Origin of the sequence: Paenisporosarcina macmurdoensis, assembly GCF_042658845.1 — a bacterium.
Lineage (GTDB): Bacteria > Bacillota > Bacilli > Bacillales_A > Planococcaceae > Paenisporosarcina > Paenisporosarcina macmurdoensis.
Genome location: NZ_JBHSRI010000019.1, coordinates 1 through 57,671 on the forward strand (window position 1 = coordinate 1; position 57,671 = coordinate 57,671).

Annotated in this window: 35 protein-coding genes (1 of these 35 running past the window's edge); all 35 read right to left on the bottom strand. The window is 36.6% G+C overall.

What is annotated here, in order from left to right:
• Positions 1-173: 173 nt before the first annotated feature.
• On the bottom strand, positions 174-1,223 hold the full coding sequence (locus tag ACFPYN_RS12435) for a 2,3-butanediol dehydrogenase (protein ID WP_377734593.1): 1,050 nt from the start codon (positions 1,221-1,223) through the stop codon (positions 174-176).
• A gap of 1,113 nt (positions 1,224-2,336) precedes the next feature.
• Positions 2,337-2,618 (bottom strand): hypothetical protein, encoded by a 282-nt coding sequence (locus tag ACFPYN_RS12440; protein WP_377734595.1) that lies wholly within the window; start codon positions 2,616-2,618, stop codon positions 2,337-2,339.
• Positions 2,619-3,102: 484 nt separating this feature from the next.
• Positions 3,103-4,083 carry a UDP-glucose 4-epimerase GalE gene (gene galE, locus ACFPYN_RS12445; RefSeq protein WP_377734597.1) on the bottom strand — a complete coding sequence of 327 codons (981 nt, stop codon included), beginning with the start codon at positions 4,081-4,083 and terminating at the stop codon, positions 3,103-3,105.
• A gap of 1 nt (position 4,084) precedes the next feature.
• The gene (gene galU / locus ACFPYN_RS12450) at positions 4,085-4,966 is read right to left on the bottom strand and encodes a UTP--glucose-1-phosphate uridylyltransferase GalU (protein ID WP_377734599.1); all 882 of its coding nucleotides are present in this window, start codon (positions 4,964-4,966) and stop codon (positions 4,085-4,087) included.
• A gap of 425 nt (positions 4,967-5,391) precedes the next feature.
• Positions 5,392-6,408: a dTDP-glucose 4,6-dehydratase gene (gene rfbB / locus ACFPYN_RS12455; protein ID WP_377734601.1), complete on the bottom strand. Its 1,017-nt coding sequence runs from the start codon at positions 6,406-6,408 to the stop codon at positions 5,392-5,394.
• 19 nt (positions 6,409-6,427) lie between these two features.
• Positions 6,428-7,306 carry a glucose-1-phosphate thymidylyltransferase RfbA gene (rfbA, locus tag ACFPYN_RS12460; protein ID WP_377734603.1) on the bottom strand — a complete coding sequence of 293 codons (879 nt, stop codon included), beginning with the start codon at positions 7,304-7,306 and terminating at the stop codon, positions 6,428-6,430.
• Between the two features lie 11 nt (positions 7,307-7,317).
• A complete protein-coding gene (rffA, locus tag ACFPYN_RS12465; protein WP_377734605.1) occupies positions 7,318-8,457 on the bottom strand; it encodes a dTDP-4-amino-4,6-dideoxygalactose transaminase in 1,140 nt (379 codons plus the stop codon).
• 58 nt (positions 8,458-8,515) lie between these two features.
• Positions 8,516-9,325, bottom strand: a complete 810-nt coding sequence (locus tag ACFPYN_RS12470; protein WP_377734606.1) for an acyltransferase — start codon at positions 9,323-9,325, stop codon at positions 8,516-8,518.
• Positions 9,326-9,486: 161 nt separating this feature from the next.
• On the bottom strand, positions 9,487-10,086 hold the full coding sequence (locus tag ACFPYN_RS12475) for an asparagine synthase-related protein (RefSeq protein ID WP_377734607.1): 600 nt from the start codon (positions 10,084-10,086) through the stop codon (positions 9,487-9,489).
• A 25-nt stretch (positions 10,087-10,111) separates the two neighbouring features.
• On the bottom strand, positions 10,112-11,395 hold the full coding sequence (gene asnB / locus ACFPYN_RS12480) for an asparagine synthase (glutamine-hydrolyzing) (protein WP_377734609.1): 1,284 nt from the start codon (positions 11,393-11,395) through the stop codon (positions 10,112-10,114).
• A gap of 238 nt (positions 11,396-11,633) precedes the next feature.
• A complete protein-coding gene (locus ACFPYN_RS12485; protein WP_377734611.1) occupies positions 11,634-12,776 on the bottom strand; it encodes an aminotransferase class I/II-fold pyridoxal phosphate-dependent enzyme in 1,143 nt (380 codons plus the stop codon).
• Between the two features lies 1 nt (position 12,777).
• Positions 12,778-13,428, bottom strand: coding sequence for an acetyltransferase (locus ACFPYN_RS12490; protein ID WP_377734613.1), 651 nt, complete (start codon positions 13,426-13,428; stop codon positions 12,778-12,780).
• 14 nt (positions 13,429-13,442) lie between these two features.
• Positions 13,443-14,288, bottom strand: coding sequence for a 3-hydroxyacyl-CoA dehydrogenase family protein (locus ACFPYN_RS12495; RefSeq protein ID WP_377734615.1), 846 nt, complete (start codon positions 14,286-14,288; stop codon positions 13,443-13,445).
• Between the two features lie 15 nt (positions 14,289-14,303).
• On the bottom strand, positions 14,304-14,906 hold the full coding sequence (locus ACFPYN_RS12500; protein ID WP_377734617.1) for a sugar transferase: 603 nt from the start codon (positions 14,904-14,906) through the stop codon (positions 14,304-14,306).
• A 47-nt stretch (positions 14,907-14,953) separates the two neighbouring features.
• Complete coding sequence (locus ACFPYN_RS12505) at positions 14,954-16,111, bottom strand: glycosyltransferase family 4 protein (RefSeq protein WP_377734619.1); 1,158 nt, start codon at positions 16,109-16,111, stop codon at positions 14,954-14,956.
• The gene (locus ACFPYN_RS12510) at positions 16,112-17,392 is read right to left on the bottom strand and encodes a nucleotide sugar dehydrogenase (RefSeq protein ID WP_377734621.1); all 1,281 of its coding nucleotides are present in this window, start codon (positions 17,390-17,392) and stop codon (positions 16,112-16,114) included.
• Entirely contained in the window at positions 17,382-18,413 is a 1,032-nt protein-coding gene (locus ACFPYN_RS12515; protein ID WP_377734623.1) for an NAD-dependent epimerase, read from the bottom strand. The genes ACFPYN_RS12510 and ACFPYN_RS12515 overlap by 11 nt, the downstream gene beginning before the upstream one ends.
• A 131-nt stretch (positions 18,414-18,544) precedes the next feature.
• Complete coding sequence (locus tag ACFPYN_RS12520; RefSeq protein WP_377734626.1) at positions 18,545-19,615, bottom strand: EpsG family protein; 1,071 nt, start codon at positions 19,613-19,615, stop codon at positions 18,545-18,547.
• 24 nt (positions 19,616-19,639) lie between these two features.
• Positions 19,640-20,497, bottom strand: a complete 858-nt coding sequence (locus ACFPYN_RS12525; RefSeq protein ID WP_377734628.1) for a glycosyltransferase family 2 protein — start codon at positions 20,495-20,497, stop codon at positions 19,640-19,642.
• Positions 20,498-20,772: 275 nt separating this feature from the next.
• Positions 20,773-22,200: an oligosaccharide flippase family protein gene (locus ACFPYN_RS12530; RefSeq protein WP_377734630.1), complete on the bottom strand. Its 1,428-nt coding sequence runs from the start codon at positions 22,198-22,200 to the stop codon at positions 20,773-20,775.
• 30 nt (positions 22,201-22,230) lie between these two features.
• Positions 22,231-23,568 carry a hypothetical protein gene (locus tag ACFPYN_RS12535; RefSeq protein WP_377734632.1) on the bottom strand — a complete coding sequence of 446 codons (1,338 nt, stop codon included), beginning with the start codon at positions 23,566-23,568 and terminating at the stop codon, positions 22,231-22,233.
• Positions 23,569-23,603: 35 nt separating this feature from the next.
• Entirely contained in the window at positions 23,604-25,439 is a 1,836-nt protein-coding gene (locus tag ACFPYN_RS12540) for a polysaccharide biosynthesis protein (RefSeq protein ID WP_377734634.1), read from the bottom strand.
• A gap of 28 nt (positions 25,440-25,467) precedes the next feature.
• Positions 25,468-26,238: a tyrosine-protein phosphatase gene (locus ACFPYN_RS12545; protein WP_377734636.1), complete on the bottom strand. Its 771-nt coding sequence runs from the start codon at positions 26,236-26,238 to the stop codon at positions 25,468-25,470.
• Positions 26,239-26,361: 123 nt separating this feature from the next.
• On the bottom strand, positions 26,362-27,057 hold the full coding sequence (locus tag ACFPYN_RS12550; RefSeq protein ID WP_377734637.1) for a CpsD/CapB family tyrosine-protein kinase: 696 nt from the start codon (positions 27,055-27,057) through the stop codon (positions 26,362-26,364).
• Positions 27,050-27,796: a YveK family protein gene (locus ACFPYN_RS12555; RefSeq protein ID WP_377734639.1), complete on the bottom strand. Its 747-nt coding sequence runs from the start codon at positions 27,794-27,796 to the stop codon at positions 27,050-27,052. Before ACFPYN_RS12555 ends, ACFPYN_RS12550 begins: the two co-directional genes overlap by 8 nt.
• Positions 27,797-28,574: 778 nt before the next feature.
• A complete protein-coding gene (locus tag ACFPYN_RS12560) occupies positions 28,575-32,459 on the bottom strand; it encodes a DUF6359 domain-containing protein (protein ID WP_377734641.1) in 3,885 nt (1,294 codons plus the stop codon).
• A 1,021-nt stretch (positions 32,460-33,480) separates the two neighbouring features.
• Entirely contained in the window at positions 33,481-37,863 is a 4,383-nt protein-coding gene (locus ACFPYN_RS12565) for a S8 family serine peptidase (RefSeq protein ID WP_377734643.1), read from the bottom strand.
• Positions 37,864-38,969: 1,106 nt separating this feature from the next.
• Entirely contained in the window at positions 38,970-43,256 is a 4,287-nt protein-coding gene (locus ACFPYN_RS12570; protein ID WP_377734645.1) for a S8 family serine peptidase, read from the bottom strand.
• Positions 43,257-44,444: 1,188 nt separating this feature from the next.
• The gene (locus ACFPYN_RS12575) at positions 44,445-45,083 is read right to left on the bottom strand and encodes an L-fuculose-phosphate aldolase (RefSeq protein WP_377734647.1); all 639 of its coding nucleotides are present in this window, start codon (positions 45,081-45,083) and stop codon (positions 44,445-44,447) included.
• Positions 45,084-45,543: 460 nt separating this feature from the next.
• Positions 45,544-46,584 carry an S-methyl-5-thioribose-1-phosphate isomerase gene (gene mtnA / locus ACFPYN_RS12580; protein ID WP_377734649.1) on the bottom strand — a complete coding sequence of 347 codons (1,041 nt, stop codon included), beginning with the start codon at positions 46,582-46,584 and terminating at the stop codon, positions 45,544-45,546.
• Complete coding sequence (gene mtnK, locus ACFPYN_RS12585; protein WP_377734650.1) at positions 46,581-47,789, bottom strand: S-methyl-5-thioribose kinase; 1,209 nt, start codon at positions 47,787-47,789, stop codon at positions 46,581-46,583. The genes mtnA and mtnK overlap by 4 nt, the downstream gene beginning before the upstream one ends.
• A 594-nt stretch (positions 47,790-48,383) precedes the next feature.
• Entirely contained in the window at positions 48,384-48,854 is a 471-nt protein-coding gene (locus ACFPYN_RS12590; protein ID WP_377734652.1) for a hypothetical protein, read from the bottom strand.
• Between the two features lie 23 nt (positions 48,855-48,877).
• A complete protein-coding gene (locus ACFPYN_RS12595) occupies positions 48,878-49,696 on the bottom strand; it encodes an SDR family NAD(P)-dependent oxidoreductase (RefSeq protein WP_377734654.1) in 819 nt (272 codons plus the stop codon).
• Between the two features lie 191 nt (positions 49,697-49,887).
• On the bottom strand, positions 49,888-55,383 hold the full coding sequence (locus tag ACFPYN_RS12600; RefSeq protein WP_377734655.1) for an S-layer homology domain-containing protein: 5,496 nt from the start codon (positions 55,381-55,383) through the stop codon (positions 49,888-49,890).
• 1,206 nt (positions 55,384-56,589) lie between these two features.
• Positions 56,590-57,671 carry the 3' portion of an HlyD family efflux transporter periplasmic adaptor subunit gene (locus tag ACFPYN_RS12605; RefSeq protein ID WP_377734656.1) on the bottom strand. It continues 223 nt past the right edge of the window, so only the last 1,082 of its 1,305 coding nucleotides appear in the window; its start codon lies beyond the right edge, outside the window — the gene reads right to left on this strand; its stop codon occupies positions 56,590-56,592.

Genomic DNA, 57,671 nt, shown 5'->3' on the forward strand with positions numbered 1-57,671 from the left:
TCTTTTCTAACCAAACTTGTTCTTTTTCTTTTCTTTTCAAATAAAATCCCCCCAGAAAATCAAATCTGGGAGGAGTATCTCATGAATCTTCTTCTATTAGAATGTGTGCACTATTTGACGCTCACTTAAAAAGTGATTCCAGACTGAACCAGCCGAAGCAATATCGGCTGGTTTTATTGTTCGCCACTCAATTTAACTAGAATTTTCGCTTGTGTTTTGTCGTTCGTCAGTGCATCAAAACCTTTTGTAATGATTTCTTCTAACTCAATCCGGCTTGTGATAATTAGTTTCGGATCTATCTGTCCAGAGCTCATTAAATCGATTGTTTTCTGGAACACTTCAGGCTCATACGCTAGAGTTGACGTGATTTTAACTCCGGTAGTTGTCAAATCCATTGGGTCGAATGAAACCGGTTTAGGGAAGATGGAAATAATGACAACCGTACCGCGTGATTTTGTGACCTTAATTGCCTGGTTTAATGTAATTTCCACACCAGCCACTTCAAATGACACGTCAAATCCTTCAGGTTCAATCTCTTTTGCTATTTCTAAAGGATTCACTTTACCAGGATTGACTACATGCGTAGCTCCTACTAATGTTGCTTTTTCTAGGCGACTATCTGACAAGTCGAAAACAACAATTTTACTTGCCCCTTGTGCCTTCGCAGCAATAATCGTCACAAGACCAATTGGGCCTGCACCAAATACTGCTACTGTTTGTCCTGATTGCAACCCACCTTCTTTGACAGCTTGTACAGCAACAGCCGTCGGTTCGACAAGTGCGCCTTCCTCGAGTGACAGTCCATCTGGAAGTGCGTAAACATTATGTTCAGCTACAATCGTAAAGTCAGCAAAACCACCATTAGATCCAAGTCCAACAAATGTAAATCCGTCATATATATCGTATTCGGGCGCTTTATTACCTTTTGTAATCAAAGGATTTACAACAACTCGATCACCCGTTTTAAATCGTGTTACATCAGAGCCGATTTCCTCGATGACTCCAGCAAATTCATGTCCCATTGTTAGTGGTGCTTCCTGGTTTGTTAATGGATCAGGACCATTTGAAGGAATTAGCACAGGACCTTCTTGATATTCATGTAAGTCACTGCCGCAAATACCTACCCAAGCAACCCTTATTTTCACTTCATTAGGAAGAACTACGCTTACTTCCCGTTCTTCAACACGTATATCTTGCGCTTTATACCAAACTGCTGCTCTCATACTTCTTCACATCTCCTACTATTTTATTTAAAAATAACCGGTTCTGTTTATGAGGAATATGAAAAATCTCCCTATACTGATTTTAACAAATATAAAAGTACTTTAACATGATAGTGCCTTATGCGTGTGCAACTAGGTAGAGTTTCCTGCTCGTTTTGGATTGTCACACTAAATCATACGATTTTGTTATGGGCTAAGTTTCTAAAAGCTACAGGACTTAGTTTTTTTACAAAGGTAGCCGATTATTCAACGAAAAAAAGAAGCTAATTGACCAGGTCACTTAGCTCCTATCTTATAGTCAATCCTGCGGTTCATATGTAAACAACGCTACCCGCAAGCTTTGACGAGCACAATACTTCAAGTTTGGCTTAGAAAGTATAAAGCAAGCTAACAAATATGAAATGGCAGCAGATGTTGAAATCCCAAACTAGTTGTGATTGTTTACTTTTCTTTAACTTTAGAAAAAGGTGCCACCCATACTGATTTTAATCGCTATTTATGGCTTTAGCGGATGATAATTAGCAAATAAATGATAAACTTCAAAATTGTTTATCAAAATTTCTCGATTTCTTTGTCATGGGTGGCACCACTTTAATTATGACTATTTACAAAATTGATCATTTAATCAAACTTATTTTCAAGAAACCCATTGCTTACAGCTTTTAAGGGATTTCTCATGCAATTGTAGTGTATATTCTGATTAGTTTTTTACACAGGTACCAGATTTTTAAAGCAAGCTAGCAAATATGAAATGGCAGCAGATGTTGAAATCCCAAAATAGTTGTGATTGTCTACTTTTCTTTAACTTTAGAAAAAGGTACCACCCATGCTGATTTTAATCGCTATTTATGATTTTAGCGGGTGATAATTAGCAAATAAATGATACACTTCAAAATTGTCTATCAAATTTTCTCGATTTCTTTGTCATGGGTGGCACCACTTAAATTATGACTATTTACAAAATTGATCATTTAATCAAACTTACTTTTAAGAAACCCATCGCCTACAGCTTTTAAGGAATTTCTCAAGCAATTGTAGTGTATATTCTGATTAGTTTTTTACACAGGCACTTGATTTATGAATTGCTGCAAACTGTTTAGTCTAGTTTAGCGGTTACACTCCTGAACCAGGCTGTTTCTTCTCCATCATAAACGATCTAGTTCCTTGAAAAATGTGTCCTTTTTTATAGGGGGGGTTATAGACATATACTTTAAATATGGTGTGGTCGATTGAATCGACAAATTGTTGATCGACAAAAGTGAAATCTTTTCGCTTATATATTCCGCTGAAGGTATCATCGCAAATATAAACAACTTCGCGTCTTTTTTTTAGATATGTCGCTAGTTCAATTGATTCTTGATTTAATCCTATGATGATATGAATAGTAATTTTCATTTAACGTGTTTCTCCTTCGTGGTATTTAGACATCAACTCTCTCTTTATTTTAATTTAATTCATTCAAATATGTAAGAAATTTCTGTTATTTATTCACAAAACAAAAGAACCCGAAAAAACAACTTCGAGCACTTCTAAATTTTCTATTTAAATTTGAGGGGCAACTTGACGATTTCAAAAAAAGGTGCAACCCATGCAAAATATGGTAGCAATTTCTGATTAAATCGTCAGTGTTACAACAAAAAAATAACACACTTCAAAATTGTTTATCAAAAATTACCGATTAATTTGTCATGGGTGGCACCACTTAAATTATGACTATTTACAATATTGATAATTTAGTCAAAATTTCTTTTTAGAAACTCATTGCCTACAGCCTTTAAGGAATTTCTTATGCAATTGTAGTGTATATTCTGATTAGTTTTTTACACAGGTACCCGATTTTCAGAAAAACAAACACCAGGAAGCACATGGTTAATATATTCTATTTTCCTGGTTTTTCATTACTGTGCCATCTCCAAGCACTCTCTATAATCTCTTGCAACTGATATTTAGGTTTCCAACCTAATGCTTTAGTAATCTTATCAGAAGAAGCCACCAACACAGCCGGATCTCCAGGACGTCGATCAGCATATTCAACAACAGCAGATTTTTTTGAAACTTTTTCACATACTTCGATAATTTCTTGTACAGAATAACCTGCACCGTTTCCAAGGTTATATATTTCATTAGATATATCACCACTAACTAATCCTTCATAAGCTAGTACATGAGCATTAGCCAAGTCAGTCACATGAATGTAGTCTCTCACACAAGTGCCATCGGCTGTTTCATAATCAGTGCCAAAAACAGAAATCTTCTCTCTCTGTCCTAATAAGTGCTGCAACACAATTGGGATTAAGTGTGATTCTGGTTCATGACTTTCCCCTATTTCTCCAGACTTATGCGCTCCTGCAGCGTTGAAATATCTCAAGACTACATATTGCAAATCATGTACAAGAGCAACATCAGCTAGAATATGTTCTACCATAAGCTTTGAACGCCCATAGGGATTAATCGGATTTGTAGCGGTCTCCTCTGTAATCATTTCTGTGTTTGGTATGCCGTAAGTAGCGGCAGTAGAAGAAAAGATGAATTTCCCTACTCCGTATTCAACCATTTTCTTTAATAAGGTTATAGTTGCACTGACATTATTACCATAATAAATCAATGGCTTTTCCACTGACTCTCCTACTAAACTATTCGCTGCGAAATGGAAAACTGCATCAATCTTGTAAGTAGTAAATACAAAATCAAGAACAGCTTCATCTCCTAAGTCACCATTTACAAATGTTACATTGTCATCTAATAAAAAAGGATATCCCGTTGATAAGTTATCCAATACTACGACTTCGTAGTTCCCAATTAGTTCTTTAACCGTGTGGCTACCAATATAGCCAGCGCCACCACATACTAAAATTGACATGTTATTCCCCTTTAATCAATGATTCTTCTAATTTTTTCTCAAATAACTCTAACAGTTGTTCTCTCAGTTCTGGTCTTTTCAAAGCAAATTCAATAGTCGTTTCAAGGAAACCAAACTTATCTCCCACATCAAAACGTCTTCCATCAAACTCATATGCATAAACGGGTTGAACTTCATTTAATTTCTGAATAGCATCAGTAAGTTGAATTTCTCCACCAGCTCCTAATTGATGTTCCCCTAAGAAATCAAAAATTTCTGGTGTTAATACATATCTTCCCATAATCGCGTAATTAGATGGTGCAGTTCCTGCAGCTGGCTTTTCTACAAAACGATTTACTTTAATTAGCTTCCCATTACTTTCTTGAGGATCAATAATACCATAACGTTCTGTGTCACTATTCGAAACTTTCTGAACACCAATCACACTCTTACCTGTCTTATCATATTGATCCATCAATTGTGCTAAGCATGGTTCATCGTTTTCAACAATATCATCCCCAAGCAACACAGCGAATGGTTCTTTGCCAATAAAATTACGTGCTGACCAAATAGCATGTCCTAATCCCAAAGGTTGCTTTTGGCGAATATAATGAATTTCTACTTTTGAAGTCTTCATAACAGAATCTAGCATATCCCATTTACCGTTCTTCATTAAGGTCTCTTCTAATTCATAAGCATGATCAAAGTGATCTTCAATTGCTCTTTTTCCTTTACCAGTTACAATAATTATGTCTTCTATACCAGATGCTATTGCTTCTTCTACTATATATTGAATAGTAGGCTTATCCACTATTGGCAGCATTTCTTTTGGCATTGCTTTTGTCGCAGGCAAGAACCGAGTTCCTAGACCGGCAGCTGGAATAATTGCTTTTTTTATTTTCACGGTAAATACCTACTTTCACTAATTAAATTGTGCAATAACAAAACCTATGTAACTATTTAAATTATACCCCATTATGTTGTTATGCATCAAAATTCTCTGCCTTTGAATCTTTTGACGAAAGATAGAATTGACACATTCTAATACATAAAACTAGCGACCGAAGATGTAATTTCGGTCGCCATTGCATTTCCTATATAGTTTCTAGCAGCAATCCACAGACCATATAAAGGTGTCATCAAGGTTGAATTCAGACGAATTCTCTAATTAAATTAAATTCATTAATAGGAAAAATGATAAACTTGATAATTGTTCAACAAAACATCTTACTAAATTGTCGCAGATGGCAGCGCTAAAATTCTAACAATGTACAAGTTTAATTCTTAAAATTCTCCTAACAATTGTCGTGTCCATTTTTATGAGAAGAACTATTTATTGGAATACTGTTTATCGAAGTAACTTTGATATTCCCCATTTAAAATTTGCTCCCACCATTCTTTATTATCAAGATACCATTGAATCGTTTGTAAAATTCCTGTTTCAAAAGTATACGTAGGTTTCCAACCTAGATTCCCTAGTTTAGTAGGATTAATTGCATACCGTTTGTCATGTCCTAATCGATCTATGACGAACTCAATTAGCTCTTCTGATTTACCCAAACTACTAATAATTGTTTTGACAACTTCGAGATTTGTTCGTTCATTATGACCTCCAACATTATACACTTCGCCATTCACACCTTCATGCATTACTAAATCTATAGCTGCACAATGGTCACTTACATGTAACCAATCTCTTATATTTTTTCCATCACCGTATACTGGAATCTTTTGTTCATTTAACACCCGAGAAATAGTTAATGGAATTAACTTTTCAGGAAAATGATAAGGGCCATAATTGTTTGAACAACGGGTTATATTGATAGGAAGACCAAATGTTTCATAGTAAGCTCGTACTAGTAAGTCTGATGAAGCTTTACTCGCACTATACGGACTATTTGGTTGTAAGGGGGTTTCCTCCGTAAAGAATAAAGTTGGATCAAATTCCAATTCGCCGTAAACTTCATCGGTAGATACATGAATAAACTTCGTAAGATTTATTTGCATAGCGGCATCTAACAATACTTGTGTTCCTAATACATTTGTACGTACAAAAATTTCAGGTTCAGTAATCGAACGATCTACATGGCTTTCTGCAGCAAAATGAATCACATAATCAAATTTCTCTTTTACAAATAAAGACATTACAGTTTCTCGATCTGATATATCAGCTTTCACAAAGAAATAATTATCTTTATTTTCAATTTCATAATGTTTTGTTAAATCACCAGCATAAGTAAGTAAGTCTAAATTGTATATAATATATTGAGGATATTTATTCACCATATAATGAACAAAATTACCACCAATGAACCCCGCTCCACCAGTTACTAATATCTTCTTCATTACTTACTCCTTTTTATTGTTAATTTTTTTGAATTCCTACTGCAACTTCTTCTAAATATTTTCCATAATCCGTTTTAATCAACGGTTCTGCTAATTCTAATAACTGTTCTTTTGTGATATAACCTCTTCTAAAAGCAATTTCCTCAATACATGCTACATATAAGCCTTGTCTCTTTTGTATCGCCTCTACAAAATTAGAAGCTTCCAATAATGATTCGTGTGTACCTGTATCTAACCAAGCTAAGCCCCTGCCCATGATTTGCACTTTGAGTTTATTAATACGAAGATATTCATCTATTACGGATGTAATTTCCTTTTCACCACGATCAGAAGGTTTTATTCTTTTTGAAATTTCTACAACTTTATTATCAAAAAAATATAAACCTGGCACCGCATATGATGATTTAGGTTTGTTAGGCTTTTCCTCAATTGAAACTGCATTCAATTGATCATCAACCTCAACTACTCCATATGCTCTTGGGTCTTTCACATAGCATCCAAAGATGATACCACCAGTTGTTAACGTCGCTGCTTGTTTTACTTTGTTACCAAAGTCTGAACCGTAAAAGATATTATCACCAAGTACTAAAGCAACAGAAGAATCACCAATAAAATTCTCCCCAATCGTAAAGGCCTCTGCAAGACCATTTGGGGTTTCTTGAACGGCGTATTCTAGACTCATACCGAGTTTACTTCCATCACCTAGAAGGTCTTTAAATCCTGTAATATCCCTAGGAGTAGAAATAATTAAAATTTCTTTTATTCCCGCTAGCATTAAAACCGATAGAGGATAATAAATCATTGGTTTATCGTACACCGGTAGCATTTGCTTTGAAATAGACTTAGTCAAAGGATAAAGACGTGTACCAGAACCACCAGCTAGAATAATACCTTTCAAAATTAATCACCTCACTTTATTCTTCTAAAGTATTCATTTACTTTGTTAATCACAAAAAAAACTTCACTTTTTTCCATATTATAGTAAAGTGGCAACCTCAAAAGGCGTTCGCTCTCTACAGTAGTAAAATTATCTGGACCAAAAAAACGAGAGTACTTTAGTCCAGCTTCAGAAGTATGTAATGGAACGTAATGAAATGAAGCAATAATACCTTCTTCCTTTAGGTACTTTGTTAATTCTGTTCTTTCTTCCAAGTTTTTACATTTTATGTAAAACATATGTGCATTATGTTCACAATCACCAGGTATATATGGCAATTCTAAAATGCCACTTTCCTGCAAAGTCTTAAATCCATTATAATATAAATTCCATGAATTAATTCGATTATTATTGATCATATTGGCTTTTTCTAACTGAGCAAATAAATATGCTACATTTAGTTCGCTTGGTAAATAAGAACTTCCTATATCTACCCATGAATACTTGTCTACTTGACCTCTTAAGAATTTACTTCTATTTGTACCTTTTTCACGAATAACTTCAGCTCGCTCTATAAATTCTTTATTTCGAATTAATAAAGCACCACCTTCACCCATGGAATAATTTTTTGTTTCATGGAAGCTAAAGCAGCCAAAGTCACCAATTGTGCCTAATGAAGTCCCTTTATAAGTTGACATAACTCCTTGAGCTGCATCCTCAATTACATATAAGCTGTGTTTCTTTGCGATTTCCATTATTTTATTCATTTCACAAGAAACACCTGCATAATGCACAGGAACAATTGCTCTAGTTCTTTCAGTTATTGCATCTTCTATTAAACTTTCATCTATATTCATAGTGTCAGGCCTAATATCAACAAATACTATTTTCGCTCCTCTTAAAACAAATGCATTAACTGTCGATACAAATGTATAAGAAGGTGCAATTATTTCATCACCTGGTTGAATGTTTGCTAATATCGCAGCCAATTCTAAGGAATGAGTACAAGATGTAGTCATTAATGCTTTTGGAGTTTGAAAGTTTTCTTCAAACCAATTATTACATTTCTTTGTAAATGGTCCATCACCACATAACTTTTTATTTATTTCAATGGCTTCTTTAATATATTCAAGCTCTTTTCCTATAAAAGGTGGAATATTAAAATTAATCACATATGACCCTCCAAACTTATAAATTTTGTTATATTTTATATGTGAAAAACTTTTTAATCTATTTAATTGGAATGAATTTGGCTCTATCATATAGCATATATTTTATAAACTTGTATTCTAATTCTGAATATGTTGGCACGTATGTTTGATCATTCAAACAAAATTGAGTAACATTTTCAAATTTAGTTATTACCTTTTTATCTATTTCTTCTACTAGAACGATTGGATAGTCATTTTTATTAATATTTTCACTTGATAAAAACTGAATATACAGGTTATTAAAATAAGACTTTTTCTCAATAATAGAAACATCCTTAAACTGAGTCCCAATCTTGTCAGTTAAATCTTTTGCTGGAGAACCTCCATAAACTCTGTTTTCTTCCATATCTTTAGTAATAACACCTCCAACCATTAATAAGGATCCTTTTTTTGCGGTAATCGGTGAAACAATGCAGTGTCCTACAAGCCACACATCATCTTCAATTACAAGTGGTTTACTAATATTCCAGCGGCAACCCTTCATCATATCTCCAAATTTCATATGTGACCATAACTGAGAATATGTCCCCACTCCCACATTATTACCAATTGTAGTCCCACCAATGGAATCAATTATTGTGTGTTCTCCAATCCAACAATTATGTCCAATGCTACATGGAAGATATCCATGTATAGTGATACTTTTATGAATAGAAGTATATTCTCCAATACTTAAATAGGGTATATCAATATATACATTATCACCAATAAAAGTTCCAAAACCAATTTTTATTTCTTTACATTGTGGGCCGAGGACAATATTTACCCCTAATCTAACTTTATCTTCAATTATTACTTTAGTATTAGGATTTTTTTTAATCAGTGTCATTTATATTCTCCTTAAAATTCTCTACATCTACTAATATGCCGGAAAAATTATAGGAAGATATAGTTAGGGAGTATATGACGCTACTGTCCATAGCCATACCCTACCTATTCCTGTGTTCCTTTTATTTTTCACTTTCCATTTTTTTTATTCAACCCTTACCCTTATATAGATTTCATGAATTTTTCATACCATTTATGCAAGACTACTAGACTCCATAAAAGATTTGCATGGTTCTTTTTCCCATTTTGATGTTCAATAATAATTTCTGAAACAACAGAATAATTAACTAAGTTTGCTGATTCCACATTTTCTTTCGAAAGTGTACTTAACAGAAGTTCCTTCAACTCACTCTTAAACCATTCTGCTAATGGAATACCAAACCCTCTTTTTTTTGCATTTAGAATTTCATTAGGAAGAAATTCAGAAAAAGTGTCTTTTAATATGATTTTTCTTTTTGTTCCTATAATCTTGTATTGTAAAGGTATATTAAACGCCATTTCAACTATTTTATGATCAAGAAAAGGTGATCTAATTTCTAAAGAGTTTAACATACTCATTCTATCAGTCTTTACTAACATATCATTAGGCAAAGCATACTTTAAGTCAGTATACATCATCCGCTCAACTGGTTCTGCATCTTTAATATAATAGAAATAATCGTGTAATTGTTTGTCTACATTAAAAGTATTATTTTTGGTTGGTTTTTTTAATAGCTTTGATACTTGATCTTTATTAAATGTTTCCATTAATTTAATATGCATACTTAAGTCATCCTGATTAGAACTACTAATAAATTTTTTTTGCTTTTGTGCCAAAAGAGGTTATTGAATTTCTATTATCCGATGGAAGAAGACTTAAACTATTTTCAATAATATTCTTTCGTAAGAAAAAAGGTAATCTAGAATAGTATTTTTGATAATATGAACTTGTGTACTTATTATAACCTGCAAAAAGCTCATCGCCACCATCCCCAGAAAGAGCAACTGTTGCGTGATTTTTTGTTAAATTTGAAACATAATACGTGGGTATCGCCGATGAGTCAGCAAAAGGTTCATCCATATTATTTGTTATTTCTTCAATAACATCATTTAAATTGTTAAAGTCTATGAATAATTCTGTATGGTTTGTTTTGTTTAAATTAGCTACTTTTCTTGCTAATTCACTTTCATCGTATTCTTTCATATTTTTATAACCTATAGTAAAAGTATTAATCGGGTCCTCCGAAATACTAGACATCAAACCAACAATAATACTTGAATCAATTCCTCCACTAAGAAATGCACCTAGAGGAACTTCACTAATCATTCTTTCTTTTACTACATTAGTCATTTCTATTTTTAAATCTTTTTTTATTTGATCGTAATTCTTAATTTCAGTTTTTCTTTCTTTACTTACATCCCAATATTTATTAATTTCAATTTTGTTAGTTTCTATTGAATATTTCAAATAATGACCTGGCATCAGTTGATGAACATCTTTAATTATGCTCAAAGGTTGTGGTATGTAATAAAATCGAAGAAAATTTTCTAAAGCATCTGAATCTATTTCTTTTTTTATTTCTTCATGAATCATTAAACTTTTAAGTTCTGATCCGAAAATAAGTTTTGATGAATTATTAAAATAATAAAGTGGTTTCTTTCCAATTCTATCTCTTGCTAAAAATAATTCTTTTCTTTTAATGTCCCATATAGCAATGGCGAACATTCCGTGTAAGAATTCCACACAATTTGAACCATATTCTTCATATGCATGTAGAATAACCTCTGTATCTGAATTAGTCTCAAAAATATGTCCTTTATTTTTGAGACTAGACATTAATTCCTTGTAATTATATATTTCACCATTAAATACAATCACTTTGGATTTATCTTCATTAAATATTGGTTGTTTGCCATTATCAATATCAATTATTGATAGTCTTCTCATTCCTAGGCTACAAGCTTCATCTATAAAGATCCCATCATCATCAGGTCCCCTGTGCTTTATTTTATTGTTCATTTCATTTACTTTATTATTATTTAAATTTTTTAATGAAATATTTTTAAATACTATTCCGTTTATACCACACATACTTGTATTCCCTTCTAAAAAACGTTTTCTATACTTTAAATCATTTCATACCATTGAAAAGTTATAAAAGAGAAGGTGAATACAATATACCCAGTATCACTGGGGTATAATTAACATGTTATTATCAATTTAGATTCTTCTATTTTTTCTCTAACAACTGTAGCAATTGCTTGCTAAGTTCTTGTCTTTTCAAGTAAATTAGTTGGAAATTTTAATTAGGTTAATGAAATTGCAGTTTTCACATCCGTAACTGTTGTTTTATTAGAAAAATAACTCTCCCCTGCTCTTCAACCGTCATATTCGACCCACTTGGCAAACATAATCCTCTTTCAAACAATCGCTTACTCACATCATCATTCTCTCCGTGTGAACAATACTTACATCCTTCAAACAAAGGCTGCAAATGCAATGGTTTCCATACAGGACGGGCTTCGATATTTTCTTCAGCCAATGCATCAATTAAGTTGTTAGGCGTTAATTCTATCTTCTCAGGATCCAAAGTCAATGTCGTTAACCATCGATTCCCGAAGGTGTTTTCAAGTTCAGGCATGAACTCTAGGCCATCAATTTCACCCAAAGCTTCTGCATATCTCTCAAAAACAGCACGGCGAGCAATTACTCGGTCATCCAATACTTCCAACTGTGCTCGACCAATGCCAGCTAACACATTACTCATTCGGTAGTTATAACCTACTACACTATGTTGATAGTGCATTGCTTGATCACGTGCTTGAGTTGCTAAGAAGCGAGAACGTTTTATTTGTTCAATGTCATCCGACACTAACATTCCACCGCCTGATGTTGTAATTATTTTATTACCATTAAATGAAAACACACCAAACTTACCGAATGTTCCACTCTTCTTCCCTTTATAAGAAGCACCCAGTGATTCTGCTGCATCTTCGATTACCGGGACACCGTACGCATTACATAATGTCATCAAATCATCCATCTTCGCACTTTGTCCGTAGAGGTTAACAATAAGAACTGCTTTCGGTAATTTGTATTCTGCTTTGGCTTCAATTAAAGCTTTTTCCAATGCCAAGGGTGACATATTCCACGACTCTTCATCAGAATCAATAAATACTGGTTCTGCCCCTAAATAAAGAATAGGGTTTGCAGTTGCAATAAATGTTAATGTAGAACAAAACACGTTGTCTCCCTGTCCAACTCCTAATAAATCCAGAGCTAAATGAATAGCTGCTGTTCCTGAACTAACTGCTGATGCACAAGTACTTCCTGCATAAGTTGCAATTTCAGATTCAAATCTGTCGACATTTGCCCCTAGCGGCGCAATCCAGTTAGTATCAAATGCTTCTTTTATATATGATTGCTCATTTCCACTCATATGAGGGGAAGATAGAAAAATACGTTTGCTCATATTAACATTCCTCATGAAATTTTATTGGTTTAGCAGGCATTCCAACAGCAGTACATCTTGCAGGCAGATTTCTTACTACAACTGCCCCAGCACCAACAATAGTTCTTTCTCCAACTATAATTCCTTGAATAATGGTGGAGTTAGTACCGAACTCAACACACTCTCCAAATGTCACATTTCCGGATATTGATGCGTTAGGCAAGACTGTAGAATAAGAACCAATTTTTGTATCATGCCCTATTGTACAGTTTAAATTAATGGTCACGAAATGTTCAATTTTTATATTGGTTGTCAAAATATTCCCTTCACAAATAATATTACCTTTTCCAAAATTATTAAATCTAGACCAATTTACAGTTGGATGTATTAAGTTGGGATAAGAAATAGTTTTAAGTTCTTTTATTTTATTAACAATTCTTTTTTTAACTTCTGGTGAACCAATACCCAGAACAACAGATATAGTTTCTCTCTGTTCTAACCATTCCATTCCACCAAGTACTGGTAATTCATTAATAGTTTGACCCTGATGTTCCCTATTTTCATCTAAAAAACCAAGAAGGTTCCACTCCTGTTTTTTTTCGTTTATATCCTCTATTAAGTGAGCAACCTCACGTGCAAAACCTCCTGAACCAATTATGACTATATCCTTCATATATTTCCTCCTAGTTAGTATAAATAAAAACCTCTTTTTGTTTTTCTTCCCAAATGATTACCATCAACATATTTACGTAACAATGGTGCTGGTCTATATTTATCTTCTCCCAAATTCGAATGAAGAGTTTCCATAATTGATAAACATGTATCTAATCCGATAAAATCTCCTAATTCTAATGGGCCCATAGGTTGATTCGATCCAAGCTTCATAGCTTTATCTATTTCTTCGGCAGATGCAATTCCTTCTTGTAAAACGAACACAGCTTCATTTATCATGGGTATTAATATTCTATTCACGATAAAGCCTGAGTGATCTAGTACAAATACTGGTATTTTATTAATCTTTTCTATGAATTCATTTACTTGTGCAATGGTATCTTTGGATGTTTCTAACCCGTTTATGATCTCCACTAGAGGCATTATAACTGCTGGATTAAAAAAATGTATTCCAATCACTTTCGATGGTATTTTATACATAGCGCTCAATTTTGTTATAGATAATGATGAAGTGTTTGTTGCTAGTATGGAATTTTCATTCATTATTTCATTTAATTTATTAAATAACTCTTGTTTCTTATCTAAAGATTCAGAAATCGACTCTATTACTAGATCCATCTCACTACATTTATCAATTTCGGTTGTGTAATTAATACTTGATTGAACTTGTAATAATTCATCATTTGTCATTTTTTCTTTCAATAATAATTTGTTTAAATTATTATTTATACTTTGTTTAGCTTTATAGATATTAGCTTCTTTGTAATCTATTAGAGTTACCTTAATGTTTTTCATTGCTAAATACTGAGAAATCCCCGTCCCCATTTGACCAGCGCCTATAATTGCCACAGAATGAAACAAAAAACCACCACCATTTTAGTTTTTCTTGATATTATTGCCTGCATATTTCTCCATTGTTGCTTGTCCATCTTGAGTAATTCCTTCAGACTTAATTACCTTTAATATAGTCATAAACAAAATCTTAATATCCAACCAGAATGATTGATTTTCTACATACCACACATCATATTCAAACTTTTGTTCCCAAGAAATCGCATTCCGACCATTTACTTGTGCCCAACCAGTAATTCCTGGACGGACTTCGTGTCTCTTTGCTTGTCTATTACTATATAAATGTAAATATTCAAATAGCAAAGGTCGAGGACCTACAAAACTCATATCGCCTTTAGTGACATTTAACAATTGAGGAAGTTCATCTAAACTATACTTGCGAAGCGTTTTTCCAATAGCAGTTAGACGAATATAGTCTGGAATTAAATGACCTTTTGCATCTCGCTCATCTGTCATTGATCTAAACTTGTAAACATAGAATAGGTTCCCATTGAGACCAGGTCGTTCTTGTTTAAACAAGACAGGCGAACCAATTTTCTTTTTAACAAATAACGCAGTAATAACGATAATAGGTGATAACATTACTAATGCTAGTAAACTAGCTATTAGATCAAAAGTTCTTTTCATAGGTACACTCTTTTCTATAAAAACTTTTTATTTACGTGTACTTAAAACTAAATAGAGAGTTTTTCAAATAACTCAATCTGCTTTTTCAAAACCTTTTCTTCATCAAATAATTCTTCAACTATTTCTCTACTTCTCATACCAAATTGTCTAACTAAAACTGAACTTGCAATCAATTTTTCCATAGCTTCATATAATTCTGCTACACTTTCTTTTTCTACTAAGTATCCATTTTCTCCGTCAACAACTTCTTCTCTACATCCTCTAATATTAGTTGCAATAATAGGCTTATTCATAGCCATCGCTTCAATGATAGACCTTGGTAGCCCTTCCCGGTAAGAAGGTAGTACATAGACATCTGATGCTCCCATCAATAAAGGAACATCTTTTCTAAAGCCAAGATAATGAATATTTTCGTGTTCTAAATCAATTATTAGCTTTTTATAGCTATATTGGTCTCGTTCACTTTCTAACAACCCGCCAATGAGAATTAGCTTTGCCTGTGGGTACTTTAAAGATAATCGTTTAAACGCTGCTACTAATTCAAATATTCCTTTTTCTTTTACCAATCTTCCAATAAAAGAAAATATAAAATCATTCTTTGTTATATTTTCTTTTGCATAGAATTGTTCTATATCATTTATAGAAACTAAAGAACTATTAAATTTCTTCCATATATCCACACCATTACTTAAATGCAAAATGCGATTAGGATTTTTAAAGCTATCTTTTATTGCCAACTCATAATCCTCAAGACTTTGTAATAATAGCCAATCAGTTAAATATCGTGCTGCATATTTTTCAATAGTATAAAATAGTTTGTATTGTTTAGGTTGCATTTCATCATGAAAATAAAAACCATGAGCAGTATAAACAATATGTTTAATACCTGCCATTTTAGCTGCTACTCTGCCTAATAATGCAGCTATAGGTGTATGCACGTGAACAATATCATACTTTTCTTTTTTCATTAATCTATACAATCTCCAAATAGATTTAAGATTTTTCAAAGGATTGATTTGTCTATCAATTGGAATATGAATCATAGTTAGACCTTCAGTTTCCAATTCAATGAATTTACCTGTATTTGTGCAAACATTATGAGTTATTATTCCATTTGACATGCAAGCTTTAATAAGAGGCTTTAATAGAGCATCAACACTTGAATCAATAGCACATACTTGTAATATCTTTATCCTTTTTCTCATTTATAATCTCCAAAGTTCTATAGATTCTGGAGTAGACTCTTTTGGTAAAGCACTCTTAATATCGACAACAACTCCAGATTTATCCTTTAATATACGTCCTATTAAATTCCATCCTTCAGTAGCATATTCTTGATGTGGTACTGCAAAAACAACTGCATCAGCTGGCTTTAAATCTTCGATACTATATAATTCAACATTATATTCTCGAACTGCTTCATACGACTCTGCTTCAGCATCTGTCACTTGAACATTCATACCATATTCTTCTAATTCCCGAATCACATCAATGACCTTTGAGTTACGCAAATCGGGAACATTTTCTTTAAACGTTAATCCCAAAACAGTAACTGTAGAACCTTGTACAGCTATGCCTTTTCTAATCAATTTCTTAACTAATGTATTAGCAATGTATTTGCCTAAACCATCATTAATTCGACGGCCAGCTAAAATTACTTCTGGATGATACCCAACAGCTTGTGCCTTATGAGTTAAGTAGTAGGGATCTACACCGATACAGTGACCTCCAACTAAACCAGGGGAAAAATTCAAGAAGTTCCATTTTGTTCCTGCAGCAGCTAACACTTCTGAAGTATCAATATCTAGTCGATCAAAAATCATTGCTAATTCATTCATAAGTGCAATATTCACATCACGCTGTGTATTTTCGATAACTTTTGCTGCTTCAGCTACTTTAATAGAACTAGCTTTAAATACGCCAGCTTTGACTACGCTTGAATATGTATCTGCCACAATTTCTAAAACTTCTGGTGTTTGTCCAGATACTACCTTGGTAATCGTAGTAAATGTGTGTTCTTTATCACCGGGATTGATACGTTCGGGTGAATAGCCTACAAAGAAATCTTCACCAGCTTTTAGACCGGACATTCGCTCAAGAACTGGAACACATTCTTCTTCAGTAGCTCCTGGATAAACGGTAGATTCATAAACCACAATCGAACCTTTTTGTAAATGCTTGCCAACCGTTTCAGAAGCTTTTAACAGTGGTATTAAGTTCGGTTGGTTATGCTCATTAATAGGTGTCGGTACAGCAATAATAATAAAATCAGCTTCTTCTAGCTTTTTTCCATCATTAGTAAAATTAATATTTGCATTTTCTAAATCTGCTAATTCTACTTCATTGGTATAATCGATATTCTGTTTGAGTGTATTAATTCGGTGCTCATTTATATCAAATCCAATGACATGATGTTCTTTACCAAAAGCAACAGCTACTGGCAAACCTACATATCCAAGACCTACAATAGCTATTTTACGATTCATTATTTACCTCTTTTAAATTTATTTGATAGTAATCTATATACCAATCCACGAATTTCCCTACTCCATCTTTTATAGAAGTTTGTGGTTTGAAATCAATTTCTCTATATAGATCTTCTACATTTGCATATGTGGCTGGAACATCTCCAGCTTGTAATGGCATAAAGTTCTTAATTGCTTTTTTGCCGACTTTTTCTTCAATAGCTTCGATAAAGTCCATCAGTTTTACTGGACTATTATTACCAATGTTATAAATTTTATATGGCGCATAGCTTGTACCTGGGTCTGGCTTATCCCCTGACCACTCTGTGTTTGGTTGTGCTGGCTTTTCAATTAAACGTGAAATTGATTCTACAATATCATCTACAAATGTAAAATCACGCATCATTTCTCCATTATTAAATACATCAATTGGTTTGCCTTCAATGATTTTTTTTGTAAACATAAATAATGCCATATCAGGACGTCCCCAAGGACCATAGACGGTAAAAAAACGAAGTCCTGTTGTCGGTATATTATAAAGACTACTATACGTATGAGACATCAGCTCATTTGCTTTTTTTGTTGCTGCATAGAGACTTAAAGGATGATCTACATTATCATGGACTGAAAACGGTAATGATGTATTTGCTCCATAGACTGAACTTGAAGATGCATAGATTAATTGTTGAACTTTGTGATGACGGCAACCTTCTAAAATATTTATGTATCCTACAACGTTTGACTCAATATATGCATGGGGGTTTTCAATGCTGTATCGAACACCTGCTTGAGCAGCTAAGTTAATAACAACATCAGGCTTTTCTTTTTCAAAAATCGCCATGATTTCTTCAAGATTTTGTAAATCTTCTTTGTAAAAAGAAAAATTTTCATGAGTCAATCTATTTAAACGAGATTCTTTTAAAGAAACTGAGTAATAATCGTTTAAATTATCTAATCCTATTACTAGATAATTCATATTTAGTAACTTTACTGTTAAATGTGAACCAATGAAGCCAGCAACACCTGTTATTAATACTTTCATTTACCTTACCTCCTCAGAGAATTAAAACTCTTATCTTTTCAAATTCTATTAAACAATAACAATTTAATATTTCAGAAGACGGATTATTTTTCTTTGAATAAATAAATCTATAATTCCATAATTTATCAGGATCAATAATATCTACCATTTAGAAATAAAAATAAAATAAATATTAAAGTTGCAAATGCAGGATAAACTAAAGGGATTTTTTTATTAAGGATTAATAATGGATAAATCATAATCATTGGTATTAAAATCCATGAGAAAATAGCTACTCGATCGGAATATGATATAAAACCTAGAATTAAAAAATAACAATTAAATATTATATAAATTTTTAGAATAGAAGTATATATTCTATCCTTGTAATTAAATACATACTTATTTGTAATTAATCCAAAAAGCAAAAAAAATGCTCCGAACAAGTAAAAGTCCATTCTATATGTTTGATTCCCATAATTATTTAAAGAGCTTTCAGAAATATAACTATTAATATAACTTATAGGAATTAATAAATTTGTTAGTATATTAGGCAATTTCATGAAAAATGAAAAAGATAAAAAGATCCATATATAAATTAAGTGATTCATTTTTATTTTAAAAATATTAACTACAACAAGAATTAGTATTAATGGTAACGCTGTATAATGAAAGAATGAAGCAAATAAAGCACTAATAAAAAAGTATATCGTTTTTTTCTTATATCTAATTAAAATTGAAATCGATAAAAGTAGAAATGATATTGATAACCCTTGTCTAAGAATATTGCCTCCTAAGGTTATGAAAAAAGGAAAATATATATACAAAAATACAAAATATATAGAATAGTGATTAAAAAGTATATAAATAGCCACTATAAAAATAATGATAAATACCAAATAGATGATTAAGAAATTAAATTCTATAGGCATATCAAGTAAATTGACTACCCATTGCAATATTATAAATGCATTTTCATAATTAATTATATCTAAGGCTTCCATTAAACTAATATTTTTTAATAATAAAAAATAGGTTGAGTAACCTAAGGAATCAGGAAACATGTTGACATCTTTATATCCTATCCAAATACTTGAAAATATCAACATTAACATAATGAAAAAAGTTTTTGTATATTTGTTGTTTATTATAGAATTAGGTTTTGACAAAGAAATTAAATTTACAAAAATAAGAAATAAAAAAGAAAATATCAAAATAATCATAATTTACCTTTCCTCGAGTGATTTTTAATAATGTTTAATTTTAGTTATTATATTTTGATATTTTTTCTGTTTCTTTTCATCTAAATTAGTAGTAGAATTACTTCTGGAAATCCATATCTCATCTAAATTCACATAATTAATAGTAAATATCAATTTTTCTTTTAAAATTGATTTAGTTAATAAAATTAGTTTATGAAATATATTTGCTTCATATTTCCGATAAATTTTTCTATTAGTTTTTATACTATTAATATAGTTATTAATATTTATAACTTTAGGGACTCTATAAAATAATAAAGGTTCTTTTATATTATAGAAATTTGATTCTTCAATAGTTCTTACCCATAACTCATGATCTTCAGATCTATAAAAAAGTGGATCATATTTATGTTTTTTAAACCAATCTGTTTTTCCTGCAATTGTAGGGTGTATAAACTTTCCAAAATATAAGGTAAGCCTCTTATTATTAATATCATTATTAACAAACCTTGAACCATAAACTTGATTATCCTCATCAATAATAATCGCTGAACTACCAACTATATCAATGGAAGTGTTTTCTAATAAAAAATTAAGCTGCTTTTCGATTCTTTGTGGATGCATAATATCATCACTATCCATTCGAAAAAAATAATCAGTTTTTGTAATATCTATCATTTCATTAAGTCTATAGATTAACCCCTTATTTTCTCCATCATTTAATAATTTAATTCTTGGATCATCAAATTTTTTAGCTATATCTATAGATTTATCTTTTGATCCATCATTTACTAATAATAGCTCCCAATTTTGATATGTTTGTGTTAATACAGATTTTATTGCAATTTCGAGAGTTTTTTCATTATCATAAAAAGGAATTCCAATGGTTATTTTAGGATGCATAACTTATTTCCTCCTTAAAGGTATACCAATACCGTTTTATTTTTCTAAGGTTATAAACTAAAGTTTATAAAGTTCTAAAATTTTTACATATATTATTATTTTTTTGACTAGATTCACAACTTAATATTCTTTATCTTTACGAGTGTTGACACTATTTAAAACTCTTAAAATAATGGGGTTTTTCTTCTTTATGGCTAACCGTATGAAATGGACTTTCGAACCCTTCGAAATATTCGTTCCTGTATTAATAGATTTCCTTAACTTTAATGAAATAATTAATTATCGCTCGACTTATTATGATAATCTACAAATATTTTAAAAATGTCTTTATATAGATAAATATTTAATAGAAATAAACAAATACCAGTTGTTAACGAAAAAATACTTGTGTCATAAAATGTTAAATGTAGCATATAGCAGAATAATAGACATACAATTAATGAAAGATTTTTTAGACCATATTCTATCTTAAACAACATTTGAGAAAAGACTGTTCTAAATAAAAGATAGCTTAAATATCCTAAAGCAGTTGAAATAGCTGCACCTTTTGCTCCATATGTTGGAACCAAAATAAACAAAAAAATCAGATTAACTAGTGAAGCAATTATCGCTGTAATAATATGATATCTAGGTTTTTTCTTAAAATTTATTCCAATTTGTGTCGTTTCAGATATTGTTGTTGCTATTGGAATAAATAAAAGCATAGGAAGAATAAATATCGCTTCTCTGTAATCTTCACCTAAGAATAGAATAATATAATCTCTTATCATTACCACTATTAGTGCTATTGCAATCATTATAAATGAAACAATCTGTGAAATGATTTTAAAAAATTGTTTGTTTTCCGGTTCTAACTCATATTTTTTATATGCAACCGGGGTCCAAAAAATAGTAAAAGATGCTTGTAGAACGCCAAGCATGCCTACAAGAACAACACCAGATGAATATATACCCAAATCTTCATAGCTTCCCCATCCTTCTAAGGCAAACTTATCAGCAGATTTAAATATTAGATTAATTAATAATGTTACAAAAAAAGGGAAAGAAAACAAGGAAATTGTTTTTATATTATTTATTAATTTTTCTGTATCTTTTTTAATTTTCTTAAACCAAAATATTCTTTCAATAAAAATAATTACAATAACACTTAGCATCAATGAAATTAACAAACTTCCAATTCCAATCATGTAAGTGTGAGGAATCAAATAAATTAAAGAAATAATTAATAATAAATATATTATTTTATTAAATATTAATAAAAGCGAATATGTATTACCTTTTTGTTGCATACGAACTACCAATAATCCGAAATTGTAAATCAATGAAAAAGTCACAAAAGCAATTAAACTTAAAATAATAGATAAAGAATTATCATCAAAATAGTATAATGTGATTTTCGAACCAAAAAATAGCATAATGACAATAAAAATTATAGTTAGTGCTGAAGGAATTATTAATGTTTTTCTTAATAATTTTCCTCTATTATCTTCATGCTCTTCGTAAAAAAATCTTACAAATGCTTGATCTGTCCCAAAAGAAATTATTGTTGAGAATATTCCAGATAGAGTTACAAAAAGTGTGATTTTACCATATTCTTCTGGCGATAAGATTCTGGTTAATATTGGAATAGCTAAAAATGCTATAAGAAGCGATAGTATAGTGCCATATGAAAAAGCTGAAAAATTTTTCATTAAGTTATTCACAATTTTTTACCCCATATCAGATATAAAACTTTATTTTATAAAACTTTTTATGTTATTCCTGACTTTTATAAAAAGATAATAATTAGTCTTTAAACAGATAAAAATAAATCTTTGAATTTTATTTTTTCTGAATATTGGAAAATCAGCACCTTTAAAATGGGAATTCTCTACTGCATCAATAATTGCTTGAGTTTGTTTTTCTTGGTCATAGTTTTCTATTACAAATTCCTCGCTTTTCTGCGAGTAGGTATTTAATATAGAGGGATCAGAAAAAATATTACTTAATATTTTATACAAACTTTCTCTACCACTAATTTCATATCCTGCTAGAGTATAATAATATCCATCACCTGCATCACCCTCAGAAGTATTAAAAATCCAATCGCACCCTAAATGCTTTAAATTAAATTTATCGACTGAATCAATAACTATTGAAGGTAATCTAACTTGTGCCATTTTTTTAACTGTAAGGCCCATTCCTATTCCTATATCGTATGTATTCATGATTTGTAATAAGTTTTCACTTTTTACCATTCCTAAAAACACAACACTCACATTTTTTATTTCAATCCTTTTTTTAACATCATTTGTATACTTTGTTTCCCCGCTTCCTATTATTGTATATTCTATACTAAAATCAGGATACTCTAGAGCAAGTATTTCTAATATTTGATGAATATGAATAATTGCTTCATTTTTCCAATAGGTGAAACGTCCACACCATAAAACTCTAATTTCTTTTTTTCTTTCATCAAAAAAATAAGTATAATCCAATTTTTCTTTTTGAATCGGATAATTTTCTAACTTTTTTAAATTTGAAATCAAATCTACGTCATAATACCATGAATTATATAGAACTGGAGACTTTCCACCATAAAAATCAGCATTATTTAATTGTAAAATTTTTAACATCTCTTTTTGATAAAAATATTTTTTATTATATTTTTTTTTATGAGTCATTCTGGTTTTTAGTAGCAAGGAATTCTTCCAGTCTTCAGGATGTCCCCAAATATGTAATAATTTAACGTTATCTTTGTTTGAAAATAGCGCTATACCAATTTGGAGATTATGAAAATATGGACTAATTACTCTATATTCTTCTTCTTCTTTAAAGCAGAATTTTTCATAAAAGTTTTTAATAACTTCATCTAACTGATTTTCACTTAAATTCTCTGCTGTAAAACTCATGTTTAAATTTATTAAATTTATATTTAGATTGTTTTTAAAATATTGATTATATATACTCTTGTTATCCTGGGTTATTATAAATATTTTCTGTTTTCTTTCTAGCAAATAATGAGAAATTTCAATAATTAAATTTTCAATTCCTCCAAATCCCTTTGAACTGTCAATAAAAATATAATTCATTATTTTCTACACCTTACTTTTAATTTATTATTTTACTACTGAATTTGTAGTTTTACTCTTTTTCCAACCTCAACATTCCGACGATTAGCAGTACCAACAAGCAATTCCTTCAACTCTAAACCGCTGAGAGTAGGAATCTTCTCTAACAAAAACACCAACTCATGCTTAGTAATAGGCGTCGCCTTCCCAATGTAAATCTTAGGAAACACAACCTCACTCTGCCTCTCACTCTCATTCATCAATTCTTCAAACAACTTCTCACCAGGTCTTATCCCTGTCTCACGAATCTCAATCTCACCTTCTGAATATCCAGAAAGTTTAATTAGATTACTAGCAAGATCAACAATCTTAACCGGTTCTCCCATGTCCAAAACAAAAACCTCGCCACCATTAGCTAAAGTTCCTGCCTGAATCACAAGCCTCGAAGCTTCAGGAATCGTCATGAAGTAACGAGTCATACGAGCATCCGTTATTGTAACTGGACCACCTTTGGCAATCTGCTTCTGAAACAACGGTAAAACACTACCACGAGATCCCAACACATTACCAAACCGTACCGCTGCGAATTTAGTTTTACTATCCTTCGCTAAATTCTGAACAACCATCTCAGCGAAACGCTTTGTGGCACCCATTACGTTCGGTGGGTTCACGGCTTTATCCGTAGAAACTAATACAAAATTACTGACGCCGAAGGTATCAGCCGCTTCTGCGACGTTTTTCGTACCAAAGATGTTATTCTTTACAGCTTCCATCGGATTACCTTCCATCAATGGCACATGTTTATGAGCTGCCGCATGGTATATGACGTCCGGTCTATATTCATCCATAATCTCGAAGATTCTTGTTCGGTCTTGGACATCCGCAATAACTGCTTGAATGTCTGTCTCACCAACTAGATTATTTCTCAGTTCTTGATCAATTAAGTAAATCGAGTTCTCACCATGTCCAAGCATGATTAACTGCTTTGGGTTGAACCTCATCAATTGTCTGCAAATCTCAGATCCTATTGAACCGCCCGCTCCAGTGACTAAGATCGTTTTATCAGTAATGTTATCCGATATCACTTTCATATCAAGCTCTACTTCTTCACGACCTAGTAAATCCGTAATCTTCACATCGCGCATTTCATTGACCGAGATTTTGCCTGTCATTAAATCTTCAATGAGTGGGATTTGTTGTGTTTTTGTACCTGTATCTACACATACTTTGATGATTTCAGCCAATTCTACTTTTGATAATGAAGGGATGGCAAGGACGATATTTGAGATATTGTGTTTTTTGACTAGTTCAGGAATATCTTTTATGTATCCCAATACCTTCACACCGTAAATTTCTAAATTTTGTTTCGAGCGTTCATCGTCTACATAACCAACTGGTTTAAGTCCAGTTTGATGATTTTGTAACAACTGACGTGTCACCATCGTCCCTGCAGCACCGGCACCAATAATCAACGTACGCTTGATCCCTACAGTTTCTCGATTGAACCTTGAGTCGACATACACACGCCAAGAAAAACGAGAGCCACCAATCAAAATCATATGAAGCATCCAGGTGATGGACAACACTCGCCAGTATATGTCTTGTTGAACAGCAAGTTGGATGACCATGACCGTTAGTACGCTATATGTTACCGCACGCACGATGGATTTTAATTCACCCACCGAGGCGTATGACCACACTTTACGATATAAGCCAAAGCGCCAAGAAAAAAAGTGATGGGCGATAAAGATCGTTAATGAACTCACAACGAGCATGTCGTTATTAAAAACATTCACATACGGATGAAGGACAAAATAACCAGCATAAATGGAAAATAGCACAATAGTTGAATCGAGAAGAATCAATAAAGTTGCTCGTTTTTGCATGGTCATCGTTCCTACCTCCTGTTGAATTAATAGATTAAACAAGTCCGAACAGCTTCTTTCGTTGTGTAATTCGTTCTGGTGCTAACTTTCTCATCGAGCGTCCTTGCACTACATCTTGAGCTTGCATATTAACTAATGTCACCATATCTGAACCCAGCTTTTTATCAAGCTTGTCCATCGCTTGCTTCCACACACATGCACGATTCGTGATGTTGTGAGCGTCTGAAGCCACAAAGTGTGCTTGTTGATGCTCAAGTAAATCTAAACTTAATTTCTGTGTTTTCTTGCCGAACATGCCTGCTACACTTGCTGCTGTTACTTGAGACAATGCACCGTTTTTGATCAGGCGATACAGCTTGTCTGTGTTTTCAGCGATTTCTGCATTGCGTTCAGGATGTGCGATAATCGGTGTGAAGCCTTTTACAAGCAAGTCATAAAATAACTGCTCTGTATATTTCGGTATGCTTGAAGATGGGAATTCCACTAAGACATACTCCGAATTGTGTAATGTTAATAGTTCGTCATTGTGAATAAGGACATCTACCATTTCACCAAAAATGCGAATTTCTTGCCCAGCGTACACATTCAGCGGGATGCTCTGTCTCTGTAATTCCGCTTGTAGTTGATTTACCCCCAGGAGTATATCGGTTTTCGTGTTTGTGTAGCTCGGGTGTCTGTGATGCGGAGTAGCAATGACGGAAGTAATTCCTTCAGCAACCGCTTGTCTCGCCATTTCAATACTCCCTGCTAAATCCTTTGCACCGTCGTCTAATCCATAAAGAATGTGTGAATGTATATCTATCATCATATATCCCCCTTTTTACCTATAAGCAATACAAATTCGCTAACGTCGTCTGACCACTACGGCTATAGTATCACGTTGTCGTTTAACAGAAAAGGGGTTTTTTGTTAATTTTTTAACAAAATATTAATTATTATCACCGTAATAGTAATAATACTGCGAATCTTTTGCTTTCTTCTTATTCAACACAGCCCCTAAGACCTTACCCTTAGCTGACTCCAATAAGTCTTTAGCCTTACGAGCCGCATCTTGTTCCGTGCCTCCACTACTAATAACCAATATCGACCCATCGACTTTATTCGCTAAAATCTGCGCATCTGCAACTGCTAAAATAGGTGGCGTATCAAATAACACAACATCAAATTGCGTTTTTGCTAGTTCAATAAACTGAGACATCGAAGCTGATCCAAGTAACTCAGCTGGATTTGGTGGAATTGGCCCACTAGTCAATATTGATAAATGCTCCACTTCTGTCGCCTGCGCTGCATCTGTTAAAGTCGTTTGTTTCGTTAAGACATTCGTTAACCCTCTTACATTTTTCAAGTTAAACGTATAGTGAACAGTTGGTTTACGTAAATCAGTATCAACGAGTAACACTCTCTTACCTTGTTGTGCAAACGTTACAGCTAAATTGGCAACAGTTGTAGATTTACCTTCTGCAGGACTTGAAGAGGTGACAAGAATCGTTTTGTATTCTTGATCAACAGAAGAGAATTCAATATTGGTACGTAATGTACGATACTGCTCTGTAATAGGTGAGCGCGGACTATCAATTGTAATCAATTGACGTTCCAGTGTAATTGGACGTTTTTTCTTAGCCATTGCGAATCTCTCCTTCCGCTTGAAGTTTTTGCTGCATCTTGTCCATCTTGTCTTGTTCCTTTTTCTCCATAGAAGAAATGGCACCAATTACTGGAATGCCTAGTATACTTTCAACCTCTTGTTCTGTTTTTAACGTATTATCTAAATACTCAAGTAAGAATGCTAAACCAACACCAAGCATTAAACCAACCACCAAAGCGATTGCCATGTTTAACATTTTATTCGGTTTGATTGGTGCTTGTGTGTCTGTTGCCTTAGCTTGCGAGAGGATACTCACATTATCGACATTCATAATGTCCATAATTTCGCGTTGGAACACAGACGCAGTGGTATTGGCAATATCACGTGCGACAAATTGATTTGGATCTTGTGCTGTAATCGTTAGTACTTGTGATTCACCAACTGCTGATACGGTAATCTTTGAGTTAAGTGCTTCGGTTGTTAAAGTCTCTAGCGCTAATTCTTGACGAACGATATCTAAAATAGCTGAGCTTTTTATTATTTCGTTATATGTTTTTATTAATTGCAGATTCGTTTGTATTTCACCTACATTTATCATTGGTGCTTCAGACTTCTCTTGACTCACTAGTAGTTGTGTTGAAGCTTGATAGATTGGTGTAATAAAAAAGAAACTAACGACTCCGCTAATCAGTGTTGCGAGAATTGTTAGTGACAAGATCAACCACATGCGTTTTTTCAAAGTTTGGAATAGTTCTTGTAAGCTAATCGTTTCTTCCATAGTAAGTAAAGTCCCCCTAGATATGTTCAATAAGTAACCATATTATAGCATAGAAAAATGTTGTCGATTTGTCTTTTTTTGTCGAAATCTGCAGTAATAAAGTTATGAAAGGGTATTCATTACTATTTTTTTAAACCTCGAAATAGTAGCGGTTATAATTATTCAAATCATTATAGGAAATGCGTCATATTGTTAGGAAATATTTGTAGAATTTCGTGAGGATTTTGAGAATCTCTAGATTCTCGTCAGAGATTTAGAGGCAGCACTTCACTCTCGCAAAGCTCGTTACAGAAAGCTAGGTTCACTGAAGTTCATAACTGAAATGCTCATAGGTTTTCAGTGCGCTTCAGACGAATCTTTCTGCTGCACTATAATCTAGAGAACAAAGAGTGGGGCTTGTGACTTCGTCACTCGCCCCACTCTATTTTTTCAGATCATTCTGCGGCTGGGATTCGTCCTTCGCTCCCTGAAAACCTGCGAGCTCACAGTTAAGATCTTTTGGTTTACTAGAGAATAGACACTATCTTTATTTAGATATTCGACGAAAATGATATTTTGGTCTCTTCCTTCATACTTTATTTCAGACCATTTTTTAAAGTTTGGGTGATACTTACTCTAAAGAAAAAATAAAGGCGTGCTAGCCAGAGACACAATTGCCCCTCAAATTGTGATTCTCATCAACACTCCCACACTCGCGGGCTCTTTAAAGAAACCTCGGGTCACGCTGACACTTCAGGCGAAAAAAAGAGCCAGCAAATGCTGACTCTTTCTCCTATTCTTATAATTCGCCTAATTTTTTCAATGCACGGTGAAGCATTACTGCAGCTTCTGCACGTGTTGCTTTCGCTTGTGGGTCAAATGTATTGTTGCGTTTACCAAATACAACTTCAAGAGCTACTGCTTGTGCAACACTTTCTTTTGCAAAAGTGCTAATTGAAGATGCATCATTAAAATCTTCTATTGTAGGTAATCCATTTAACAAACTTGCATCGTCATATTTGATTGCACGGATAATCATAGTTGCAAGTTCCTCACGCGTAATATCTGCGTTTGGATCAAACCCTCCATCCGTTTGGCCAAAGATAATGCCTGCACGTGCTGCTGCTTCAATACCTGGGTAAGCCCATGCCATATTCGCAGAAACATCATTAAATGTACCCTCATACGCTTTTGTTTCTAACTCAAGTGCACGAGAGATTAATACCGCAAACTCTGCACGCGTTAAATTATCTTCAGGAGCAAATAATTCTGTTGTTTTACCAAAGATAATCTTCTTCGTTGCTAATTCTTCAATTTGAGCTTTTGCCCAATGACTGACGATATCACCAAATGTTACTGGTTCAACAGGTGGCGTTACCGGTGGAGTCACTGGCGGCGTTACTGGTGGTGTTACTGGCGGTTGACTAGTTACCGTAACAGCTACTTTTACAGTGTTGTCTCCTACTGTTACGTTGATATCAGTTGAACCTACACCCGTTGCTGTGATCACGCCTTTATTTACATTGATAACATTTGTGTTATAGCCACTATACGTTGCAGTAGCTGTAACATCAGCTGTTGTAGATGAATCGTCAGCCTTTGTTGTCGTTTCAGTAACAACAAGTGTTTCTGAGTTTCCGTACATGAATTGAACATTTGTTTTGTTCACTGCCAATGTTTTAACATCTGGCACGATAGGATCTTTTAAGTCTACTTGAATCAATATAGGATCATGGTCAGATGCACGACCGTGAATCTCCATGTAGTTTGCATTGATGTGGATGATGTCCACTTGTGTTTGGTTTGCTAAGTTATTTGTAACCAACATATGATCAAGTACTTGGTTGTTTCCTTGGTAGTAATACGTGAAACGTTCACCAGCAGGTACTTTTTCGATCATGTTTGTTAAGATGCCGCCTTTTAGTGCTGCAAGTGTTGGTGTGAATTCGAAGTCATTCATATCACCAGCTACGATCACTTTAAGGTTTGGATCTTGTGCTTGTCCTTCTTTTACAAAGTTGTTGATCATTGTCGCAAGTTCAATACGTTCTGCTTCAGAACCTAAGAATGGAGGTTGATTTTTACCGAATAACGGTTGATCTCCACCTTTTGAGTTTAAGTGAGCGCCAATTACGACTACTTTTTCACCTTGGAACTCAAATTGAGCTGCTAATGGTTTACGTGTGTTTTGTTGTGGCAAGTCAAGGATACGTCCAGGGTTTTTAGAAAGGTCTCCATCTACCCACGTTACTGCTTCCGTTGTCCCGCCTTTAGTTCCTTCAGTAAGAGTTACACGTTCAGGATTGTATAGGTAACCAACGCGGATATTCCCGCCTGGTTGTCCACCATCTTGATTGTATTCAGGTGCGATGTCTGTCCACTCATAAGCTGGACCTCCTGCTACTACGATTGCCGCAATCAGGCGCTCATAGCTTTCAGTTGCATCTGAGTTATTTGAAGCTGTTCCACCATCATTATCTTGTACTTCTACAAGTGTGATAATGTCAGGTGATTTCATATTATCTACGAATGATTTAGCGATTTTCTCTACTTTTTCATCCGGTGTTTGAGAAATGTTGTTCGAGAAGTTTTCTACGTTATATGCTGCAACGTTCAACTTGTCTTCCATTGGTTCAATATCTGTTACTAGATTCGGTTTGTCAACACGTGTGATTTCAGGTAAATCTGCTTCTTCAGACCATAGTTTGAAGTTACCGAAGCCGAAGCCCATAACTCCAACGATATCACCCGTATAGTAATCACCAGATTTAGCATCATATGCTTCATTATCGAAGTCTACGATTATACGTTCTGGGTTGTAATCATTTTCCGAGATGTTAATACCACCTAAAACATTGAATTCAGTGTTTGTAGAGTTACCCGCTACAACTACCACTTCGCCGTATTTTTGTGGTCCTACTACTTTTGCATCTGATACTGCGACACGCATTAACTCAATCGATTCATAGAAGTCGATACCGTCTTCAGCTGGATCAAATGACGTTAATCCATCGTTGTCGATAATTTCAGTCGGTTGGAAGATGTCTTCTCCAATTACTAATGGTTCAGGAAGTGTTGCTGTTCCATTAGCGACTGAAATCGTTGCACGAATTCGTGTAACTGGTAAGTCATTTGTCTTCATATCTGAATAGCCTTCGTAATACCATTCTTCAACAGTTCCTTCAACGGTAACTAAGTCACCGACTGCAAAACCATTAGAAGCTTTGTTAACGATGATAGCTTCAGACGTTGTGTTGTCGTTATCCGGATTAACGTCTTGGATTACAAAGTTTGCTGAGTTATAAAGATGCGTTACCACACCTGTGATGTCTGCTACATTAGCACCCTCGTAATCTGAGAAGTGACCTTCACCTTGAATGTCACGGATTACTAGGTTGTCCACTTTTAACACTTTGTAAGTGAATGAGAAAACTTCAGAAGTTGTATCACTCACAGCGATTGCTTTAATCGTTGTGTCAGAAGTTAATGGTATTGGTGCTGTATATTCAGTACTTGCTGATGTAGGTGTTGAACCGTCTACCGTATAGTAGATAGTCGCCCCATCGATAGGTGTAATTAATGATATTTCAGTGCCTGCAGATACTGTTCCTGGGAAAATATCTGTGTAGACAGCAGGCTTGTTCACTAAGTCAAAACTTTCAAGACCTAGAGTTTTAACTTGATAACTTGTGTTGAATTTAGATGCGATGCCTGAAACATGAACAAGATCGCCATCTTTATAGCGTTTGATGAAGTCGTCATAAGCCAAGCCGGTACGGTTATCGTTACGAATAACCACTGATTCACCGTTTTCATGTGTAGCTGTGAATTCGAATGTTCCGAAGTCATTTACTTTTGCAAGATTAGTAATTGTTACATTGTTTAATAGAATACGTTCGCTTTGCGTTTCTTCATTTACTCCAGCCGGAGTAATGTCTTGTGCTGCTGGTAGTGTGTTTCCTGAAGAGATAACGGTAACTTTAGATGGTTGAATTTGAAGTTCGCCGCTGTATGGACTTACTTTCCCTTCAAGTTCAACGATATCACCAGGTTGAACGTCAGCTGCTGTTGTATATACATAAATACCTGCAGACGCATCTTGGATATAAAAGGCTTTCCCGCCCCAGAATCCTGTGCCTGTCGTTACGGTACCTGTTACTTTAATTAATTTAGTCGCATCTGTAACTGCACGAGCAGCGGCGATGTCTGCCACTTCTTCAGCTACTGGAGGCGGAGTGCCACCGTTTACGATTGTATATGCACTAGCGTTTTTTAGACCAGGAACTGAGAAATACGCTTCTAGATTTCCTGTTATCGTAACTTCAGCTTTAAAGTTAGTAGGGTTATCTTTTAAATTTATCCCTGTACGTACGCTACCTGTCGGCAATTGCACGGGAATAATTTTTGTTGTATCTGTTTCATTTGGATCATCTGCTAATCCAACGTTTGTAGCGGAAGTAAAAGGGGGTTCTTGGTCATAACTTGTTCCACTATTTGCTGTTCCAACGATGAAACCTTGTACTGTTGCTGCTCCAGCATTATTTGCGATAGCCTCAGCTACTGTAATTGGTGCTGCAGCTTGTGCACTTGGTGCTGTGATAAATGGTGCTACCATCGAGATTACAAGCAAGAAAGCTAATGCGATCTTACTGAAAGCATGCTTCAATATGCCTTCTTTCGTCATCCATTTCACTCCTCAGTAGGAAAATTTATGATACTTTATGATTATATCAAATGATTGTAAGGGTTTTCATAAGAATTTGTAAAATTCTCATTGCTTTTGTAAAGATAGGTAAGAAGTCTGGCTTTATTGTTAAGTTTTATCTATTGCATGTAAATATAGCTTCTATTTATAGAAGTAATATTTACAAAGTAGTTTCTATAAACTTAGTAATCTTTAGCGGTATCAGTCGTCAACCTATTTTTCCACTAATGACAATTAGAGCTAACAGTAATTTACTGAGACCGTCAGGTTTTCAGGTCGCTTCGGACGCTTCTTCTGCTGCACTATAATCTAAAGAATAGACACTATCTTTTAATAGATATTCGACCGAAGATACTATTTCATTCTCTTCCTGCTTACTTTATTTCAGAGCATTCTTTTTCTAATCTAAGGCAAATAGGTTTTCAGTCCGCTTCGGACGCATTCTCTGCTGCACTATAATCTAGGGAATAAAGAGTGAGGCTTGTGACTTCGTCACTCGCCCCACTTTCTTTTTTTAGATCATTCTGCGGCGGAAATTCGTCCTTCGCTCCCTTGCAACCTAGACGCTCACAGTTAAGAACGTTTGGTTTACTAGTGAATCGACACTATCTATAAGTAGATATTCGACCGAAAATGATATTTTGGTCTCTTCCTGCTTTCTTCATTTTCAAGACTAATGATTCTAAAAGTGATAGTGGCAGATGCAACCACAATTGCACAAAGAAGTATCTATACTTTGTAAAAATCTTTATAAAGAAAACAGTTGATTGTAGTGGAAGATGGCGACTCCAGCGGGAATAGCATGAGCTGAAGACCCCACAGACAACAAGTTGTGGTTCCACAACTTGTTTGCTCGTCGAGGAGACTGAAGCCATGCCCGCGGAAAGCGTCCATCTGAAACGGAAATCAACTGTTACTTTGCCTAATCTTTCCGTTGAATAAAAAAAGGGAACTGCCCTTAGTCATATATTATGACTAAGGGACAGCCCCTTACCTTTTGTTATAGATCGCCCAATTTGTCTAACGCACGGTAAAGCATAACTGCTGCTTCAGCACGTGTTGCGTTATCTTGAGGAGCAAACGTATTGTTACGCTTACCTGCAACGATACCCAATGCAACTGCTTGTTTAACACTTAGTTTCGCATATGAACTGATTTGACTATCATCAGCAAACATCTTAGACGTATCTAAGTTATTCAATAATGAAGCATCTTCATATTTCACTGCACGAACAACAATTGCTGCAATTTCTTCACGTGTGATTGGAGCATCTGGATCAAATGTTCCATTTACTTTACCACTAATGATTCCAGCGCGAGCTGCCGCTTCAATTGCTGCAAATGCCCAAGCTTTATTTGAAGATACATCCGAGAACGTACCTGCATAAGCTTTTGTTTCTAACTCAAGAGCACGTGCTATTAACACCGCAAATTCAGCACGAGTTAACTTAGCTTCTGGCGCAAATAGTTCTGACGTTTTACCGAAGCTAATACCCTTCGTCGCTAACGCTTCAATTTGCACTTTAGCCCAGTGGCTAGCAATGTCATCGAATGTTACTGGTGTTACCGGCGGTGTTACTGGTGGTGTCACCGGTGGCGTTACTGGCGGTGTTACTGGTGGTGTTACCGGCGGTGTTGGCGGATTGATTACCGGTGGTGGTGTTGGTGTAACGACCACGTCTGATTTCATAACCGAAATATTTTGAGTTGCTTCATGACCTACTAAATCAACTACTCTAAGTTCAAAGTCATTTTTACCATTTACTAATGGAAGAACTACATCAACTGTTTGACTGTAACCTAACATTGCATATGGCTCTGAGATTGCCTTCGCGAACACTTCGTTACCATTTAGGTATAAGCGTATTTCATCGAAGTTATCTCCAACTTTTACTTTGATCGTTGGATTTGGAGAAGTTGTTGTAACACCAGTTGGAACTGTTGTCGAAACTGCTTCTACCGTAGGTAATGTTGTATCAACAAAGATTTTACGTGAGATGTCGAATGAGTTACCGTGTTCATCAGTAGCTCCAACTCTTACATTTTGAACGCCGTCAGCAAATGTAACTGTCGTAGAGAACTTAGAGCCATCGAATGAATCTACTTCTTTACCATTTACAGTTACTGAAGTTACATCTGAAGCATCTTCAACTGTACCAGATACTACTACTTCAGAAGTATCTTCATAGCCGAAGTAATCAGGAGTGTCGATTAAGATAACAGGAGCATTTGCTTCAACTGGATTTGGTGCTTTCGGTAATGTGAAATCTTCAACCGAAACGTTTCCAGCGATATCCCATACTTTAACTGTTACTTTATCGTCGCTAGTTAATGCGCCAGCAATTACATAAGATTCAAGTGTAGCAGCCTCTGTAACTTCAACATCATTTACATAAACTTCAACACGGTCAATTCCTACGCCGCCTGCATTATCTACTGCATTTTCTACAGAAACAGTTTTCGTTTCAGCATCAAATTCAACATCAGCAGTTGGTGCTTTTGTATCTACTATGATTGGGAATTTAATTGATTGCCATTCAGCACCTTCGAAATCAATAACAGCGCGCAATTCGATCGAGTATTGACCATCTGCAGCGGCTTGTCCGTTGATTTTTCCATCCCATCCATTATCTGGATTAAACGTGTATGGTGCTGCAGTAGCAGAACTTGTATAGTGTTTCGTTAAGTTTTCAGCAGTACGAATTGTACGAACTTTATTACCATTTGCATCTAATACATTCACTTCGAAATCTTTCGCATTACGAATTAACGAGTAAACTGGAACTGCTGCGTCTACATTACCATCGCCATTTGGTGAGAAGGCAAATTTCGAAGGATCGAAATCTTCACCTAAAGATGGACCTGAGATATAGTTTCCATCGTTATCTGCTAATCCTTGAGCTCCCCAATACGTTAGACCTTCCCACGCATTGTAGTCAAAGATTGGTGCGTCATCCCATGAACCATTAAATCCGAAGAAAGGAACTGTTAATGCTGGGACACTTGATGTTTCTTCATTTGGATCTTCAAGCATTACTAATCCATCAATGAAGAATCCGTTTGTGAATGTTTCGAAGCCTGCCATATCTTTCAATGCAGATGCATCAACAGATACTTGGATTTCTACTTCTCCATTTGCAGCGATTTCAACTGTTTCAGGAGCTTCTACATCAACTAAATCCGTTACAATATTAGATCCATAATCATTCGGAACTACTACATCATAACCAGATACTTTTGCCGCATAATCTGTTTGAAGTTGAACGTTTACATTGTAGTTTTTCACTTCATCTGAATAGTTTTTAGCTGTTAACGTGAAATTGAATTTACCATCTTTGATTTCTTTTAATGCCACTTTCGCTTCACCAGTTGCTTTGTTTGTTACCATTACATCTGTCTCTAAAGCGTTTGCAAGTTGCATAATACCAGCACCTTGACGACGTGGAGATACGTATTCAGTTAATCCATCATACTCACTTAAAACAACTGGTTTTGCAGTGTTCATCATTAAGTTTTTAGCAAACTGCACGCGAGCTGCGCCAGTTAAGCCAAACTCTTCATTTACACGTTCCATCACTAATGCTGTACCGCCGGCAACATGTGGAGCTGCCATTGAAGTACCACTCATTAGTCCGTAAGTGTCATTATTTAATGTCGAGAAGATATTTCCACCTGGAGCTGTAATTTCAGGTTTGAAATCTAAGTTCGGTGTAGGACCCCAAGACGTAAATGTACTCATTTTACCTGCAGAAGGACTTGCTGTTTCTAAATATTCGCCATCGAAACTAACAGTTACTTCTTTAGCAGCATCAAGAGCAGCTTTTAGTGATAGTCCATCAGCTTGAAGTGCAGACATAAACGGAATTTTGATCTCTGAACTAGATGCCATGCTGATTGTACCTGATGTATTGTTATAAACAATAACACCAGCTGCTCCAGCTGCTTGTGCATTTAGACCTTTTTCAACAAATGAAATGCTACCTCGTGATATTAAAGCGAATTTACCTGTTAAGTCTTTACCTTCGAAATCAGCAACAGTACCAAAACCTGCGAATTCAACTGGATATTCTTCTAAAGGTAAGTCGTTAGGTTCTGCGTCATTTGCAAGCAAGAACAATGCACGACCAGCCTCAGCACCGTCAAATTCATAAGTGAAACTTGAAGCCTTGATAATGCTATTTTCGAATGAAGCGACACCGAATGAATCTTCAGAAACTGACGGTGATCCTGTTAAACCGTAATCTTGGTTTTCAGCCATTGGATAGAATGTGCCTGAACCGTACATATTTGAGTTACCTGCAGAAATGGCTACTAATAAACCGTTTTCTTGTGCACGTGTTACTGCCATCTGTTCTGGGTTCGAGTTATCAACATACCCTGCAGTTGATCCAAGTGATAAGTTCAGTACGTCTGCGCCAAGTTTAATCGCATCGTCCATTGCTTTCACATAGATGTCTCCGAAAGTTGATGGGAATAATGGATCGTTACCGAATACTTTAAGTGCTAAAAGTTGAGCTTCTGGAGCTACCCCTTTAATCCCACCATTGTCTTCGTCACCGTTCGCTCCAACAGTACCTGAAACGTGCATACCATGCATAGATGCTCCAGGACCGATATCACGAATTTCATTGTTTTCGTCCATATAGTTGTAGCCAAAAGGAACTTTAGCCGTGTAGAATTTACCGTCTTCGATTGAACCGTTGCCAAGTAAACTGCCAACTTCAGCAGATGTGATATCTCCAGATGCATCATCTGTTAGGATCATGTCACGGTGAGAAGGGTCGATACCAGTATCGATTACGCCTACTACCATTCCTTCGCCTTTGAAGTTATATTTTTCCCAAGCTAATTGGGCTTGTACCAACTCTTTTGAGTGAGTCATATCAGGTTTAGCAACAGGACGTGCATATTCAGTAGATTCAGTTACAGCTTTAACCCCTGGTGTATTGGCAATACGTTCAGCATCTTTTGCATCTATTTCAGCAGAGAATCCGTTAAAGACAGCAGTGAAGTTTTCTTTAATTTTCATATTTGAAGCAAATTTCTTAATAGAAGCTTGAACATTTACTTGATCACTTTCGATTGACGCTTCTAAACTAGCACGTTGTGATTCTGGTAATTCTTTATAAAGAACACCCTTTTTAGTAGCAGTTTCAATCGCTGGTGCTTTTTCAAGTTCTACGATGATACGAACTTTTTCACTAGGGTTTTCTGGTGCAATTAAACGAGCAGGTAATTTTGCAGCTGATTTTTGTAAATTAACAGAAGGTACCTGTTTTGATAGTTGTGCTGCTGCAGTTGGAGCCGGTGCACCCATTGATGCCGTACTTAGCATTAATGCAGTTGCCATTGCAACCATCATGCTCTTTCTCGAATTATTCAATATGCTTTCCTCCCTTAATGTGTTTCATAAGCTAGAAGTGAATTGCCAAAAAGAGGGCATCTCTCTAAATTATGTGACAATTTAAAATTTACCATATATTTCGATTGTTGCAAATGTAAAATTGCATTATCTTATATTACATTTGTATTACAATATTCAAATTACTGGTAAAAGTAGATACAAAGAATGCTTATGTGACTAGTCTTGTAGGTTTTATGAACTATTAAATTATTTTTTACGACTAGTATTTTTGGATTATTTTTCTATAAAGTGGGTTATTTTAGGTGAGGATGAAGTTATGCTGGGATAACTCGTGACTATTCGTTCATGCGAGTGGAAATGAGCAGTATTCAATATACCTAGTAAATCTATTAGGTGGTTTAGTATTTTATTTATTATTCGGATATATCGGTTAGTAAATTTTGTAAGTTGGTGTTTAGGGAATTGGAAGAAAAGACAGGTAATTTCTTGTTTTAAGTCGCATTTGGCCACTGGCTAGTATATTAATTTAAAACCTCATCCTGCATTCATTGCTGAGTAATAGGTTTTCAGTGCGCTTCGGACGCTTCTTCTGCTGCACTATAATCTAGGGAATAAAGAGTAGGGCTTGTGACTTCGTCACTTCGCCCGACTCTATTTTTTTAGATCATTCTGCGGCTGGGAATTGGCCTTCGCTCCCTGAAAACCTGAACGCTCACAGTTAAGATCGTTTGGTTTACTAAAGAATAGACACTATCTTTAAGTAGATATTCGACCGGAATGATATTTCGGCCTCTTTCTGCTTCTAAACCTTCAAGACTAGTGATTCAAAATCTCAATATAGAAAACAGTTGATTGGAGTGGAAGACGGCGACTCCAGCGGGAATAGCATGAGCTGAAGACCCCACAGGCAACAAGTTGTGGTTCCACAACTTGTTTGCGACGAGTAACCGCAGGAGCAGTTGTTTTTTGCTCGTCGAGGAGACTGAAGCCATGCCCGCGGATAGCGTCCGGCTGCAACGGAAATCAACCTTCACTTGGCCTAACCTTCCCGTTGAAGCTACCACACTAAATTAAAAAGGGAACTGTCCTTAGCCATATGACTAAGGGACAGCCCCCTACTTTTTTTATAGATCGCCTAGTTTGTCTAACGCACGGTAAAGCATTACTGCTGCTTCAGCACGTGTTGCGTTGTCTTGAGGAGCAAACGTATTGTTACGTTTACCTGCAACGATACCCAATGCTACCGCTTGTTTAACACTTAGTTTTGCATATGAACTGATTTGGCTATCATCTGCAAACATCTTAGACGTATCTAAGTTATTCAATAATGAAGCATCCTCATATTTCACTGCACGAACAACGATTGCTGCGATTTCTTCACGTGTGATATTAGCATCGGGATCGAATGTCCCGTCTTTTTTACCACTAATGATTCCAGCGCGAGCTGCCGCTTCGATTGCAGCAAATGCCCAAGCTTTATTTGAAGATACATCCGAGAACGTACCCGCATAAGCTTTTGTTTCTAAGTCAAGAGCACGTGCTACTAATACCGCAAATTCTGCACGAGTTAATTTATCTTCCGGCGCAAATAGTTCTGACGTTTTACCGAAGATAATTCCCTTCGTCGCTAACGCTTCAATTTGCACTCTAGCCCAGTGATTAGCAATGTCATCGAATGTAACTGGTTTTACCGGCGATGTTACTGGTGGTGTCACCGGTGGCGTTACTGGCGGTGTTACCGGTGGTGTTACAACTGGAACATTAGTAACATGTACATTTACAATCGTTGAGTTTCCTTGATATTCAATGGTGATTTTAGTTGACCCTGCAGCTTTTGGATTTACTAACCCTTTATCTACAGAAGCAATTGCATCATTAAGAACTGAGTAAGTTGCTAAAGCAGTTACATCTGTAACAACATCCGCTTTACCAGTTTCTTTAATCGTTTGTTTAACTGTGAGTTGTTCTTTGTTATTTACCTTTAAGTTAAGTGTAGAAGTGTTCGCTGATAGAGATACTACTGGTGCAGCGACAACTGTTACGTTCACTTCGGCCGTATTGCCACCGTAAGTGATTGTTACTTTTGAAGTTCCCACAGCTTTTGCAGTGATTTCACCTTTATCCACTGATACCACTGCTTCATCTTCTACTACATACGTAGCGTCTGCAGTAACATTAACTCTTGTTTCAACTCCATTATCTGTAGTTACTTCTTCTACAACTAATGTTTCTGAAGTACCTACAGTTAAGTTAACAGCGGATTTGTTCAAGTGTAATTCTACTACAGGTGCTTCTTGTTCATTGACAATAACAAATTCTGAAGTGCCTGAGTTACCAGCAGCATCATCCACTGTTACGGTTAATGTATTGTTTCCACGTAGTGTTGATGGGATGGTCAAGTTAAATGAACCATCTTGTTCCAACGTTATTGGTCCGCTTTGAAGTACTGTGTCATCAGGACCTTTTAATTCAAAACTTGCGTCTAATTTAGTGTTTAAGTCATAGTTTAAACCATATTTCGTCAACTCATTGTTGTAGTCGATGTATTTATCAGTGACTTGACCTGCAAATTCAAAACTTTCTTTATCCGTTACTAAAACTGTTTCAGATGTAATGACTGGATCAGTTGTTTTTACTACTACCGGACCGACATAGTCACCCACTACTGGAGGGTTAGCTGATACCGTCTGACCTGAGAAGTCAAATGTGTAAAGGCCATCTGGAATTGTTGCTAATGCAGATCCCGGAGTCCATGATCTATATTGTCCTTTTACAGCTAAATTGTAAGAACCTGCTTTAAGAGCACCACCTGCAAATAAGTAACCAATATATCCATCTTCATATTGTCCACCTTCAGGATTCATAATGTCCCAAATTTCAATCAGGGTATTTTTCAAATCACCCGTTACTTTAAACGACAGTAATGCTTCATCTTGCACTCCATCAGCATCAAATGAAAGGTCTGTTTCGCTAATCGTGTAGTCGTTAAATTGTACAGCTGCTGCGCCACCGAAGTCAGCAGCGAATGGTAATGAAATATTTGTTTCTCCATCGGTATTTTTAATATGAATATAGCCAATAATTTCATCACCTGCTGTTGTAGCGGCATTAGCCGAAGCAGTTAATGTAACGTTTAGCATTTGTTCTCCATCCAATGTAAATGTTGGTGAATCAATCGTTAGTTGTGCATCACCGAAAGATTTTGTCACGTCAACTGTTACATTGTATTCTCCACCGTTACCTTGAAGATCTTTAACATTGATTTGTTTTGTTACTGACAGATTTTCTTTTAATGATTGTGGACCAAATGTAACTGTCCCTTTCAAGTTTTCAACTACTGCTCCACTGCCGTCAAGAACAGCTTGGTCAATTGCATAAGCCAGTACATTTGGATGTGCAGCCGCATATGCATCTACTCGTCCTGCACCTTGAGAAAAGACATCATATTTAGTTGTATCTAGAATTTTTGCTGTATTGGAAAGTGCTACTTTTACATCGAACGCATTCCAATTTGGGTTTGCTTGTTTGATAAGTGCGGCAATCCCTGCAATATGAGGTGTTGCCATAGAAGTTCCCGTGTAACGATCAAATGCTTGATCATAAACTGCTTCTGGGAAATCTGCTTGGTACATAGCAATTGATGACATGATGTTCGTACCAGGTGCTGTAACATCTGGTTTGATATCAAAGTTCGGAGTGGATGGTCCACGTGAACTTGAAGAATTTACTTCATCACCAAGTGTGTTAACTGATGCAAAATTACCAAATGTTATGGTTCCTGCACCATTCGTTAATTGTGATCGGATTGCGTCTCCATCTGTTTGAGATAAATCATAGGTTGGAAGGAAAGCAAAAGAATCTCCAAGGAATACCCCAGATTTATTTGGTGCCATCGTTCCGCCAGCAAAGTTGTGAATGAGAACAGCTACTGCACCGTTTTCTTTTGCAAATGCGATTTTATCCACAAAGGCTATTGCCCCACGTGATACAAGGACCACTTTTCCATCAACATCAAGGTCCGTATAATCAGCTGCAGTACCATTTCCTGGAACAGCAACTAAATCGTACTCCCCTTCAAGTTGTGTTGCTACGTCTTGTCCAAATGTTGTTGCCATCAAATCTTGTTGTTTAGAAAGTACATATTCTCCCACTGTGACATTCACTTGCGAATTGTGTTTTGTTTCAGGGTTAGTGGTATTACCAACTGCGATTCCAAGACGTGCAGTTGATGGTGTCCCCATCGTTCCACGATTAGGACCAGAGTTCCCTGTTGCAATAACTGAAATCGTTCCTGCCATCATTGCGTTGTTAATTGCAAAAGACCCACCATCAGTTTCAGAGTTAGCTCCGCCACCTAGTGATAAGTTAATGACATCCATTTCTTCAATTACTGCTGTATCGATTGCTTTAATGATGCCTGATGTTGCTCCACTTCCGTATGCTCCAAGAACACGATATGCATACAGGTCTACTTCTGGTGCAATACCTTGAATACCGAATATATTGTTCCCAGCAGCTGCAATTGTCCCAGCAACATGTGTCCCGTGAGAAGTGTGAAATTCGTTGCCGTTTGCATTTACCAATGGTTTATTTTCTGGGCGTTCAAGTGGCGATGTTTCAGATGCATCATCATCTGCACGTGCTCTAGTATAGTCAGGTCCAGCTACCTGAGGTACAAAGTTTTTACCGCTAACATATACACCCTCGAATTCCGGATGGTCTTTATCAATACCCGTATCAAGCACTGCTACTTTAATGCCTTGTCCTTTAATGCCTTCGTTCCAAAGCTTTTCGATGCCAAGGAAACCAATACTCGTATTCATTGTTGCATCGACTGTATCATCTTTACTTAGTTCAGACGAAGTCGCCGTTTTAGGTGATGTTTCTGATCCTTCAAATGCAGTGACAATTGCGTCTGGTTCTACTAATGTCACTCCTTTAATTTCAAGAAGCTTGTGAAGATCGTCTGCTTTTACAGTTGCAGCGAATCCATTTAACACAGTATCAAACGTGTAGCCTTCTTTAAATGAAATCTTTTTAGAGTTCATTTCTTGTTTGACGTATGCATGCTGTGTCTTCACATTCGCTTTTACTTGAGACGCTTGTAAACTCGTGAATGATTTTCCTGCTAATTCTTTTATCCCTTTTTCAAGAGCTACCGGTTTTACTGATAGATGAACAATAACTGCCACTTGTTCATTCCCCGTTTTACCTAGTAAATCCTTGTGCAGTTTAGGTCCACCTTGTAATACATTTAATTGTTCAGCAACTGCTGCTTTCTGTTGCAAAATGCTCTCGATTTGAGCCTTCTGCTTAAATGGGGTAGCTTGCTGCGTGTTAGCCGATGCAGCAATTGGCGAAAGTAACGACATTGCCAATACGAAAGCCAGGATGCTACTGTAGTACTTCATGAACCTAGATCTCTTCAAATCTCATTTCCCCTTTTTCCTTATATTTACACTTTTCACAGTGCAACAATATCACTCTATCACAAGTCCCATAGATGGAAAAAATGATTTGTCGCTTTTTTCTGAATATGGTATACAATTCGACAAAGGTTATTATTTATCGATAAAAAACGTTGGTTTATACGCATTGAACCTTAGTCAAATGGCATACCTTTATTCAGATTTCGTGACTTTCTCCTTAGGCGTTTCAGATAAAGTTGAACTCCCTTTTTCTCCTTCATTAATTTTGCCTAACTATCTATCGTATGTGGACAAACTTTCATTTATTAATATGTTCAGAGGATATTTGTCATGTGGGGTTTTTATTCGGGTAGATTAATCGGCTTTTTTGCTATGTGTTCAGCTTCACCTGCTGCGCAAAATATCAAGTATCATCAAAAGTGCCAGGAACTTTCACATTCGCGGGACGTTTTTTGTCCCACTCAAAGTGAAGTGCCTGGCACTGATTTTTATGGTTGTTATTTATCTCTCGTTGATTCGTTTACAACAGATTTATTTTATTCCCTTTCGAACCTGGTTTATTCCCTTTCACCCATTTACTCCCAGCGAAACAGGCTAAGTACCTTGAATGGTTGCAGCTGGCCAGCCAACTGCTACTTTTCTGTTAGTGATTCTCTCGCGGGTTCGTTTATAGAGAATATGGCTACTCTGGCAACTTTTTTCGTTTATTCCCCTCGGATTGTGATTTATTCCCCTTCGCTTTGTGTTTATTCCCTTTCGCAGCTTGTTTATTCCCTTTCAATCGTGGTTTATTCCCTTTGGCGATGCCTTTATTCCCCTTCACCCATTTATCTCCATTGAAACAGGCTAAGTACCTTGAATGGTTGCAGCTGGCCAGCCAACTGCTACTTTTCTGTTAGTGATTCTCTCGCGGGCTCGTTTATAGAGAATATGGCTACTCTGGCAACTTTTTTCGTTTATTCCACTCGGATTGTGATTTATTCCCCTTCGCTTTGTGTTTATTCCCTTTCGCAGCTTGTTTATTCCCTTTCAATCGTGGTTTATTCCCTTTCGCGATGTCTTTATTCCCTTTCGCCCATTTATCTCCAGTGAAATACTAAAAGTGCCAGGCTCTTTCACTTTGATTGGACATATTTTGTCCGTTGAAAGTGAAGTGCCTGGCACCCGTATTTATTTTTGTCCATAGGATTTGAATTTAGTAGCCATATGTTTCATTTCTGTTTGATCAAGGATGACCGGATCTCCAAGTGCTTTTGCTTTTACGTATACTTCACAGCAAAATTCGATTTCTTCTGCGATTGCGAAGGCTGTCGAAAGGTTGTTTGCTCCTGCAAGTAATCCGTGGTTTGCTAGCAACACGGCTTGGCGATCTTGCATGGCTTCGAATGCATTGGTTGCGAGTTCAGGGGATCCGAAACTCGCATACTCGGCACATCTCACATTTTCGCCTGCATATGCCACTAGGTAGGAGATTGCTGGCAATTCCCATCTAAGTGAAGCCAGTACGGTGGCGTTAAGCGAATGGGTGTGAACAATGGCGTTGATGTCTGTGCGTTTTACATAGAAAATGGCATGCATTGGATATTCACTTGATGGCTTTTTATCGCCAGCAATGACATTCCCTTGAAGATCGCAAACAACAACATCATCACTCGTCATGATGTCGTAACCAATACCACTCGGGCTAATAATCATGTGGCCTGATTCTCGATTGAAGATGGAGATGTTGCCTCCAGTCCCTTTTGTGAGACCTCTTGAAATGAGCATCTTACAAGAATCGACAATTTCTTTGCGTTCTTTCATATACATATGGTGTCCTCCTTGTTAATCTGATGCGAATAGGTTTTCAGTGCGCTTCGGACGTATTCTTTGCTGCACTATAATCAATAGAAAAAAGGTTGATTTTCGTTGCAGACGGGCGCTTTCAGCGGGCATGGCCTCAGCCTCCTCGTCGAGCAAAAAACAACTGCTCCTGCGGTTACTCGTCGCAAACAAGTTGTGGAACCACAACTTGTTGCCTGTGGGGTCTTCAGCTCATGCTATTCCCGCTGGAGTCGCCGTCTTCCACTCCAATCAACTACCCTCTTTATAAAGATCTATATAACTACAACTAATCTCCGCTTCGGAAAATGAGAGTTACTACATCATCATTTTAGAAAGCACATACACCCTTTTTAAAGAAATAATAAACGGGGGCAGTTCTATACAGCAATTGCTCACTAATCGCCTACGGTAATGCTTCCCTCCGATGAAGAGACACAAATGCTACTTAAATTGTATCTCTCATCAGCAATTTCAGGTTTTCAGTATATGGCGCACGGACAATTCCTTTTTCGGTGATGATGGCTGTGATGTGCTCGGCTGGTGTGACGTCGAAGGCTGGGTTGTAGACTTTTACGTCAGCTGGTGCTGTTAGTTTTCCAAAGCCTTCGATGACTTCGGATTTATGTCTTTCTTCTATTGGAATACCCGCCCCGGTAGCTGTGTTCAAATCAATGGTTGGTGTTGGTGCTGCGACGTAAAACGGGATGCCGTAGTGTTTAGCTAAAATAGACACGCTGAGTGTACCGATTTTATTAGCAGTATCACCGTTTGCTGCAACTCGGTCACAGCCTACGATAACGGCTTGGACTTTGCCTTGTGACATGACCATCGCTGCCATGCTGTCAGTAATGACTGTCACGTCGATGCCTGCTCTGCTTAATTCAAGTGCAGTCAAAGTTGAACCTTGTAGACGCGGGCGTGTTTCATCTGCGTATACTTTAAAATTCCATCCTTTTTCTTTGGCTAAGTACATAGGCGCCGTGGCTGTTCCGTACTTCGATGTCGCGAGAGAGCCAGCGTTACAATGCGTTAAAATTCCGATACCGTCAGATAGTAATGTTAATAAGTTCTCTCCGATGGTGCGGTTGATTTCTTCGTCTTCTTTATGAATGGCTTTTGCTTCAGCTAATAGCGCGTCTTGATAACTTGCGTCCGTTGCTGTAACTGCTGTCATGCGGTCTAGTGCCCAAAATAAGTTAACAGCGGTCGGTCTAGACGTAGCTAAATACGCTGCCGTTTTTTGCACTTCATTAACCAAAGCAGCTTGGTCTAGATCTGCTTTGTAATCTCGTACTCCTAGGTAAACTCCGTATGCCGCCGCGACTCCAATAGCCGGTGCACCGCGGACTTTCATGGTAACGATGGCATCCCACACGCTCTCTGCAGTAGTGAATTCTTCGTAGACGATGTCATTTGGAAGTTTAGTTTGGTCGAGCAGAACGAGCGCGTCGTTTTTCCATTCGATTGGGTTCAGTGCTTCGGTCATTTGTTTTCCTCCTGTTGTGCGTTTTGGAGTGCCGTTATGTATTGGCCGCCTGTTTGGAATGGGTTGAGGATGAGTTCTGTTGCGACTCGTAAACAGAGACGTTCTGCTTTTAGTCGGCTTTCGATTGGTTCAATGGTGGTGATGTCTTTTACTTTTGCTAGACCGACTACGCGACGAGCGAGTTCAAGTCCCGCCATGCCTGCTGTGTCTTTTAGTATGCTTTGGATATAGTGCTCTTTGAAGTCAGCGTTTTTGGCAACGACTTCAGTAGCATGTTCGTCCCAAGCCGTGCGGAATTTCGTTTCGAATAAATCCATGATGTCGAATAAAGTGTTCTCGACCCATTCAGTGAATTCTTTCTGTTCGTAAGCGCGTCCTCTTGCCCATGCAAACATGAGGTTCGCCATGATATTTCCGATGTCATAGCCCATAGGTCCGAAGAATGCGAATTCAGGATCGATGACTTTCGTGTCGTTTTGATCAATGAAGATCGAGCCTGTATGCAAATCGCCATGAACGAGTGACTGGGTGTTGTTCATGAAATGGAACTTCAGTTTTGCGACTTCTACGTGTAGTTCTTCATTAGAATATAGAAGTGTTTGGACGAATTGTTCGTTGCCAGGTGTAATTTCATTACGGTTAAAATTGTTATGGAACGGCTCCGTGAACACAAGGTCTTCCGAGATTTCACACAGTTCAGGGTTGATGAATGTGCGGACTAATTCTTTCTTATCTTTATGGTTTAGGACGACGTCTGAAGTGCGCAGTAATGTGTTCACTAGGAAGTCGGTGATGTGTTCAGCGAAATGTGGGAATGTCTCAAAGTTAGTCAGCGCTGTGCGCATGATTGTCAGCTTCGATAAGTCTTCCATGACGCAGCAGCTCATCGTTTCATCGAGAAGGTAAATTTCCGGAACGAGTCCTGGTGCTAGTTTGTGTTGCAACATTAGTGCTTCCGTTTCTATTTTATTACGGCTAGTTGATAGGACGAATTCGTCTGAAATGCGCGCAGTTGTCCCCGCTTGTTTGACGATGACTGAGTCGTTGGTTTGGTTGTTGATGACACGGTAGACATAGTTTAAGTTGCCGTCACCGATTTCGGTACAGGTAATAGTTTGTGCGTGTTTGAAGGAATCTATTTTGAATTGCACATAGTGGATAACGTCGTCGGTGTTCATGAGAAAGTATTGTTCAAAAGTAGGCATGGCGTTGTGCTCCTTTGAAAGTAGTTTTTTCTATCATATCAGAAGGGAAAGTCTGGGGGTAGTCGTGTCAGGTGGGAAGACTCTACTTCCCTTGATGGAAAAGGTTGATTTCCGCTTCAGACGGACGCTTTCCTCCGATGAAGAGCCACAATTGCCTTTCAAGTTGTGGTCTCTCATCAACACGCAAAAATCTCGCGGGCTCGTTAAAGAAATCTAAGTGAAGTAGGTTTTCAGTGCGCTTCGGACGCATTCTCTGCTGCATAATAATCTAGAGAATAAAGAGCTTGGGCTTGTGACTTCGTCACTCGCCCAAGCTTTCTTTTTTCAGATTATCTTGCGGCTGGAATTCGTCCTTCGCTCCCTGAAAACCTGAACGCTGACAGTTAAGATCGTTTGGGTTACTAGTGAATCGACACTGTCTTTATGTAGATATTCGGCCGAAGATGGTATTTCGGCCTCTTTCTGCTTGGTTTATTTTCAAGATCTTTTTCTGTAATAACATGTAAAAACGCGCTTAGAGGAGGATGTTTATGGGCTATAGCAGAACAACCCTAACACTTTATATAGAATTCTTATAATCTTTCTTTTACGAGTTTATTCTCTATAACTTTTCAGGTGCTTTTCATTATATTTTCTAATCCACTCTATATCTATTGGGCCATTTACAATCTCGTAATAATTTCCAACCAGAATATGGACGTGACCCTTTACTGCGTGAACAATTATGGGATTTGCATCAGAATTTGAAATGGTAAATTCAAAACTGTCTTTATTTAAATGGTCATTAAAAGCCTCTTCATTTACTTTCTTTACTCGGTACTGACTTAAGAACTCTATCAATTCATCGGCTGGTTTCCTATCATTCGTCCACCATTCAGACCATCTGTCTACTGGTATATTATTTCTATCTTTAGTAAATCCGATTGAATAAAAATCAGTTGGTTTATAACTAATTAAGTCATCTATGTTTCTTTCCCTTAAATCATTAAACGTCTTTAAGGACACAATGATGAGTATTAATGTAGTAATTCCAACAATCACGTATGTACGCTTATTTTTTTTCATTCTAATCCCCCAATACGTTCTGATTATCCTTCAAATGGCTTAGGTTGAGTTCCATCTACATCGGTAAAGCCATATTTTCTCGCTAGATCAGCCACCATTATTGCGTCGCCAGAAAACTTTGATACCGTAGAGTCTGTTGCCAATGCCACAACTGCACGACCTACAAATGCTGTTGTTTCCGTTGTTCCATCCTCTGGTCCAAAACCTGAATCTATAACTCTTTCTGTTCTCATCCAACCTGGGCAAACAGCAACGGCTGAAACGTTGTAGTTCTTTAATTCCTTTGCCATTCCTAGTGTCATTCGATTGATAGCATTCATAGCTAAATCATAATATAAATTACCTGAAATTTTGTCCTTGATAAAGAATGTGATATTTACAATTAACCCTTTATGGTGTTGCTTCATCAGTGGTACAGCGTATCGAGTTGTCAGCAAATAAGCTTGCGGTCCAGCACCCATCATCGCATCCCAATGCTCCAATGGTCGTTCCCAAAAATGTCGTCCATCTCCTGATGGTAGAGAACTTTCGGAGCCACCAAATACACTATTAACTAAAATATCAATCCGACCATGTTCCCTTTCAATTTGCTCAAACAGGTTTCTCACGTCATTGTCGCTTGTATGGTCACATCGTATAGCGATGCCTTTACCTCCTCGTGAAGTGACACCATCGGCAGTTTCCTCAATGGTTTCTGATCGATTATCGGTTGTAGCTCCCTTCACACTCCGACCTGTCACATACACCGTCGCTCCTGCACTGCCTAGTTCGAAGGCAATCCCTCTTCCCGCTCCACGGGATGCACCTGTAACAACAGCAATCTTCCCTTGTAATGGTTTCACATTTACCTAACTCCCTTACCTATCTCAATTTTAAATACAGTATATATTTTTGTTCATAAATAGTGATATTCTTCCATGTTTATTACATTACCATATATTTGATTTAAATCCTTTTATTAATAAAATAGAGCACGAAAAAACAAAAAGGCTTCCGATTATGGAAGCCTTTTTGCATCTGTTATTCTTTTTACTTACTTAATTGAATCGAATTTTTCGAGCATTCGATAGAGGACTACTGCTGTTTCTGCTCGGGTTGTTGGTTGCTTTGGATCAAACTTGCCATTTGATCGACCATACATCAAGCCAAGTTCACTGGCATTCCTGATTGACTGTTTAGCATAGTCATTTATTTTAGTGTCGTCTTTGTATTTCTTGTTATTTGGTAAGTTGTTTAGTAAATCCGGATTTGAGAGTTCTACTCCTCGCATCATCATTGCGGCCATTTGTTCACGTGTAATGTTAGCATCAGCATCAAAAGAGCCGTCATTTTTGCCAAATACGATGCCCGCTTTATGTGCCGCTTCTATTTGTTGAGCAGCCCATTTTTTAGTGACTGGAACATCTTTGAATGTTCCTTTGTATTCTTCTACTGGCAGTTGAAGCGCTCTGACCAGAAGGACAGCAAATTCTGCTCGAGTCAAGCGTTGTTCGGGTGCAAATGTATCGATTGTTTTACCTGCTGTAATAAAACGAGAAGCTAGAGAGTCGATTTCATTTTTTGCCCAGTGGTTCGTTGTATCTCTAAATACAGCATTTGCTGTCATTACTGTGAACTGGGAAAAGTGGTTCGTTGGAACTGTCCAGTAGCCATTTTCCAACTTGCCGCCTAAGTAAGTCCAGGCTTTAGCCTTTTGGTCATAAGAAATTGCGGTTGTTTTATTAGGATTGACTGTCCCATTTACTTTGAGTTTTAGGTTAATCGAATCGTCAGTTGAACTGATTTCATTGATTCCTGCAAATAATGAAATATCCACGATATCACTGAATCGTTTTCCTGCTGGAAGTCCATCTTGTTCACTTTGGACGATTACTTCTAGTGCAATAAAGTCTTGATTTTGTTTTTGTAATTCTTTCAAAACAGTTACTGGCACTGTTATTTCATGACCGTTCAAAAGGATAAATCGCAATGCTTGATTAGCTGTAATCGCTACGTTTAGTAGGTCTTTTTGAATAACCCATTTGACCTGTTGTTGTGATGCTTGATCAATGGTCCAGTAGTCATTTGTTTTGATGAGTTGCTCTTCTGTAACGTTAACCACTTGGTCATCTGTAACAGGTGGAATAGGCGTTGGTGTTGGATTTTGCCCGCCATTGTTATTCCCTTGGTCGCTAGTTGTGAAAGCAGCAACATCCGATCGCATTTCACCACCAAATGAGTCTTTCACTTGAACATACCAGCCATGTTCTTTCGCGCGTTCAAGATTTTTCCAATTCGTTTCTGCAATGGATCCATCCTGTATATTTTTCACTTCGCCAATCAGTTCATTGGTGAATACTTCCACTTTGAACATGTCTGTAGCTACTACTTTTTCTTTCGGTGTTAGATCTGTTTCAATCGTAAATTCGTCTTTCCCTGGATAGTCTACCGGGTTGTAGTAATTGTATTGATCTAAATAGGGTGAGTATGTTTGCATATGGATTTTGTTATCTACTGGATTGACTTTCATTAGGCGAACAAATCCTTGTCCTCCTTCAGGTCCTCCTTGGTAGTCTGCAAGCATTTGGTACACTTTACGATCGGCAATTCCGTCTGCGTCATCATCGATTTCATCAACAAGTGTTTCTGCATCGTGGTAATGGCCTGACAGAACGGCGATGACGTTGGCATTTGGTGTAACGACATCTTTAAATAGTTGATCGCCAATCGGACTGCGATTTCCAGAAACTAATAAGTATTCATGGAAAGACAGAATCGCTTTTCTTTCTGGGTGCTCAGCTAGAATTTTGTTCATCCAAGCTATATCTTCATCATTTACGCCCCAGCCCATATACATCATGATAAAGTCATTGCCATTTGAGCTAATTAAATCGTAATGTCCACGGTTATTTTTATACGATTCCCCGTAGTAGTCTTTATCGTTAAAGCGTTGTTCTCCAAAATATTTACCGTATTCATTATAGTCTCCTGTTTTTTGACCCACGTCATGATTTCCAGCTAATACACCGTAAGGAATGGCTGCTTCGTCAAGAGTTCCCATGAATGTATCTGCTCGATCCCACTGGATTTGTTGATCGGCTTCATCCACTAAATCGCCCGTATGGAAGACGTATTTCAAGTTCAGGTTGTCTTTAGCTTCCGCCATCCATTTCGTCATTTTGTCGAATATTTGCGGGTAGCTTTCAGAATAATACTGAGTGTCTGACATCCAGATAAATGAATAATCAAATTCAGTCGTAGATGCAATTTCATCTTGTACCATTACTTGTACTTTTCCGTCTTTAACAAAGTCAGTTCCAGTGACAGTTCCCTGTAAGGTAAAGTTCTTATCGTCTTTTGCAATTTTCCATTGTTGCAGTTCCCATAATGCATTTGTATGATTCCATACATACATGGAAACTTTTCTGCCGATGAGTGACTTCCCTTCCCAGCTCAGGACAATTTCGTCATCTTGATCAATCTCTTCACCGACGGCTACTTCAAATCGGTGATACGGGAATTTTTCAAGAGAAGAGGTTTCAACGTATTCACCATCTGCTTTTGCCATCTTGTCTTTCGCTGTGACAACTGTTTCTCCAGCAGGAATCAGCTCTTTTGGAGGTTCTCGGTCTGCGCTGTTTTCAAAGATTGACACGACTTCTTCGTCCGCTTCAATCTTATGTCCTTCATAGAAAGACACATCTAGGCTGTCTTTTGTCGGATCGCTTACTTTTACTTGTAAATTCGCATTGTTCGGATTGACGTTTCCAGTGCCGTCTTTAGGTGAAATGACTTCTGGTGTATATGGTTGTTCTTCCACAACTTTAAAGGTAACGTCTTGCTTCCCTTCATTTAAGGCAACATCTTTCGCTATAAATGACACGGTATGTTCACCTGGCGTCATTTTTGCAGAAGATGTTTCAAAAGGCAATGTGATTTCTTCGCCATCGAGCATAGCCGTTAAGCTTTCAACAGAAGAATACTTGTCCTCCACTTCCGCTTGAATCGTAAAGTCACCTTTGTATTCTTTTCCTTCTTCAACGGAAGGGGTAATGATTGGCGCACTGTTATCAACCACAACTGCGGCTTGTATGTCTTCAACGTCTTTTGCTTCAATTGTATGAGATCCTTCATCAACAGTTGTTGTATCCCAAGTGAAGGCTTTTGCTGTAAATTTATCCTCGGGTAGATTGAAGCTAAAATCGACTACAGATTTTGCACTCCCTCCGTCTCCCACAGACATTTCTTTTTCAATATCTGTAAAGAGTGGATCATAGAGCGTGGTGCCATCCTCCAATACTAGTCGTACATTTTTCACATAAAAGTCGTCTCGGTTTTCTTCAGAGTCTGTGTCGAAAGGTGACACTTTTGTCCCTGCACGAATCGAGATCTTCGTTTCCATTCCTTGTGTAAATTGACTTGGGTCAACCGGTATCGTCAATGTCGTATAGGTATTGATTGTATCGTCAAATATATGAAGAGTTTCATCGCCAATCGTAACACCATTTTTAAAGTATAAATTAACGTTTTTAACATCAAACGCGAAGTAAGCTTGTGCTGGGATCGCAGGTTTTGTGTCACTTGTCACATCCTGTTGATCAATATATAGTTTGCTATCTTTTCCGTAAGATTTAAGTACAACCGATTTACTTAAAACTGATCCATCTTCTACATTTAGACCCACTTTATCTACATCATCTAGTAATATCTCCATGTTCTTAGTTTCCGATGTCACTTCATTAATTCCATCAGATGTTTGAACGTAATAACTTAAGTTTGTCTTGCCAAGTAAATCAGGAGAAAAGATGGTATGTGAATATACGGTAGAATCATAGACTTTTGTTAAATCGACCATTCGGAATTCTTCAGCATCATTTGTTTTATAAAAAAGACGAACCGTTTTAACTATTTTTTCATCCGTCACGTCAAATGACAGGTCCAGATTCTGACGTCCTGAAATGGCTGCATTCTCTGTTAAATCAACAAGCACTGGTCCAGTAGTATCTGAAGTTGCAGCTACTTTTACTTTAGGCGTCCGAATCGTTGCTACGCTGCCAGGTGTCGCTGCTTCTGTGGCGCTGCTATATTTTTTCATGATACTTGATCTTCCATCTGTCGGGTACGTGTAAAGAATACCTTTGTTCGCAATCGTGTCGTCTACTTGCGCTTGGTCATAATAGTATGCAGATGAAATATCGACACCTGTATTGGTTGCTATTGCTAATCCTCGATGACTTGCATTTGCCATACCACCGGATTGAATTTCAACGATGTCCACATTTTCTTGTAAATCTACATTGTACATTTGGTTGAAATCAGCTACTGTTTTTTCTTGATTGCTCGCATTTTTGATCCAGTAGACAATGGTTTTTCCACTTGGCAAGATAATGTCTTCTTTGTCAGCTTTCCAAATTAAATCTGCCTCTGGACCTTCCGCAGGATAGCGATAGCGAATCTTATAATCTTTTAAATTTATATCATCAGCTGCATTGTTATAAACTTCAATAAATTCATAGCCGTCTAATGAACCGACATTCGTCGAGTCTGGCACAAGCTCTGTTACGAGAAGAGCAGGCACGTTTTGCGGATCATAATCTAGCGCTTGAATCATCACGTCATAGTCTTCCGTCATGGCCGTATTTTGTCCATCAAAGGCTTCAATTCGATAGGTTATTTTGTTCGTCACTAATTCTGCTTGGTCAAGTTCAATTTCAAACATATTTTCTTCAGTAGCAGCTACCATATCCTTTTGGAGCCAACTACCATTTTCCGAGAGTTTATAAAAAAGTCTAACATTTTCAAGCTTTGTTTCATCCGTGACTTGTGCTTTAATATGTAGGTTTTCACCTGCATCCACTTTTTCAATGGCTGCATGTGTAATTAAGGGTGCTTGCGTATCTTCAACTGTTGGACTATCAGGTATTTGTCCTGCAATTATGGTTCCAGGTGTAGGTGCTTCTGACGATGACAGGATTTCCATCGTTTTTCCGTCCTCACCAGCTTTATATTGAATCCCTTTATTGACACCCACATCTTCTTTTATATAAGTCGCTGACGAGAAGATATTGTTTGAATTATCTGCAAGAGATAAAGATCGTTCTGCTGTGTTGGCCATCCCGTCTGCCTCAACATAAGTAATCTGGTTTTCTGTTAGCGTTGTGTTAAATTCTTTATTAAAATCAGCAAGTGTTAAGTTCGTATTTTCTTTATTTTTCACCCACACGATCAGTGTTTCACCTGCAGCAATTGTTTTGTCTTCTGTAAATGCCCAGTCTACTTTTTTACCATCTGGATATCCGTATATTAACTTATAATTACTTAATTGAATCGGTAGTGTGCTGTTGTTATAAAGTTCGATATACTCAAAAGCATCTGTTGATGTATTGACTACATTACTACTGTTTGGTAAAAGTTCAGTAATCAGAATAGGAGAATTTGCTGCAGCCAATACAGTTGTAGACTTGTTTGTCATGTAGTCAGATGGTGAAGAAAATAGGGAAAAAGTTAAACTACTGGTTAAAACTATGGAAGCCATGACTTTCTTTTTCATTAATTATATTTCCTCCTTTGTTAATATATTCCTCTCTTAGTGTACGAGTGAAATGTAAATACACGGTGATGCAATTGTAAAATATATGTAAATGTTCTTGAGGTTGTGGATTGGTAATAGATCTTCTTGCTTACTTTATTTCAGATTATTTTTCTTCTAATGAGATACACATAGGTTTTCAGTGCGCTTCGGGCGTATTCTCTGCTGCACTATAATCTAGGGAACAAAGAGTGGGGCTTGTGACTTTGTCACTCGCCCCAGCTTTCTTTTTTCAGATTATCTTGCGGCGGGTGTGCGTCCTTCGCTCCCTTGCAACCTGAACGCTCTTAGTTAAGATCGTTTGGGTTACTAGAGAATTGATACTATTTTTATGTAGATGTTCGGCCGAAGATGGTATTTCGGTCTCTTTCTGCTTATTTCATTTCAGACCATTCTTTAAAGAAATGCAAGCAGGTTTTCAGTCCGCTTCGGACGTATTCTCTGCTGCACTATAATCTAGGGAATAAAGAGTTGGGCTTGTGACTTTGTCACTTCGCCCAACTCTATTTTTTTAGATCATTCTGCGGCTGGAATCCGTCCTTCGCTCCCTTGCAACCTGATCACTCTTAGTTAAGATCGTTTGGGCTACTAGAGAATAGACACTATCTTTATGTAGATAGTCGACCGAAAATGATATTTTGGTCTCTTTCTGCAAACTTTATTTGAGACCATTCTTTAAAGTCATTAGTGACACTTACTCTAAAGAACTAATAAAGGCGTGCTAGCCAGAGACACAAATGCCTTTTATTTGTGGCTCTGGTTGGCAACCTGGGGGTAGTTCTTTAGAGTAAGTGGATGATAATCGCCTGAGGTAGTGCTTGTATCCGATGAGAGAATCTCAAATTGAGGCTCTCTTCAACAACCCAACCCTCGAAGAAAATCGCCAATGGGTGGCAGGTGGCAAGCCGCCTGCCACTTTTCTGTTCATGACACTCACTTTAAAGAAAAAATAAAGGCGTGCTAGCCAGAGACACAAATGCCTTTTATTTGTGGCTCTGGTTGGCAACCTGGGGGTAGTTCTTTAGAGTAAGTGGATGCTGATAGCCTGCGGTAGTTCTTGTATCCGAAGAGAGACACAATTGCCCCGGCTCTCATCAACATCCCTAACTCTTGCGGGATGAAAAAAAGCTACTTTCCGTGTAGGAAAGTAGCTTTTTTATGTGGTTATTAAAAGACAAAGAATTTCAGATAGTTTCTCCAGCCGATTGCTTTTGTGGATTTCCATGATGGAGAATCGATTGGCATTGGTAGGAAGATTGCTGGTGCGTAGCGATAGTTGGTCAGTTGTGGTTCATGAACTGCGACTAATCCAGCTTGTACACCTGTACTAATGACAGAGCGTGTTTTCCAATCAAACGCGATCGTTACCGGTGCCTTCACGGCATAGCCATCTTCATTGATTATATGTGCGACAGCTGATTCATCTAAACGGTCGTAAAGCCAAGCTGTTTTTATTGAGCCAGCTTGTTGCGCTTCGTTGACGATGATCATGGCATTTGTATTATTGCCAAATGGTAAGTTTTCGATTGGCTCAATTGCTTGAATGCGAATTTCATAGTAAGCGAGTGGGTTCGGTTGATCTGTTGAATCTAACGTTTTATACGTATTTAAGTATTCTGTTTCTCTTGCCGGAACTTGAGAAATTTCAGCTACTTTTCCTTCAATCGATCGATCCATTCCATCAGCTTGCAAACGAACACGATCGTTTACTTGTACATCTTGCCATTCTTCATCAATTGCATATGTGAGAATGATTTTTTCTTTACTGTAAATTTCAATAGCGAGTCGGTCATTTTTGTCTCGTATTTTTGACACAATCCCATCAACCGGGCTAATGACTGCAGCCGCTCCTTTTTGAGCAAGTTGTGCTTCGACAACAACCAATTGTTGATTCACATCAGAAATCTTTTGCTCTGCTTGTGCGATGGCTTGTGCGAACGCCCCATCTTGAGATACGACAACGTCAACACCTACATCAACATTTATATCTACATTAACAGTTTGTTCTTCAGTCACTTCGGTCACGTTATCTGTTGTATTGCCAGTTGAACTGTTTGTGTTTGAGTTAGCTGCAATAGCTCGATCAGATTGTAATGAACTAATTGTTGCATTGAGTTCAGTCATTTGGCGGTCAAGAGCTTCGCGCTCTGATTCCCACATGCTTCGTTGTTCATCAGCAGTAGACGTGTTGAGTGTGGCAAGTTCTTGGCCAACAGTTACTACGTCTCCTTCTTTAACTGACCAACTTT

Excerpts from the sequence above, each read along its gene's own strand:
- ACFPYN_RS12435 (WP_377734593.1), bottom strand. The coding sequence starts at position 1,223 with ATGAGAGCAGCAGTTTGGTATAAAGCGCAAGATATACGTGTTGAAGAA.
- ACFPYN_RS12440 (WP_377734595.1), bottom strand. The coding sequence starts at position 2,618 with ATGAAAATTACTATTCATATCATCATAGGATTAAATCAAGAATCAATT.
- galE (WP_377734597.1), bottom strand. The coding sequence starts at position 4,083 with ATGTCAATTTTAGTATGTGGTGGCGCTGGCTATATTGGTAGCCACACG.
- rfbB (WP_377734601.1), bottom strand. The coding sequence starts at position 6,408 with ATGAAGAAGATATTAGTAACTGGTGGAGCGGGGTTCATTGGTGGTAAT.
- ACFPYN_RS12470 (WP_377734606.1), bottom strand. The coding sequence starts at position 9,325 with ATGACACTGATTAAAAAAAATCCTAATACTAAAGTAATAATTGAAGAT.
- ACFPYN_RS12475 (WP_377734607.1), bottom strand. The coding sequence starts at position 10,086 with ATGCATATTAAATTAATGGAAACATTTAATAAAGATCAAGTATCAAAG.
- asnB (WP_377734609.1), bottom strand. The coding sequence starts at position 11,395 with ATGTGTGGTATAAACGGAATAGTATTTAAAAATATTTCATTAAAAAAT.
- ACFPYN_RS12485 (WP_377734611.1), bottom strand. The coding sequence starts at position 12,776 with ATGAGCAAACGTATTTTTCTATCTTCCCCTCATATGAGTGGAAATGAG.
- ACFPYN_RS12490 (WP_377734613.1), bottom strand. The coding sequence starts at position 13,428 with ATGAAGGATATAGTCATAATTGGTTCAGGAGGTTTTGCACGTGAGGTT.
- ACFPYN_RS12500 (WP_377734617.1), bottom strand. The coding sequence starts at position 14,906 with ATGAAAAGAACTTTTGATCTAATAGCTAGTTTACTAGCATTAGTAATG.
- ACFPYN_RS12505 (WP_377734619.1), bottom strand. The coding sequence starts at position 16,111 with ATGAGAAAAAGGATAAAGATATTACAAGTATGTGCTATTGATTCAAGT.
- ACFPYN_RS12510 (WP_377734621.1), bottom strand. The coding sequence starts at position 17,392 with ATGAATCGTAAAATAGCTATTGTAGGTCTTGGATATGTAGGTTTGCCA.
- ACFPYN_RS12515 (WP_377734623.1), bottom strand. The coding sequence starts at position 18,413 with ATGAAAGTATTAATAACAGGTGTTGCTGGCTTCATTGGTTCACATTTA.
- ACFPYN_RS12520 (WP_377734626.1), bottom strand. The coding sequence starts at position 19,615 with ATGATTATTTTGATATTTTCTTTTTTATTTCTTATTTTTGTAAATTTA.
- ACFPYN_RS12525 (WP_377734628.1), bottom strand. The coding sequence starts at position 20,497 with ATGCATCCTAAAATAACCATTGGAATTCCTTTTTATGATAATGAAAAA.
- ACFPYN_RS12535 (WP_377734632.1), bottom strand. The coding sequence starts at position 23,568 with ATGAATTATATTTTTATTGACAGTTCAAAGGGATTTGGAGGAATTGAA.
- ACFPYN_RS12540 (WP_377734634.1), bottom strand. The coding sequence starts at position 25,439 with ATGACCATGCAAAAACGAGCAACTTTATTGATTCTTCTCGATTCAACT.
- ACFPYN_RS12545 (WP_377734636.1), bottom strand. The coding sequence starts at position 26,238 with ATGATAGATATACATTCACACATTCTTTATGGATTAGACGACGGTGCA.
- ACFPYN_RS12550 (WP_377734637.1), bottom strand. The coding sequence starts at position 27,057 with ATGGCTAAGAAAAAACGTCCAATTACACTGGAACGTCAATTGATTACA.
- ACFPYN_RS12555 (WP_377734639.1), bottom strand. The coding sequence starts at position 27,796 with ATGGAAGAAACGATTAGCTTACAAGAACTATTCCAAACTTTGAAAAAA.
- ACFPYN_RS12560 (WP_377734641.1), bottom strand. The coding sequence starts at position 32,459 with ATGACGAAAGAAGGCATATTGAAGCATGCTTTCAGTAAGATCGCATTA.
- ACFPYN_RS12570 (WP_377734645.1), bottom strand. The coding sequence starts at position 43,256 with ATGAAGTACTACAGTAGCATCCTGGCTTTCGTATTGGCAATGTCGTTA.
- ACFPYN_RS12575 (WP_377734647.1), bottom strand. The coding sequence starts at position 45,083 with ATGTATATGAAAGAACGCAAAGAAATTGTCGATTCTTGTAAGATGCTC.
- mtnA (WP_377734649.1), bottom strand. The coding sequence starts at position 46,584 with ATGACCGAAGCACTGAACCCAATCGAATGGAAAAACGACGCGCTCGTT.
- mtnK (WP_377734650.1), bottom strand. The coding sequence starts at position 47,789 with ATGCCTACTTTTGAACAATACTTTCTCATGAACACCGACGACGTTATC.
- ACFPYN_RS12590 (WP_377734652.1), bottom strand. The coding sequence starts at position 48,854 with ATGAAAAAAAATAAGCGTACATACGTGATTGTTGGAATTACTACATTA.
- ACFPYN_RS12600 (WP_377734655.1), bottom strand. The coding sequence starts at position 55,383 with ATGAAAAAGAAAGTCATGGCTTCCATAGTTTTAACCAGTAGTTTAACT.